This is a genomic window from Campylobacter sp. Cr9 (assembly GCF_020138295.1).
Lineage (GTDB): Bacteria > Campylobacterota > Campylobacteria > Campylobacterales > Campylobacteraceae > Campylobacter_E.
This window is the reverse complement of sequence record NZ_JACGBH010000014.1, coordinates 1-45,597: the sequence shown is the minus strand read 5'-3', so window position 1 is coordinate 45,597 and position 45,597 is coordinate 1. Positions and strand designations below refer to the sequence as shown.

Sequence of the window (45,597 nt, the reverse complement as noted above, 5' to 3'; positions counted from 1 at the left end):
TTTGACCGCCACTAAAATTGCTACCTTTTTCGTTTAATTTAGTATATATTCCATCAGGTAAAGCATTTACGAAATCTAAAGCATTAGCTAATTTTAAAGCTTTTATAACTTGTTCTTCATTAAATTCATTTGCATAAGCTATGTTTTCTGCAATGCTTTCGCTAAATAAATATATATTTTGAGTAACGATTGCTATTTTTTCTCTAAGACTATTAAGTGAATATTCTTTATAATCTTCATTATTTATTTTAATATTTCCATCGCTTAATTCATAAAATCTTAAAATCGTATTTACTAAAGAGCTTTTACCGCTGCCACTTTTTCCTATAATTGCAGTAATTTCTCCTTTTTTAAACTCTACATTAATATTATCTAAAGCTGTTTTTTCATCGTATTTTAAACCTATATTATTTAGGCTTAGTGTTTTAATTTCCGAATTCAAATTCTTTTCGCCACCCTTAATCTCAGGCTCAAGGTCAAGTAAATAAAATGTCCTTGTGCTTGCTGCTAAGTTTGTTTGAAGACTTGCATATAAATTTGTAATTCTTTTAACTGGTGTATAGATTAAAAATAAAGCTGTTAAAAACGAGAAGAAATTTCCTATTTGCATAGAGCCATTAATTACTTCCATTCCGCCTATTATTATGGTTGCAGATACGCCTAATGCCCCAAAAGTTTCCATTATAGGGCTTGTAAAGGCATTTATTTTAGTTCCACGATAAATTAGCTTAGCTACATTGTCATTACAATTTTTATATTTGTTTAATTCTAATTCTTCAGCATTTGATGATTTTACTAGCTCAATATTGCCTAAAATCTCATTTAATCTTGAAGTTAGACTTGCGTAATTTTGCTGAGTTGCTACACCTATACTTTTTAGCTTTTTTATAAAATATCTAATAGGAAGCATTGCAGCAGGCAAAATTATGAAAGCAAAAAAGGCTAATTTTGGACTTTGAGTAATTACTACTGCAAGTAAGCCAATTGTTGTAATAATTTCTCTTGTCATTTCAGGGATGAAATTAGTTAAGACATTTTGTAAGCTTGCTATATCATTTAATGAGCGTGATATTAATTCTCCGCTTGAATGCTTTTGAAAAAATTTCATATCCATTACTATGATTTTTTTAAGGATTTTTTGCCTTAGTCTTCTAGTAATTTCTATACCTATAAAACCCATATTTATTGTTTGCATATAAAGCCCAAGGTTTTTTATAAAATATAAAGCAAACACACCAAAAGGCAAGATATAAAGCAAAGTTACATCTTTTTCTACAAAGATTTTATTTAAAATCGGCTCAATTATTTTAGCACTTCCAGCAGTTCCAGCAGAAGCTAAAATCATACCGATAATTGCTAGAAAAAACCTTAGCTTATAATCTTTAAAATAATGTTTAAATCTTTTTAAAACATAGCCTAATTTTAATTGGTCTACGTTTTGGTTTTCTATCTCTTTAAGGTTCATAAAATCTCCCAATCAACGCCATTAGGAGTATCTTGAATACTAACTCCAAGCTTATTTAATTCATCTCTTATATTATCAGCTTTTGCGTAGTCTTTGTTTTGTTTAGCTACTTTTCTTTGTTCAATCAAATCAAGAATTTGAATTCGGAATTTCTCATCGCAGTTTTGCAAATAATCATTTGGCTTAAGCAAGCCAACACCTATTAATTCACAAATAGCTAAAAACTCATCTTTTATAGTATCATTTGGCTTAATTACATTTACGCAATTTATCCATTCATCTATAATCGCAAGAGCTTTTGATGTGTTTAAATCATCGCTTAAAGCATTGATTAATTTATCTTTTAACTCGCTTTTAGGCGCTATTAAATCTATATTAATCTCATCTAAGCTTAGCCTTTTTTTAAGTCTATATATTTTATCAAGGCGTTTTTTAGAGGCTTTTAAATCATCTATCGTGTAATTAAAATCTTGTCTATAATGAGTGCTTAATAAATAAAATCTTAAAGTTTCTCCATTAAATTCTTTTAAGGCGTCTTTTACAAAAAAGCTATTATTTAGACTTTTACTCATTTTTTCGTTATTGATATTTACAAAGCCATTATGTAGCCAAAAATCAGCTAATTCATTTTTAGTTGCTAAGCGGCATTGACAAGCTTCGTTTTCGTGATGTGGAAATAATAAATCAGCTCCACCACAATGAATATGAAGTTTAGGAAAAATATCTAAAATCATGCAAACGCACTCAGTATGCCAACCAGGACGACCTGTGCCAAAACTAGCATTGTAATATTTATCATCAAATTTCCATAATACAAAATCACTTGCATTTAGTTTAGCAGCTTCATTTTCAAGTCTTGAAATAGTTTCATCTTGAGGTTTGTTTGAAATACTTAGATAAAGATTATCAAGGCTTGTATTTAAATAAATACCATCATCTAATTTATATGCGTATTTTAATTCAAGCAATTTTTCAATAAAGCTAATCATTTGATTAACATATTCGGTTGCTCTTGGGCTTATATCAGGCTTTAAAACATTTAAAGCTTTCATATCGTTTTCATAACTTTTTATATAAAACTCGCTAATTTCGGCTAAGCTTTTGCCACTTTCATTCATTTTTTTGATTAATTTATCATCTATATCTGTATAGTTTTTAGCTAATTTTACAGCTTTGCCATTTGCCCTAATTACTCTTTTTAATAAATCAAAAGAAATGCTTGATCTTGCATGTCCAAGATGTGCATCATCATAAACAGTTGGACCACATACATAGATATTTACGCATTCATCGTTACTAATAAATTCTTCTTTTTTTCTTGTTTTTGAATTAAAAAATTGCATTTAAAAATCCTTTTATATATATTAAAACATAAGCAAAAATTATGCTAAAAACAATAATTCCAAGCCAAATAAAAGGTCTTAGAATACCCAAAAAGCGTGAATAAGAAAACACTTTTAAATAAGCAAGTAAAATAAACCAAGCACAAATATTTGCACTAATGCAAAAAGCCAAAATCCCAAAATATTTTATTAAGCTAAGTGAGCTAATAATACTTATAAAGCAAGAAATTATTGAAATTTTTGCAGCTTTTGAGTGTAAATAATTTGCATTTATCCAAGCTAAAAATAATCTTGAAAGCCCAAGTGGAACAATGCAAAGTATATAAAGCCTTAAAACCTTAGCGCATTCAATGGTATTTTCGTGAGTAAAGGCTCCTCTTTCAAATAAAAGCTTGATTATTTCTTCACTTAAAATATATCCTGTAAGTGCTGCTAGAATTAATAAAAACGACATTAATTCAAAGATTTTTTGAATATTTGAAATAGCGTTTTTTATTTTTCCTTGTTTTATATAAGCTATTAGGCTGGGGAAGAATACTTGAGTAAAAGCAATGGCAATTAAAGCAAGTGGTAATTGATAAAGCCTAGTTGAATAATTAAGATATGAAATACTTGCACTTGCTAATGAACTTGCAAGGGCTAGTTCTATAATAGAATTTAGCTGAGAACTTGATGAGCCTATTAGTGATGAGCCAAAGTTTTTAAAGAAATCTTTTAAAGAGATTTTGCTTTTAAATTCCTGTTTTAAATTCCTTGTAAAAATTATCATTGAACGAAAGATTAAATTATCTTTTAAAGCAAGTGTTAAAATAAATATTTGAATAAATGCACTTACTAAAATAAAATAAGTAATCATTCTTAAAAGCTCAATTTTTTCTAAGTCTTTAAAAATTAGCATTGCAAACATACAAGCAAAATTAAATATAGACGCACTAATGCTAGTTATAAAAAATCTACCTTTATAATTAAGCAAAGATGCAAGAAAAGAAGCACAAAAAATAATAAGCAAATACCAAATATTAAGCCCAACTAAAGGAGCTGCTAAAACTTGCAAATCATCGCTAAAACCATAAGCAATTAATTTTGTAAAAAAGGAAGAAAAAATATAAACAACTAAACAAATAAGGCTTAAAATACTTATAAAAATTGTTAAGATTTTTACACAAAATTCGCCTTTTCGCTTTGTTTTTGCTAGGTTTGGCAAAAAGCTTTGATTAAAAGTCCCTTCGGTAAAAAGAGTTCTAAAAACGCTAGGAAGTTTAATCATTACAAAAAATATATCCGAATAAATACTTGCCCCTAAAAATCTAGCTAATAAAAAATCTCTTCCAAAACCACTAATTCTAGAAATTAAAATACCGAAAATGTTAAAAAAATATTTTTTTATTAATTCTTGTTTCATTTATTTTACTTTTTTAATTTTTTTTTAGGTATATTAACGAAAAAAAATTAAAGGCTTACAATTTGGAAAAATACAGAATTAAGACTACAAAACCTTATGATGAATTAACAAATTATGCTAATCAATTTAATTTAGATATAAACAATTTAGATTTTAAAGTAATTCATTATGAAACTATCGTTACAAAAGATGGAATGAGTCAAACACTTTTAGAACATGAATTAGAAGTATTTAATGATGATAAGTTTTTTAATGATGATATGAAGATAGAGCAGGTTTATGAAATAGAAATCATAGAAAAGATTTATCCTTTAATAGAATTTAAAATAGGAACTAACAAAAACATTACTAAAGTTGTAGCTAATTTTAGTGCTATTAATTATGATGAAAATATAGAAATTTCAGAAGTAATTGAAAATATTAGAGATTTAATAAATAAAAGACTAATTAAGGCTGGAATTTTATTAGGCATTAGGGAGTTTTCTTTTCAAGAACAACTTATAAAAATGTTAAGAGCTTTTGAGAGCAGACAATTAATGGAAGCAAATATTGTATTAGCAAGGGGGATTGACCCTGTTAATGCGATTAATTCAATTACTAAATTATATTATCAAGACAAAAAGCAAGATGAAAATGCAAAAAAGCTTGATTATTCTCAGCGTGGTTTTATAAATGCAATAAGTAAAGATGAATTAATCATGGAATTTATTAAACCTATAAAAGCAATTAATGGAAGAGATTTAAAGGGTAATGTTATTAATGCAAGTAATGTTAATTTAAATAATGAGCCAGATTTTAGAGTAAGCGAGAATATTAGAGCCATTAATGATGAATTAAGCATAAAGTATTATGCAAATATTAATGGTTATATTACATTTTCTTATAGAGATAAATTATATGATATTAAAGATAGCGTAAGCGTTCAAGCAGTTGATTTTAAAACAACAGGTTCAATTGATGCAGGGATTAATAAAGACATTACTTTAAATATAGATGAGCAAGATTATTTAAAAGATGCTATAGGAGCAAATTTAAGCATAGAAGTTAGTACTTTAAATGTAAAAGGAAATATCGCACAAAATTCAGTAGTAAGAGCAAAAGAAGCAAATATAGGCGGACAAACCCACTCAAAAAGTAAAGTTTATGCAAAAAAAATCAATATAGAAGTGCACAGAGGATATTGCGAAGGCGATGAGATTTTAGTAAATAGATTAGAGAATGGAACAATAGTTGGTAAAATCGTAAAAGTAAAACACGCTTTAGGTGGTAAAATAATAGCAAATAAAGTTATAGTTGATACTCTTACAACTAATACAAATATAGAAGTTAGTGAAATTGCTTTAGTTAAAGAATGTTTAGGAGAAAATAATAAGTTTTTAGTAAGCGCTAGTAAATCTCCTATAATTGTAAAAAATCTTGAAAAAACTTTAGCAAGTTTAGCTGATACTAATAAGGATTTATTAGCTATACCAAAATTAATTGAAAGTAAAAAATCAATAATAGATGCTAATAAAGATAGCATAATGCAAATAAGACAAAGATTAGCAGAAATGAAGCAAAGTCAAATTACTCCACCAACTGCTTTTTTGCAAAAAATTAGGGATTACCAAAATATTGTTACAGAATATAATGATTTAGTAATTAAACTAAAGGACTTAAAAGATAAACAAAGAGATTTAGAAGATAATTTAAAAATATTGCAAAATAAAGTCTATGAAGCAAAGGTTATAAACCTTAGTAAATGGGCTAATTTAAATGAGATTAAGTTTAAATTATTATATCCTGATATAGAGCTAGCGTATAACACTAAGGCTAATGAAGAGATTTATTGCTTAAAGCTTGAGCGTATTATGAAAGGCGATGAAGAAAGTGCTAAAATCGTAATGCTTAACAAGGCTCAAATCGGAGAATTTGAAAATGAATTTGTAGATGAAAGGCAAGAGAATTGATAGTATATTTAGAAGGCGAAGTTATTAAAAAAACTCCAACCTATATAACATTAAAAACTTACGGAGTAGGTTATGGAGTAAATCTTAGTTTATTAACAGCTGCAAAGATTAATAAACAAGATAAGGTAGCTTTATTAATAACTCAAATTATTAAAGAAGATTCACATAAATTATATGGCTTTTTAGAAGAAAGCGAACAAATATTATTTGAGGCTTTAATTAAAGTAAATGGAATAGGTGCAGCAAGTGCTATGGCACTTTTATCTTCAATGGATGTTACTAGCTTACAAAGTGCAATTATTAATGAAAATGCAAAAGCTTTATGTAAAGCTCCTGGAATTGGAGCAAAAACAGCTAGTAGATTAATATTAGAATTAAAGGATAAAATAATTAAACTTGGCATTAGTGCAGAAAATAATTATTATTACGAAGCAAGCGAAGCATTACTTGCACTTGGATTTAAACAAGATGCAGTGATTAAAGCTTTAAAAGATATTAATGCAAATAGTGTTAGTGAAGTAATAAAACTAGCTCTTAAAAAATTAAGTTAAGGAAAAATAATGAAATATGCAATGATTTTTGGTGGTAATTCATACGAGCATGAAATAAGTATAGTAAGTGCTGTAACCGTGGCAAAATTATTAGATGATGTAATTTTTATTTATGTTAGTTTTGATAATGAATTTTATTTAATAGATAAAAACAATATGAATGCAAATTATTTTGCAAAAGGAAGTTATAAAAGCTTAAAACCTTTAATTTTACAAAAAGGCGGATTTTTTGTTAAAAAAATGCTAGGTTTTGAAAAAATTAATTTTGATGTAGCTATAAATATTGTTCATGGAAAAGATGGAGAAGACGGCAAAATCGCATCATTATTTGATTTTTATAATATTTCATATATAGGCCCTAGAACTGCAGCGAGTGTGCTTAGTTTTGATAAGCATTTAACTAAGATTTATGCAGATGAGGTTGGGGTTAAGACAATACCTTATAAATTATTAAAAAGTAAAAATGATGAAGTAGAACTTCCTGTTATTTTAAAACCAGCAAGGCTTGGAAGTAGTATAGGAATAAACATTGTAAAAAATAAAGAAGATTTTGCATATGCATATGATAGCTCAAGCGAATTTGATGAAAAGGTTTTAGCAGAGCCTTTTATTGAGAATATAAAAGAAGTAAATTTAGCTGGATTTTTTGATGGCGAAAAAATAATCTATTCAAAAATAGAAGAGCCTAAAAAAGATGGGCATTTAGATTTTGATCAAAAATATTTAAGCTTTAAACAAGAAAAAATTGAAGAAGTAGTATTAAATGATGAAATAGTAAATAAGCTTAAATCTGCATTTGCTAATCTTTATATGCCTTTGTTTAAAGGTGCTTTGATTAGATGTGATTTTTTTATAAAAGATAATGAAGTTTATTTAAATGAAATAAATCCAAATCCAGGCTCTTATGCGAATTATTTATTTGATGATTTTAAAACTTGTTTAGAAAAATTAGCAAAAGCAGTAGAAAAAGAGCCAAAAATTAAAGAAAATTTTGCATTTTTAAACAAAATCGTAAGAGCTAAATAATGAGATTTATTTTAATTTTTTTACTAAGTCTTAATTTGTTTGCAGGAGAGTATTTTGTATCAAAAGTAATGGACGGAGATACTATTCAAGTAAGAAATGGTAAGAAAAAATTAAAAATAAGATTATACGGAATTGATGCACCAGAAACTAGTCAAAATTTTGGTGCATATTGCACTAAAGTATTATCATCAAGAGTTATTGGTAGAAATGTGGATTTGAAATTTAAAGGCAAAGATAAATATAAAAGACACATAGCTATTGTGTATCTTGATGATGTTGATATAAATCGTTATATGGTTCAAGAAGGTTGTGCTTGGGCTTATTCTTATTATACGAATATGTATAAAAGTGATGAATTAAAAGCTAAGCAAGAATTAAAAGGCTTATGGATAGATAAAAATGCACAAAATCCTTATGAGTGGCGTAAAAAACATAAGCATAAAAGAAGCGAAAGCGAAGAGCTTATAAAACTATTTAAATGGTTAGTAGCATGAAAAGATTTATTATATTATTAGCTATTATTTTTAGTTCGTGTGCAAGCAAAGATGGTATTAGACTTCATTATTATGAAGATTGTAATGAATTTTATGACGCAGCAGGAGTGTATCACAAAGAATGTCCAAACAATATTATAGATTTTTAATATTTATTTTCTTTAGCATAAATTTATTTGCTGGAGTTCCTAATTTTGCTTATGAAAAAGAATATAATTTAAAAAAAGATGAATTAGAATGGTTTTTCATAAGTCCAAAAGGTGAAGAAAAATGGCAAAAATATGCTTTTAGATGGACGCATTTTGATAATACAAATTTGATTTTGCTGACTAATTATAAAGATTATAAAAATTATAAAAAACAATATGTTTTATCGCTTAGAAGAAAGTTAAATTATGTAAAAGAACAGATTTTACCTGATTATAAAAATCCTAGCATTGATAAGGTTACACTTTTTTTAGAATTTAAGGATTTTAAAGATAATAAGGCTAAAATAAAAGTTTTGGTAATTGATAATGATGGAAGAGTAGATATTGAGTTTAATAAAAATTTAAAAGGAAAGTAGTATGGAAAGAATTGATTTTTATATAAATGAGTTTATAAAAGAGTTAAAACATCCTAGTATTTACGAATATTTAGCCAAGGTAAATCACGGTAAAAGACTTCGCTCAAAACTTATTTTAAAAATAGCAGGAGTTAGTGAAGATGCTTATAAATTATGTGCTGTGATTGAATGTATTCATCTAGCTTCACTAATGCACGATGATGTAATTGATGAAGCGCTTACAAGAAGAAATGCCCCAAGCATAAATGCTATATATGGCGATAAAACTGCAATTATGTTAGGCGATATTTTATATTCAATTGCCTTTTATAATTTATGCTCATTTAAAAGCGAAATAGCAGCTTGTGTTGGTCGTGCTGTTGCATTGCTTAGTAGTGGGGAATTGCTTGATGTTGAATTAGGTGAGAGTTTTAATGAAGATGAAAGTAAGTATTATGAAATGATTTACAAAAAAACTTCTTCATTAATAGAAGCAAGTGCTTATGCTGCAGCACTTTTGGCTGATTATTCTAATGCAAATGATTATAAAGAATTTGGTAAAAATCTAGGAATTGCTTTTCAAATTGTTGATGATATTTTAGACATTACTCAAGATGAAGCAACTTTAGGTAAGCCAAATCTAAACGATTATAAAGAAGGCAAAGTTACCTTGCCATATATTTTACTTGATAGGGTTTTACAAGGTGATGATAAAGCAAGGCTTAGATCTTATTTTTGCAAGAGCTTAAATAAAGATGAGCAAGACTGGATAAAAGAACAATTCTTAAAATACGACTTAATAAACAAAAGTATAGAAGTAGCTAAAGATTACGGCGAAAAAGCATTAAATTATGCTAGTAATGATGATTTAAAAGACATTGTTAAAAAAATGATTTTTAGGGAGTTTTGATGCATTATTTTAGCGTTAGCTTTACTCATAAAAATACGAGCATAGAAGTAAGAGAAAGGCTAGCATTAAGCGATGAATTTAAAAAAAATGAGCTTTATAAATTAATTTTAGCTAATGAATTTATAGATGAATGCGTAATTTTAAGCACCTGTAATAGAATTGAGATAATGTGCTATGTTGAAAGCGTGGTAGGTGTTTATGAGTATATAATCAAATGCCTTTGCTTAATTTGTAAAATTGATGAGCAACTTATTAAAAATTCTCCTGATATTTATGAAGATAGTGGATTTATTCATCATTTATTTAGCGTAGCAAGTTCTCTTGATAGTCTTGTAATAGGAGAAACTCAAATTACAGGTCAGTTAAAACAAGCAATGCAAGGTGCTGAAAATAATCCTAATCTTGAAGTGGCTATTAATTACGCATTTAAATGTGCTGCAATGGTAAGAAACAAAACAAAGATTTCAAAAAACTCAGTATCAGTTAGCTCAGTTGCAGTTGCAAAAGCTAGAGAATTAATGGATTTAAAAGATAAAAAAATTGTATTAATCGGAAGTGGCTTGATGATAGAACTTGCTGCAAAACATCTTTTAAATCACACAAAAGGAAATATCTCAATAATTTCAAGAACTAAAGAAAATGCTTTAAAATTAGCTAATGAATTAGGACTTAATTGCTTAGATTATGAAGATCTAATTCCTATTTTAAATTCTAATGAAGTTTTCTTTTGTGCTACAAGTGCAAATGAGCCGATAATTACTAAGGATTTAATAAAAGAAGTTGATTTTAAAAGATATTTCTTTGATATTGCAGTGCCAAGGGATATTGAGCTTGATAATTCTAATTTAATAGAAGTTTATAGTGTTGATAGTCTAAATGAAATAGTTAAGAAAAATATGCAATTTAAAGATGAAGAAGCAAAAATTGCATTTAGCGTAGTAGCAAAAATGGTGAATGAGTTTTACAAGGATTTAAATGTAATTCAAGTAACTCCTATTATAAAAGCTATGAGATTTAGAGCGCAAGATATAATCAATAAAGAATTAAATATAGCGATAAAAAAGGGCTATTTAAAAAATAGCGATAATGAAGAAGCCTTAAAATTTGCAAAGCAAGTTATGAAGTCTTACTTGCATGATATTACGATAAGACTTAAAAATATTGATGAAGTAGGTTTAGAAACCGAAAGTCTAAATTATATATTTGATGTAAAGGAAAACTAATGAAATTTTCAAAATTATACGCACCAACAAGCAAAGAAGCACCAAGAGATGCCGTTTTAAAAAGTCATATCTTACTTAGTAGAGCTGCATATATTGAACAGCTTGGCTCAGGTCTTTATAGTTATTTACCATTAGGGCTTGAAGTGCTAGAAAATATAAAAAATGTAGTAATAAAGCATATGAAAAATGCAAGAGCAAACTATCTAAATCTTAGCTTTGTTTGTCCTTTAAGCTACTGGGATGAGAGTGGTAGAAGTGCTAAATTTGGTAAAGAATTATTAAGATTTAAAGATAGAAAAGAAAATGATTTTATCTTAAGTCCAACAGCAGAAGAAGCAATAGTTGCGCTTGTTCGTGGAAAAATTACAAGCTATAAACAATTACCTATAAATCTATTTCAAATTCAAACAAAATTTAGAGATGAAGCAAGACCTAGATTTGGGCTTTTTAGAGCTCGTGAGTTTATTATGAAAGACGCTTATAGTTTTCATGATTCTTATGAATCGCTTGAAGAAGAGTTTTTAAATATGCAAGAAGCATATTGCAAAATTTTTGATGAATTAGGATTAAATTACGCAATAGTAGAAGCTGATAGTGGAGCAATCGGCGGAAGTGGTTCAAGGGAATTTATGGTGATTAGTCCTAGTGGAGAAGATGATTTAGCACTTTGTGAATGTGGATATTGTGCGAATATTGAAACAGCAAAAAGAGCAAAAAGGACATTTAATAAAGAAATTGAAGCTGATTTTGCTAAGTTTCATACACCAAATGTGAAAACCATTGAAGAATTAGCGAAATTTTTTAAATGTAAAGAGCATAATTTCATAAAAGCTATTGTAAAAAAAGCAATTTATGTTGATAAAGAAGAATTAATCGCATATTTTATAAGAGGTTGCGATGAATTAAACGAAACCAAGGCTTTAAATGCTGCTAATGCACTTGATTTAGTAGATGCAAGTGAAGAAGAATTAATTAAGGCTAATTTAGTTCCAGGTTTTATAGGTCTTAAAGATTGCCCTATTAGATTTTTTATAGATAGTGAATTAAAAGATGAGAGTAATTTAATTTGCGGAGCTAATGAGCTTGATTATCATTATGTAGGATTTAAGGTTACTAGCTTTTTAGATGAGCGTTATTATGATTTAAGTTTGGTTAAAGAAAATGATGAATGCCATGTGTGTAAAAAGCCTTTAAAACTTACAAAGGGTATTGAAGTAGGGCATATTTTCAAGCTTGGGGATAAATATTCAGCTGCTATGAATGCGACTTATCTTGATAATAATGGTAAGGCAAAGCCATTTATAATGGGTTGCTATGGCATAGGAATTAGCAGACTTTTAGCAGTTATTGCAGAATGTAGTAATGATGAAAACGGATTAATCTTTAGTAAAAACATAGCGCCTTATGATTTAGAAATTGTAATTTCTGATATTAAAAACGAAGAACAAGTAAAATTTGCTAATGAATTATATGAGTATTGCTTAGCTAATAATATTAAAGTTTTACTTGATGATAGAAATGAGCGTTTTGGTGTGAAGATGAGTGATTATGAGCTTATTGGCATTCCATCAGCTGTTGTGATCGGTAAGAAATTAAGCGAGAATTTAGTAGAATTTAGAACTAGAGCAAACTTAGAAAAATGTGAGATTAATATAAACGATATTAAAGCCCATTTAAAAACTATATAATTAGGCATTATTTTTTGCCTAATTTACTTCTAAAATCATTAAATAATCGTAATAAGTAAAATGCTAATAAATAATATAAGCAAGCTAAAACTAAAGCTTGCTTTGCTATATTATTTAAATAACTTATAGCATATATGCTAATTGCTATTAATGAATAGCCAAAAACTACATTAATTTTTTTAATAACTAAATGAATAATAAGGCACATTGTCATAATTATAGGTGCTATAAATACGCTTATTTTAAATATATCGTTTAATGATATATTATGCATTCCATGAGCTAAAAACATAATAACACAAATATAAAGCAAGGATAAATAAATAAACGCAATGAATATTGATGATAAAATTTTCATAAATTTTCCTTAAAATCAAAGCTTGATTTAAAATTAGAATTTTAGTTATTTTTGATTAATTCGCTAAAGTTTGAAATTCCTAATTCAAATTCTTTTAGTTTTTAAATACTTAAATATAAGCTTTAAATACTTTTATATTTCTTCTTTTCTAACTCTTGCTCGGAGTGTTTGGGTGGTTTGGCAATTGAGTTTGGTTGAGTTTGGTTGAGTTTGGTTGAGTTTGGTTGAGTTTGGTTGAGTTTGGTTGAGTTTGGTTGAGTTTGGTTGAGTTTGGTTGAGTTTGGTTGAGTTTGGTTGAGTTTGGTTGAGTTTGGTTGAGTTTGGTTGAGTTTGGTTGAGTTCTGAGCTAATAATGATTATCAATAGATTTTGCTTAAACTTTTAAAGAATTTGAAATAGGAATTACTAAAAAATATTTAGACTTTATAGAAGAAAAAGCATTAATTAAAAAGCTAACTTCTAAATTTTTTAAAAATATTCTTGTAAGTGGTAAAAATAAACTTTAAAGCAAATTCCTATTTCAAATTCTTTTTTATTTTCTTATGATTTGTTTTAGGCGTTTCGTCAAGTGTTTTTAGTATTGTTTCGCAGCGTTTAAAAATTAGTATAAAAATCAGTATAAAAAAGCTTAAAAAATAAGTAGTTTTAATGTCTTTGCTATAATAAATATAAACATTGCTAATGCATAAAAATATCAAAACTCCACTTAAAACATAGCCACATTTAATAAGATAAAGTTTCATATAATTTTCTTATAAGAATAAATTGCAAAATATATCAAAAATGCTAAAAATACAAGCTCTTTTGCAAATATTATAAATATTTGCATGTCAATATTAAATAAAAAATTAGCAGTAATTTTGATTATATTAAACAAACAAAAAGCACTAGCACCTGATAATAAATAAAAGCAAAGTTTATAAAAATCGTTCTTTAGCTTATCATTTGCTTTAAAAAGTAGTATAGTATTTATCATATAGGCAAAAGAGCAAACCAAACAAAATCCATATACCAAAGTTCTCATAGTAAAAAAATAAAATAAATTAATACTACTAAATGACAAAACAAAAATTATAAAAAGCACTATAAATCTGCATTTATAAAGTTCATAATGTCTCATTTAAATCCTTTAAGCTAAATTATACGCCTTAATTAAAGAGCTTATTTCATTTGCATGTGGAAATCTTTTGTTATCACATCCTATTAATTCATTTTTTGAATATATTTTTTCATCATTTATAATTACTATAAAATCGCCTTTACTTCCTATTTCAAATTCCACTTCAATACCTTTAAACCCGCCTATTAGTTCATCTGCAATCCTTGCAGCTTGTGGTTCGTATTTTCAAGCGTTGCAATAAATGATTTTCGCTTTCATTTTCTCTCCTTACATAATTATTACAAATTTAAAATAAATTAATTAATAATCATAAATATTAAATTATTTATTGTATTCTTTACTAATTAATAAAAAATGTTATTTAGTAAAGGTAAATATGAAGTTTTTAGAAATTTTAAAAGAAAGAAAATTAAAAGCAACACCACAAAGAATAAGTATATTAAGAGTGTTGTCAAAACACGAACATCCTAGCATAGATGAATTATATGAACAAATAAAGCTAGAATATCCAGCGATTTCACTAGCTACTGTGTATAAAAATTTAAGCACAATGATCGATGAAGGTTTGGTTGTTGAAATAGCAATCCCTAATGATAAATCAAAATACGACATTTATGAATACGAACATATTCATTTAGTTTGCAATAACTGCAAAAGCGTATTTGATTTAGATAAGGTTAAAGCTGGGCTTGATAAGTATCAAGAAAGCTTACAAGAAAAGTTAGAGCATAGTATTGATAATATAAAAATTACTGCATTTTTAAGCACTTGTTCAAATTGCAAATAATATAAGTTAAAATTAGTGAAAAAAGGAGTTTAGGTGAGCATTTTAAAACACTTTCTCTTTTTTACACTAGAAGGTAATTTAGAGTTCAAAAAGCTTAAAGATAGTTTTTGCTTATATGATGATAGCTTATATAAGCTTGATATTATTGATAATGAATTATATTTTTTAAAAGCTAGTTTGGGAAGATTAGATATAGAATATCAAACTAGCTCGTTAAAATTAGATGATGTAAAAAGCAAAAGCTTAAAATATAAAAGAGTAGTAGCATCTTCAAAGCTAATTGAGAGTTTTAATAATTTTTATGTTTGCACTATGCTTGATGAAAGTAGTCAAGATGGGCTTAAATTTAGCGAATATGAAAGATTAAAAATATTTTTAACCTACGGACTAAAAGCAAAGGATTTAAGCATTAGCATAGGTCTTGCTTTAAGAATATATATGTTTTATTTAAGCATAAACTCAAAAAGCGATGAAATAAAAAAATTATTAGATTTATTTAGCTTTATTTATCAAGAAAATATAGTAGATACCATTAAAAACGCTAATGAATTTTATGATAATTTATCTTGCGTTATCTTAGATGATGCTAATTTTTACACAAATGAATGTGCGAAAGTTAATTTTACTAAGATATTTTCTAAGGTTTTAAGAAAAGAAGCGATTAAAGTATTAAGATACGAAGAAAACACCGATAAATTAATTTTATTACTTGATTTTTTAAGCTTTTTTAAAAGTCATAAAAAGCTAGATTTATCTGAAAAATTATTAAAAAACAAAGCCGTTAAAAAAACAGCTAGAAAAATTAGTAAAATAGCTAGAACTTATTATTTAGGATAATTATGCAAAAACAAGAAAAAATTGTAGAAATGTTTAATGAAATAGCTCCAAGCTATGATAAAGCTAATAAGGTTTTAAGTTTTGGAATTGATGCTAAATGGAGATTTGATGCAATTTCTAAAGTAAAAGAACATATTAATTTAAACTCAAATCTAAATATAGCCGATATTGCTTGTGGAACAGGCGATATGTGTGCTTTATTAAAGCAAATTCCAAACTCAAAAGTAATAGGAATAGACCCAAGTAAAGGTATGCTAGAAGTTGCTAAAAAGCGTTTTTTAGATGTGGAATTTGAATTAGGATATGCAAACAAGCTGCCTTTGGCTGATGAGAGCGTTGATTTAATTACTATTAGTTATGGCTTTAGAAATGTTGTAGAAAAAGATGAAGCATTAGAAGAATTTAGAAGAGTTTTAAAACCTAATGGAGTTCTTTTAGTTTTAGAATTTTTCAAAAGAGAAAAAGGTGGCATTATAGGCTTTTTCCGTGATTTTTATCTTAAGAAAATCCTACCTATAATAGGTGGAATGCTTAGTAAAAACAAAGCAGCTTATGAATATTTGCCAAATTCTATTGATGATTTTTATTCAAATGATGAATTCAAAGAAAAGTTAAAAGAACATAAATTTTCTTTAAAACTATTTAAAACTTATAGTTTTGGCGTTAGCTCATTGTTTATTGTGAGTAAAGATGCTAGCAAATAAGGTAGAAAAAACTTATTTTTCTGTAAGCGAAATCAATAATCTTGCGAAAAATAGCTTAGAAAATACTTTTTTTAATGTAGCAATACAAGGAGAAGTAAGCAAGATTACAAACCATACTTCAGGGCATTGGTATTTTACTATTAAAGATGAATTATCAAGCCTTGATTGCACGATGTTTGCAAACTACAATAAAGGCAAGGCAAATTTATTAGTAGGAAATAAAATTATTGCCATAGGAAAATTAAGCATATATCCAACTAATGGCAAATATCAATTAAATTGCACGGATTATGAATTAGCCGATGGTTTAGGTAAATTACAAGCAGCATTTAATGAGCTTTATAAAAAGCTTGAAAAAGAAGGCTTGTTTTCAAGCATTTATAAAAAACAAATCCCAAAACATATAAACAATATTGCAATAATTACAGCTATTAATTCAGCAGCAGCTAAAGATATTTTAAGAGTATATGAAAATAATCAAAGCTATTTAACAAAATTAGTTTTTTATGATAGCTTAATGCAAGGCGAAAATGCTAGTAAAAAAATAATTGAATGTATAAAAAAAGCTAATTTAAACAATCACGATGTAATTTTAATCGCTCGTGGTGGTGGTAGTAAAGAAGATTTATTTTGTTTTAATGATGAAGCTTTAGTAAGAGAAATTGTAAAATCAAATATACCTATCATTACAGGCTTAGGACACGAAATTGACACCCACTTAAGCGATTTAGCAGCTAGTAAATACTATGCAACCCCAACTGCTGCAATGCAAAGCCTAGTTTATAATAAATTTGATAGATTGCTTGACTTTGATAATTTGCAAAATCATTTTACTTTACAAGTAAAAAGACAAATGAATAAAAAACAGCAAGATTATTTATATCTTTCAAGTAAATTTTCAAAAAAAGAAGTTAGCTTTAAGTTTAATTCATACAAAAACAACTTATTAAATAAAAAGATTTTACTAGAAAAAAATATAAAAAATATTTTAAAAAACAATGAAAATAGCATAAAAAACTATGAAAATAATCTAAAAAATAATCTAAACAAATCTTTAGAAAAAAGGCAAAAAATATGCGAAGATTATAAAAATAAAATAAACATAGGAAAAATTAAAAGCGATATTGCTAATATGCAGTTTAAATTAAGCAATTATGACAAAGCAATAAAAGCAGATTTTAGCAAGAATTTAACGCTAAAAAATGCTAAATTACAAGAATTTTCTAATATAAAAAACAAAATTAATTTTAAGCTAAAAATAGCAAGTGAAAATATTTTAAATAAAAAAACTTTATTAAATAATAGCTTTAAACCTAAATTTAAAGAAAAATATGTAAAAATAAACAATTATCATCAGATTTTAAGCACTCATCAAGCGTTTTTAGAGAGCATTAAAGAATATGCAAGAATTATGAAAAATAATAAAGCAGTTAGTTTAAAATCTTTAAAAGTAGGCGATGAAATAGTTTTAAAATCATTTGATAGTGAAAAATTAGCAAAGATTATAAAGGAGTAAAAAAAATGAGACAATATAATTTTAGTGCAGGTCCATCAGAATTGCCATTAGAAGTATTAAAAGAAATTCAAGAAGAATTATTAAGCTATAAAAACAACGGCTTTTCAATCATGGAAATAAGCCATCGCTCAAGCTATTATGAGCAAATGCACAATGACGCTATAAAAGATGCAAAAGAGCTTTATGGAATAAATGATGATTATGAAGTAATTTTCGTTCAAGGCGGAGCTACTATGCAATTTAGCTTATTAGCTATGAATTTTAGCCTTGATAATAAGCCATGTGAATACATTGATACTGATGTTTGGACGCAAAAAGCTTGTGAAGAAGCTATCTTAGCAGGAGTAAATGCAAAAATTGTAGCAAGCTCAAAAGATAGTAAATATAATTATATTCCAAAAGTTAGTTTAAATAGCGATAGTTCTTACACTTATATATGCTCAAATAACACGGTTCATGGAACTCAATACAAGCAACTTCCTATTTCAAATTCTCCTTTGATTATTGATGCTAGTTCGGACTTTTTTTCAAGGAAATTAGACTTTTCAAATATAGGCGTTTTATATGGTGGAGTTCAAAAAAATGCTGGTATAGCAGGATTTGCTTGTTTGATTATTAGAAAAGATTTGTTAGAAAGAAGCAAAAACAAATCAATGCCTAAGATGTTTAATTACAACACTTACGCTGATAACAATTCATTATTTAACACTCCTCCTACATTTGCTATTTATGTATATGCAAAAATTATGAAATGGATTAAGGCAAAGGGTGGCCTTGATGTGATAAATAAAGAAAACGAAATAAAAGCTAAATATCTTTATGATATTATTGATAATAGTAGTTTTTATAAAGCTTATGTGAATAATGAAGATAGGTCTATTATGAATGTTTGCTTTACAACAGGAAATGATGAATTAGACTTAGAATTTTGGAGTAAAGCTGCTAAAGAACACAATATGCTAGGCTTAAAAGGGCATAAAAAACTAGGCGGTTTAAGAGCTAGTATTTATAATAGTGCTAGTTTAGAAAAAGTAAAAATTCTAGGCGAATATATGAAAGAATACGAAAGGGTTCGTGGATGAAAAAAGGCTTTTCATTAATTGAACTTATATTTGCTATGGTTGTTATTGGAATTTGCATTGCTGCAATTCCAAAAATAGTAAATGCGAGTTTAGAAAGTGATGAGATTAGTTATAAACAAGAATATTTTTATGAAGTAAAAGAACTTTATGGGCTCATTAGAAACTTGCCTTTTAATAGCAATAATGTATCTTATGATGATTATAAGCAAAATAGTTTATTATCTCAATTTGTTGCAACTTGCAGAGACAAAGCAGCAAATTTTAAGCCACAATATGAAGTAAGTGAACTAAGCTTAATTAATATAAATCCAAGATATGGAAGAGCGTCTAGTCTAAAAAATAGTTATGCAGCTGGAGTTTTATGGGCTGGTGCAGGCTCTAGGGGTCTTAACAATACAAATTTTAAAAATGCTTTAGGCCAAAGCTTTTCATATGTATTTGCTGATCCAACAAAAGGCTCTAAGGTTGATAGTGCCTATAAATTTAAATCATTAAACACTAATGGAAATACTACTAGTATTGATTATAGGAAAGTAAGTGGAAATGATTTTTATGCTAGTGTTGCTCCTTGTGATATAGAATTGACATTCCTTTATAAATTGCAAATACATGATGATACAGGTAATATATTTTTATCTTTTGATACATTTTATAATACCTTTGGAAGACTTGATAGTATTTATAGTCAGTATTCTATGATGACAAAAGATTTAGCATGGCAAATTACAAATGAAGATAAATTAAAAAGTTATCTTAGTTTATAAGGAAATTTATGAAAAAAGCTTTTACGATAATTGAATTAATAGTAGTAATTGTTATATTAGGAATTGTTGCAGGACTTGGAATTGAGATTATTAAATTTTCTTACGACAACGAACAAAGAGTAAGGATATTAAATGAGCTTGAATTAAAATCACAAGTTACAATGGACTTTTTAACGACACATTTAAATAATGCCATTAAAAATAGTTATAGATTAAAAAAACAAGAGAGCTCAGAATGTGCTAATTCTATTACTGATTGTAAATTTGTATTTAACATGAATAAAACTTCTTTAAAAGATACTGATTTTAAGATTTTTGAGTGGGCTAGAATAGCAATAACTGATAAAAAACAAGGCAAGTGGGATGGATTAAATGAGACAAGATATGTTATTGAAAAGGCTGTAAATAATAAATCAGATTGTTACGATAATTTAGCAAATCCTAACTATTTTCAATGTTTTTCGCAAAAAAAAATAAATCAAAAAATAATAGATAATTATAGTGAAGGAACAATACTTGGCATATATTTCTTAGGAGATAATATCGCAACTTCAACTTCATTTATGGAAAAAGATTTATATGATTTTGAAGTATATACTATAACTTCTACTGCTGGAACTACAAGTAAAGCAACTAGAATTGCATTAAGATTAGATGAGAAAAATTTCACTATGAGTAATGTTTATGTATTAGTTGATAAGATTGAAGGTATTATTTATGATAATACAGAAAGCAAACTTAAATATTATAGTTATGATTACAAGGATAAAACTGCTAATTTTACAACAAATGCAAAATCTAAAGTTACTTTAGTAAATCATGTAAGCGATTTTTCTATAAGCAGTAATAACGGAGTTACAACGCTTAGGTTATGCTTAGAAGCAAAAGATTTACCAGGTAGTTTTATTAACAAAAAAACAACAATTTCAGTATGTAAAACGGGAGTTATATTATGAAAAAACCTGCTTTTAGTTTGATAACTGCTATTATTTTTATTATTTTAGTAAGCGTTGTTGGGGTTTTGACATTAACTTCTTCAAAAAGCACATTGTCATTTGCCTCAAGAGCTTATTTAAAAGAGCAGGTTGAGTTTTTAATGGACGGAGCTAGAGCTAGAGCTTTGGCTGATTGGTTTAATGCAGGCGATCCTACTAAGAATAATGGCATATATGCAAGCTATAAAGAAACTAGAACTTATTATTATCCTAGCGATACTGATAGAAAATATACAATTACAATAGAATATTTTAAAGTAGATCCAAGTAAAACTTTAAAATTTGATAAAAATACTGTTTTAGCAAGAATTAGTGTTGAAACAGGGGTAGAATTATCAAAAATAGCAAAGATTAAATTAGTTAGAGATTACACAATAGGAAATTAATTTCCTATTTCAAATTCCACACAAAAAAGGTTAAAAAATGCAAGACTTTATACAAGAACATTTCATAAACAGAAAAAACACAAACTCATCTAAATGGGATAATCTAGCAGTAAGATTTAATGATAATAGAGACTTACTTGCAATGTGGGTTGCTGATATGGAGTTTAAGACAGCTAAAGAAATACTAAGTGCAATTAATGAAAGAGTAAATCACGGAATATTCGGCTATTCTCTTACTCCTAATAGCTATTATGAGAGCTTTATTTCTTGGATGAAACAATATCATAATGTAGAGCTTAAAAAAGAATGGATTAGATTTAATCTAGGCGTTGTAAATAGTATATATCATTTAATAAATTGCTTTAGCAAAGAAAACGATAGTATTTTAATACTATCTCCTGTGTATTATCCATTCGCAAGAGCTGTTAAAGATAATCATAGAAAATTAGTAGAAAATGAGCTAGTTTATAATGAAGATAATGGCGAGTTTTGTATTGATTATGATAAGCTTGAAAAAGATATTATTACAAATGATGTAAAAATGGTTATATTTTGTTCTCCACACAATCCTATTAGTAGGATTTGGAATGCAGATGAGCTTAAAAAATGCTTTGATATTTTCAAAAAACATAATGTTTTAATAATTAGTGATGAAATTCATCAAGACTTTACTTATAAAAAAAGCTTTATTTCAGCACTTAATTACGAAGAATATTTTGATAATTTAATCATCTTAAATGCTGCTTCAAAGACATTTAATCTTGCTTGTTTGCTTAATTCTCACATTATTATTCCTAATGAAAAATTATTAGCAGTTTATGATGAATTTGCTAAGAGATTTAATCAAATTGAAACAAATATAATAGGTCAATTAGCAACCGAAATTGCTTACAAAAAAGCAAGATATTGGCTTGAAAATGTAAAAGAAATTATTTATAAAAATTATTTATATATAAAAGATGAGTTCGCAAAAGATGAAATAACAAAAAATATCATTATAAGCCCATTTGAAGGCACGTATTTGCTATTTTTAAATTTTAGTAAAGTTATAAATGAAAATAGAATGAAAGAATTTATTCAAGATGATTGCATGATAGCGATTGATTATGGCGATTGGTTTGGTAAAGACTATAAAGGTTTTATGAGAGTAAATCTAGCAACAGCTCCTATTCACATAGAAGAATTTGTAAAAAGAGTTAAAAATCAATTAAAAATCAAGGATTATAGATGAGCGTTTTTAAAAGTTATAGACAATCTTTGTTCTTGATTTTAGCAATTTTTATTGGTTCGGTTGTAGGGTATTTTATGCAAGAAAAGGCTTTAATGTTTGAAAGCCTTGCTAATTTGTTTTTAAATTTATTATTTTGTATAGTTGTGCCTTTAATCTTCGTATCTTTAGTAAGCTCTATTGCAAATGCTAAAAGTAGTTCGGTATTTGGTAAGACTATTTTAGTGATGATTTTAGTATTTTTAGTAAGTGGGATTATTTCAGGTATTTTTGGTTTAGCATTCTTTTCATTATTTGATTTTAAAACTAATGTGGCTTTATCTAGAATTGATGATGTTAAAACAAGTGCTGATGTTTTATCTATGTTTAGCGTAGGTAATTTTTATGAGTTATTTACTAGAAAAAATCTAATTCCTTTAATCGTATTTGCTTTATTTTTTGGTGTTGCACTATTAAAATGCAAAGAAGAATGCAAAAATGTGATTAATTTTTTTAGCGAGTTAAATATAGTTGTTAATAAAATGGTTAATTTTATAATGATGTTTGCTCCTATTGGTTTGGCTTGTTTTTTTGCTGTTTTATTTGGCACAACAGGAAAGCAAATCACAGATGATTTAGCTAAAGCTATAATTGCATTTTTCTTAATAACTCCTGTTTATTTTATAATTCATAATGCGATTTTTGCATATTTTGCAGATGGTATTAATGGGGTTAAGTTGTTTTTTAAAAATATTTTAACAAGCGTTATTGTAGCTTTAGGCACATGCTCAAGCGTTGCAGTAATTCCTAGCAATATAAAAGCAGCTTCAAATATAGGTGTAAATCCTAATGTAAATACTCTTGTAACTTCTTTAGCGGCGTCACTTCACAAACCTGGCTCAGTTGTTTTAGCGATTTTAAAAATGGCTGTTGTTTGTGCTATTTTTAATATAGATTTATTTACGGCTTCTAATATGATTAAAGCAATAATTGTTGCTATTTTAATAGGCTCAGTTGTTGGGCCAATTCCAACTGGTGGCTATATTAGCGAAATGCTTGTGGTTGGTGCTTTTAATCTTCCTATTGAAGCTCTTCCTATTGTTATTTTAATAGGAACGATAGCTGACGCACCTGCAACCTTGCTAAATGCTGCAAGCGATGTTAGTGCAACTATGGTTGTAAATAAATATGTAGGTAAAAAAGATGAATAAGCAAGTATTATTAAGTTATGGCGGTGGCGGAATTGAAATGAATGATTTTTTAAATGATTTCATTTTAAAAAATATTAATTCGGATAATTCTCAAGGACTTAGCGAAGATGCAGCTGTTTGTGATGGTTTTAGCAAAATAGCATTTTCTACTGATTCATTTGTGCTTGATCCTTTATTTATAAAAGGTGCAAATATAGGTAAAATTGCAGCTTGTGGCTCTATTAATGATGTTTTAATGATGGGAGCTAAGCCAAAATATCTTACTTTAGGTCTTATTTTAGAAGAAGGCTTTAATTTAGATGAATTAAAAATAATCTTAAATGATTTATCAAAAACTGCAAAAGAATTTGAAATAGGAATTAAGTGTGGGGATTTAAAGGTAGTTCCTAAAGGAAAAGCCGATAAAATTTATATAAATACAACTTGCATAGGCGATGCTTTAGGCTTTACTAAAAATAATAACATAGGAACAAAAAGCATAAAAGAAGATGATGTAATAATTATAAGTGCTGATGTAGGTAGGCACGGAGCTTGCGTAATGGCTGAAAGAGAAGGGTTTTCTTATGATATAAGCAGTGATGCAAAGTGTTTATATAATGAAGTAAAAGACATTTTAAAATACGATATAAAATGCTTAAGAGATGCAACTCGTGGTGGTCTTGCAAGTGTGTTAAATGAATTATCAAGAGCTTCTAAACTAGATTTTATTATAAATGAAAGTGATATTAAAATAAGCGATGGAGTTTTAGGGCTTTGCGAATTGCTAGGCTTTGAAGCTTTAGAGCTTGCTAATGAGGGAACTTTTGTTTGTATTTGCGATAAAAAAGACGCTAATGAAGTCTTAAAAGAATTAAGAAAATACAATGAATTCGCAAATATTATAGGCTATACAAAAAAATCAAGCAATCCAAGTGTGATTTTAAATACAAATTATGGTGGTAGCAGACTTTTACAAATGCCAAAAGGCGAATTATTGCCAAGGATTTGCTAATGCATGAAATGGCTATTGTAAATAATCTCTTAGATGAGTGTGAAAGAATCAAAGTAGCAAATAACGCTAGAAAAATTACTAGAGTAAAGGTTAGTTTAGGTAGGCTTAGTGGTGTTGAAGAGCATTATTTTAAAGAAGCTTTTAAAGCATTTACTAGTGATGAAGATTCAAGCTATTTTAATGCTAAATTAGAAGTAGTTTTAAAAGAATTAGAGCTTTTATGTAATGATTGCAATAAGCAATTTATTCAAGATAAAAACGAGTTTTCTTGTATTTATTGCAATAGTAAAAATGTAAAAGTAATTAGTGGTGAAGAGCTGCTTTTAGAACAGCTTGAATTAGAATAAGCTTTAATTTTAATGATGATTTAAAAAAATTAGCTAAATTAAAGCAAAAAATTTAAAAAGAGTTTTGATATGAGTTTGATGGAAATAGTAATTATTTTAATAGTTGCAGTTTTAGTTTTAGGACCTGAAAAATTACCAGGAACTATCGTAGAAATCGCAAAGATTTTAAAAGCAGTTAAAAAACAAATCAATGAAGCAAAATCTAGTATAGAAAATGAAATCAATATAAGTGAGCTTAAAGATGAAGCTAGAAAATACAAAGAAGAAATCACAAAAGCAAATGATAGCATTAGAAAAAAGCTTAGTTTTGAAGAATTTGATGAGATTAAAAACACTTTAAGCGATTTTGAAAAAGACGCACAAAAGGCTGTAAATAGCACAATTGATAGCGTAAATGCTGTAAATGAAATTCCTAATTCAAATTCTAGCGATGAAAAAGAAGAAAAACTCAGCAAAAGAGAACAATTTTTAAAAGAAAAGAGTGAAAATGTTTGAAGAATTAAAACCACATTTAGTAGAACTTAGAAAAAGATTATTTATAAGTGTTGTTGCTTTAATTTTAGCATTTTTTGTGTGTTTTGCGTTTTGGAAACCTATACTTCATTTTATTTGCGTTCCACTTATGAATGTATTGCCTAAAGGCTCTGAAATTATTTTTTATAAACCTCAAGAAAATTTCTTCACAGCAATGCAAGTTTCGTTATTTGCAGCGCTTTTGGCATCTTTACCTGTTATTTTATGGCAAGCGTGGAGATTTGTAGAGCCTGGGCTTTATGAGAATGAAAAAAGATTTGTAGTGCCTTTTGTATTAAGTGCAACAATAATGTTTTTAATAGGTGCAGCTTTTTGTTATTATTTGGTTGTTCCTATTGCATTTGATTTTTTGATTAATTTTGGTGGCGGAGAGTATAAAGCTATGCCTTCGGTTGCCGAATATGTAAGTATTTTTACAAAGCTTGTAATTGCTTTTGGTTTAGGTTATGAGCTACCTGTTGCTATATTTTTCTTAGCAAAAATAGGTCTTGTAACTGATAAAACTTTGATAAGAAATTTTAGAGTTGCGATTTTAATTATCTTTATTTTTGCAGCGATAATGACTCCGCCTGATGTATTTTCTCAATTTTTAATGGCTATACCGCTTATTGGACTTTATGCGATTTCTATTTATATTGCTAAAGTTGTAAATCCTGCTGATCCTGATATAGATGGCGATGATGAAGATGAACTTGAGTTATTAGAAGATAAAAATGCTTGATAATTTACTAAGTTCTTATGATTATGATTTGCCTAGCGAATTAATCGCTAAATATCCGGCAAATCCAGCTGATAGTGCAAGATTATTGGTATATGAGAGATCAAGTGGCAAAATAACTCATAGTGTGTTTTATGATTTAGCGAAATTTTTGCCTGAATGTGCTTTGATTTTTAACGATACTAAGGTTTTTAAGGCTAGATTTTATGGCAATAAACTAAGTGGAGCAAAATGCGAATTATTTATAAATAAAATCTTGGCTAATAATGAGTTTTTAGTTCAAATTAGAGCAAGAGTTAAAGAAAATGATTTTTTAATTTTTGAAGATGATTTAATGGCTAAGGTTTTAAGTCTAAATGAAGATGGCACAAGAATTGTTAAGTTTTATAAAAACAATGAAGAATTAAGCACTCAAGAAGTCTTAACAATAAGCGAAAAAATAGGGCATATCCCACTTCCACCATATCTTAAAAGAATGGATAATAGTGAAGATGAGATAACTTATCAAAGCCTATTTGCAAAAAATATAGGTGCAGTTGCAGCCCCAACGGCTTCTTTGCATTTTACTCCAAGAGTTATTGAGAGTTTAAAAGACAAAAAAAGTGCTTATATTACTTTGCATGTTGGTGCAGGAACATTTGCTAGTGTTGAGAGTGAAAATATAAATGAGCATAAAATGCATAGCGAGTATTTTTCATTAAGTGATGAAGCTATAAGCTTAATTGATAGCAAAATACCTATTTTAGGAGTTGGCACTACTGCTACTAGAACTATAGAATATTATGCAAGAACAAAGCTTAAGAGTGGAGAATGTGATTTGTTTTTAAATCCATTTAATAAACCTATTAGACAAAATTATTTGCTTACTAATTTTCACTTACCAAAATCAACTTTAATTATGCTTGTAGCAAGCTTTATAGGTAGGCAAAACACTTTAAAGCTTTATGATGAAGCTATTAAAAACAATTATAAATTTTATTCATACGGCGATGCAATGCTGATTATTTAAGGAAAAATAATGAAGAAATTATTATTAAGTTTATTTGCAAGTTCTCTTTTTGCAGATTCGATAGATTTTTCTGATAGAGATACGATTTTATTATTCGTAGTTTTAGGTGGTTTAATCGTTTTATTACTCGTATATATTTATAAGTTAAAAATGAAATTAAGAATTCACAAAATCAAAATGTTTGATGTAAAAGATGATTTAGACTTAGAAAGTGAAAGCTTTGAAAAATCTTCTTTATATTTTGATTTACAAGAAGTGTTTTTGTATTTTTTCAAAACCTTAAACTATGAAGCAAGTGTTAGAAATAATATATTTTTAGTTCAACAAGATATGTTTTATATAAACGAACATAATGAAAAAGTTCCGCCAAATAGATATTTTTATGGAGATTATACAAATATTATAAATGCTGTTTGGGCTGCTGCTGATTTGATTAATCAAAATGTAGAAAACGAAACGATTTTTATAAATATTAGCGTTAATAATAATATTACTAATAGGACATTTTTATCAGTAGATATAGGCGTTTGTGGAATAGTAGATGATAAAAAAGCTGAATTATTCAAAAGCTTTACAAATCCTAAAAAGCTTTCAATTGTAGAGCAATTACACAAGCTAAATGCTTATATGAGAAAGATTGATGGCTCAAACTATGCTTTTAAAGATACTAGCGAAAGAATTAATTATGCAATTTGCCTTAGCATTCCTGTTGTAGTAAATGATGGCTTGGGTAGTTTAGCTGATGTTACTCCAAAAGATAAATTAAATGTATTAATAATTCATCCAAATACTGATATTTCAAGAACTCTTACAGCTAATTTAGAAAGTTTTGAGATTAATTGTATTCAAAATCAAACAAGTAATGGACTTTTAGAAAAAATTGAAGATGGAGTAAATTGCACTTTTAGAGCTGTATTTATTGATGCAAATTTAATTAATCAATTTAATGACTATGATTTACATAGATTAGTAAAAGCTCAAGAAGAATATTGTTTTAGATTAGTAATTATTCTAAATAATCACAAAATCACTCCAACTATTGAAAAGATTATTCAAGAAGTAGATTTCCTACCTTTACCATATACTATTGATAATATTCGTTCAGTTATAAATATAATAAAAACCCAACACGAAAAACTATTAAGCTAATTTAGAATTTGAACTAGGAATTATGATTTAATTCCTAGTTTAGTTGATTTGAAATTCCTATTTCAAATTCTTTTATTTTTTTAGATTTGTCTTATTACATCAATTACACTGCCATCGCGATATTCAACAACAGCTACTATTCTTTTATTTGATTTTTCATACTCGCAAACTCCGCAAATATCATTTGCAATACTAGCTAAGTCTTTTATATCAAGGATTTTTAACCTTGAGTTCTTTAGAGTTTTTGCTAAAGTTTTGTCATTTAGTGCGATTCCGTATTCACAAACAAGTGCGTTAATGCTTTCGCCTGGAGTTGTAATTGAGTTTATTTTTTCTTTTACGATAGCTTTTCTAGTTCTAATTAAATTAGTAGTAATTATTGCTAGTTTTGCACCTGCAGCAGCGTCGCTATGGCCACCACTTCCACCCATAATCATCCCGTTTGAGCTTGTCATTACATTAGTATTAAATCTAGTATCAACTTCAGTAGCTCCTAAAACAACGCAATCAAGTCTATTTACGATAGGAGAACTTGTGTGAATATTTGCATATAAACTTGAGCTAACTTCGTAATGATTAGGATTAGTTTGTAATGATTTTAAAGCTTCTAAATCAAATCCTTGAACATCAAAAATATTACTAAAATAACCTTCATTATATAAATTAACTAAATAAGCAGTTATTCCACCCATAATAAATGAGCCTTTAATATTCTTTTCTTTCATAATTTCTTTTACAAAATGAGCGCTTGCAAGGCTTATTCCACCAGCTCCTGTTTGAAACGAAAAGCCATCTTTTAAAAGTCCGCTTTCATCTATTAAATTAGCTGTTGTTTTAGCAATTTTTAGTTGAATTGGATCTTTTGTAATATCTGTTGTGCCTGATTTAATACCATTTGGATCGCCTATTTCATCAACCATTAAAACATAATCAATTTTATCTTGAGTAATGCTAGGATTACTTAGCGGATAAGGATAAATTGTATCACTTACTGCAACGCTAACCTTAGCGCAATCAGCATCAGGCATAGCATAACCGATTGAGCCAAAGGCATTTTTACCCATTGTTCCATTTATATTTCCTGCGTTATCGGTTGCACTTGCCGCAATGAATGCTACATCAATTTCTAAATCTCCTGCATAAATTGCTCTAGCACGACCACCATGGGTTCTAAAAATAGCAACTTTTTTAAACAAGCCATTAGAAATTGCATTTGCAACTTTTCCTGTGCAATAGTTTGTATCTATTTGAGTAATTATTCCTTTTTTTGCATATTCCACTATAAAATCATGAGTTGGAAATATAGCACTAATTGCTAATTTTAAGTCTTTTATACCTAATTCTTCGCAAGCTTTTAGAATAATTCCTACAACCTTATCTCCATTTCTTAGATGATGATGAAATGATATTGTATCTCCACTTTTTAAGCCTGTTTTTTTGATTAATTCTTTTACATTTGTATAGACTTTATTATCATTTGGAGTTGATAATTTTATTTGCTTTTTTACTAATCTTTCTTTAGGCTTTAAATTAAATGCTCCGCTAAAAGGAATAACTTCTCCATAATCTTTTATGTAATCAATATTCATAAAATCTCCTTTAATATCTTTTTAGCACGATTTACAATAGGTGCATCGATCATTTTGCCATTTAGCGAAATAACTCCACTTTTTTTACTTTCAGCTTCTTTAATAGCATCTAATACTTGATTAGCCCAAATTATTTCTTTTTGGCTAGGCTTAAAACAATTATGAATAATATCAATATGCCTTGGGCTAATTACTAATTTACCATCAAAGCCTAGATTTTTAATATAAGTTGTATCAGCTATTAATCCAGCTTCATTATTTGTATCAGTGTAAGGCGTATCTATTGCATCAATTTTTGCAGCCTTACATACATTTAATAAGTAATTTCTAGCATAATCAATCTCAACTCCGCTCTCGCTTCTTCTTGCACCAATTTCGCTTGTATAATCTTCTGCTCCAAAGCAAAGCGCACTAACTCCATCTAAAAACGCTAATTCTTTAGCATTTAATAAACCAAGCGGGGTTTCTATTAAAAGTAAAATTTCAATTTCCGAATTTAAATTCCTTGTGTATTTTATAAGTTCTTTAATCTCTTTTACATTTTCTGCTTTTGGAATTAAAATGCTATTAATTTTAGTTTTTGATAGTGCTAAAATATCATTTTTTGCATTCTCTAAATTAATTCTAACGATTTTTTCGCATTCATAATTTAGCATATTTAAAGCATTGCAAACTAGATTTAAAGCACTATCTTTTTGCATAGGACTTACTGCGTCTTCTAAGTCAAATATAATAGCGTCAGCTCCAAATAATCCTGCATTTTGAATATTACCTGCATTATTTCCTGGAATAAATAATAATGTTCTTCTCATTTTCCTAGCCTTTCTATTGCAGTTTTTAGCCTTGCTAAGATACAAAAATCTAAAGCACCTTTATCATTAATCTCAATAAAAACCTTTGAAATAGAATGCTCTTTGCAATAATTTTTAATTAGGTTTTTAATATGATTTGCATAAGGATTTTCTTCTTCATTTATAAAAATGAGTTCAAATTTATTATGCTTTTTTATACTTATTAGGCAATCATTTGATTCAATAGTTCCAACGCTAATCATCTTAAACTCCAAATTGTGCAAATAAAAATGTAGCAGCTATAACCGTGCAAGCTCCACCAATTCTAGTTGAAATCTGTGCAAATGGCATAAGTTCCATTCTATTGCATGAGCCTAGAATTGCAACATCTCCTGTGCCACCAAGCCCTGAGTGGCAAACCATAACGCAAGAGCATTCAATCTCAAACATATTTAAAAATCTTGCACATAAATATCCTGTAAGAGCCATTGTAGTAACAACGCTAAAGCAAATTACAATAAAAGCAATATTAATTGCAGCGATTACATCTTTCCAAGGTGTCCAAATAACTCCAACACCTACTAAAAGAGCCCAAGTTAGGTTTTTGCTTACAAATTGATAGATAAAATTTGCACCATACTCTAAGCTTTTTGGCATTATGTTTAAAACTTTTGTAATAGCAGCCATAATAATCATAATGATTGGAGCTGGAATTGGAATTATCATATTTAATAATTTTCCTATTAAGAAATAGCATACTGCAACAAGCAAACCAGCGCCCATTAATTTAATATCAAAAGGCAAGGTATCATCATTTAATGAATTGATATTTTCTTCTTTAGTTTTTACTAAAAGTCCGTTTCCACTTAAATGTGGCTTTTTTAAAGCTAGATTTTTTAGCCATCCTGCATAAGCGATTGCAAATAAGTTTCCTAGCATTGCAGCAGGTGCAAGAAGTGCTATTATATTAGTTGAATCAGCATTTCCTAAAATCTCTGAATAAGCAGCACTTAGTGGAATAATTCCTTCACCAACACCACCGCTTAAGATAGGAATTGCTATATAAAATACTGCATGAGCTCCGCCAATGCTAGTAACTGAGCCTATTAAATAAGCAACCACAATAGCTAAAAATGTTCCTATAAATAAAGGAATAAACATTTTTAAAAATCCTGCAATTAAAATTGCTCTTTTCATACTAAGAATACTTCCAACTACTAAAACACTTATATAAAGATATAAGAAGTTAGATTGCTTAATAAAAAATGTTATAGCATCTATTGAGTTTTGATTTAGTAAGCCATAATAAACCATGCAAGATGGAACGAAAATACTTAATATCGCAGGTCCGCCGATATCTTTTAAAACAGGAACTTTCATACCTATTTCGCCAAGTAATATTCCTAAAATCATAGTAATAGCAAGTCCGCCTACCATATCCTTAGGAAGTTTGCCAAAATAGCAAGTTAAAAATACAATAAGTGCAAATACACAAAATGCGTATAAATTTACACCGCCGATTTGTTTTTCTTTCATAAAAATCTCCTTAAAATGATTTGTAATTTCATTTTAAGAACAATTTTTATTTTGTAAATTTAAGTAATTTTAATAAGTATTTAAATAATTAAAATAAGTATTAATTGATTTTATAATAAATCTGAGGTCTTCCTTTGGCTTTATATTCTAATTTTGAGCTTAGGTAATTTGTTTGTTCTAAATAATTTAAATATTTTCTAAGAGATATTTTAGAAATTCCTACTAAGTTTTCTAGCTCATTTACATTAAACCAAGTGCTAAAATTTTTTATATTTTCTTTTATTAAAGCTAGTGAGTTTTTATCAATTCCTTTTGGTAAGTCATCAATTTGTTTATAAAGAGCTTTGTCAATATTTTCTTGATTTATTTCACTTAATAATAATTCTTTTCTTAATTTATATTGATTTAGAGAGCTTTCAAGTCTATTTTGCTTAAAAGGTTTTAGAATATAATCAATTACACCTAAGTTTAAGCTTTTTTGTAAGCTTAAGCTATCGTTTCTAGCAGAAATAACAATAATATCAATCTTATTAAATTCACTTTTTATTTTTCTAATTAGCTCAATACCATCGGTATTAGGTAGAGTTAAATCAAGCAAGATTAAATCAATTTCATTATTTAATAAATAGCTTATCGCACTACTTACTTCACAAAAACTAGCCTTTAAACAAAAACCTTCAACCGATAAAAGTATGTTTTTGTTAATATCTTGAACCATTAAATCATCTTCAACTATTATTGTCTTAATCATTATTAATCCTTAAAGTTACACTAAATGAACTACCTTGTTTTAAATTACTAACACTTATTAAGCCGTCATAATTAGCTGCAATTTTAGCACATAAATAAAGCCCATATCCTCTTAATTCTCCTTTTGTAGAATAGCCCTTGGTAAATAAATTTGCTTTATCTTTTATACCACAGCCATTGTCTTTGCATTGAATTTTAAGGTAGTTTTTATTGTTTTTTATAAATATTTCTATCTTTTTATTTAATTCATTATTTAAAGCATCTATTGAATTATTTATTAGATTTGAAAGTATGCTTATAATATCGTTTTGCATATTTATATCATCAAGATTACTAAGTGATGATTTTTTATTAAGAATTACATTTATTTTAAGCTCTTGCAAGAATGCAAATTTACTTTCAAAAAAGGCTAATATTACTTTATCTTTTATGTTGTATGTAAGTCTATTTAAATTATCTTGATTTTTGTTTATTAGCTCATCGCAAAAATTCTTTGCTTCATTAAATTTATTATTTTCTATTAAAGCGTTTATTATATGTAATTTGTTTGAAAACTCATGATGATTTGCTCTTAGTGCATCTACATATTTTTTAGTATCTAATAATTCACTAGCTAATTTTTTAACCTCTCTTAAATCTTTAAAAGACGCAACTACACCTGCAAAGTTGTTGTCTATAAAGAATGGAATTCTAGTCGTTAGAATAGTTATATCATTTAGTTTTTGCTCTTGATTGATTTCAGCTTTTTTAGTACTTAAGACTTCATTCATGTTTGAATGCGGAATTATATTAGCGTTTTTACCTATTAAATCATCATCTACTAAGGCTAGTTTAAAAATCTCTTTTGCTTTATCGTTTATTAGAGTTATTGTGTTTTTGTCATCAACGGCTATTATGCCATCGTTTAAGGTTTTTAAAATTGCGTTTTGTCTTGCTAAAAGATTTGCGATTTGCTTTGGCTCTAAACCAAATAAAACATTTTTGATATTTTTATTTAATAATTTTGCTGAGAATAAAATTATAATTATTAGTGCAATTACTAAGGCGATATTATATTTATTTTCTTCAAAGATAATTTGATTTAGATAATCAACAAAAACACCAACGATTACAGCACCTACAACTTTTTCATCTTTTATTATAGGGCTAAAGCTTCTAATTGAACGCTTTAATGAGCCTTTTGCTATTGATATATAGCTTTCTGCTTTACTAATTGCTCTATTAGCATCTCCACCTTCAACTAAAGTTCCTAAAAGATTTTTATTAGGATGAGTTAATCTTTTATAAGAGCTATTAATGATTACTATAAAATCTAGGTTTAAGTCTTTGCTTAGTTTATTTATATTTTCGTTTAGATTAGCATCGTTTAAATCTATATTATTTGCTAAGGTTTTAGAAATAGCTTCTATTTTATGACTTATTTCATTTTCAATTAATTTTTTGCTTTGAAAAAATAAAAATGTAGAAGTAATGCTTAAAACTATAAAAGAAATTAAAAAAAATGTTAAAGTAATTTTTGTAAATAGTTTCATCTATAATCCTAAATAAGATTTTTGATAAAGTATATAAAAAAGGATTTAATTTGGATTTATTTAATTTAGTTTTAGAGCAAAAAGAAAAAAGATATAAAGAAAGATTAGCTTACGAAAATGAATTTAAAAGCCCTGTTATATGCTTTAGTTTAAACATTCCTTATTTATATAAAGTAAAAAATATTGATGAAGTTAAGGCTTTATTTTTATATGGCATTAACGAATTAATTAAGAATTTAAACCCTATTAATTATAAAGTTTATTTAGATGATTTATTTTGTTTGTTTGCAATTAGCGATGATGCTTATATATTAAAAGAGCATTGTATTAAGCTTGAAAATAAGCATAGTTTTTCAAGATTATTTGATTTTGATGTATATTTTAAAAATGAAGTTATTAAGGCTAGAGCAAGTGGTAGAAAGTGCTTTTTGTGTGATGAATTAGCTATAGTTTGTCAAAGAAATAATACTCATACAAAAGATGAAATTTATCAAAAAATTGATGATTTGTTTGATGATTTTTATGTTTATAAAGCATTAAATTATCCTTGCAAGAATGAATTTTCAAGCAAAGCATTAAGAGCATTGCTCTATGAAGTAAGTCTTGCTCCTAAGCTAGGACTTGTTGAAATTCCGAATTCAAATTCTCACAGCGATATGAACTTTTTAAGCTTTATTGATAGTGCTAGTGAGCTTAAGTGGTATTTTGATTCTTTTTATACACTTGCAATGCTATCTAAAAGAAATGAGTTTAAAAGGTTAAAAAGATTAGGGCAACTTGCAGAAAATGCAATGTTTAAAGCCACTAATAATGTAAATACTCATAAAGGTGCTTTGTTTTTATTTGCGATTATGATTTATGTATGTGCAAAAAATGAAAATGATTTAAATCCTATAAATATTTCTAAAACTACTAAGCAAATATGCGAAAATTTATGCAAAAACGAGCTAAATAAAAACCTAAATAGCATAGGTGGAAAATGTTTTCATCTTTATGGGATAAAAGGTATTAGAGATGAGGTTGAACAAGGCTTTTTAAATACATTTAAAGCTTATGAATTTTTTAATAAACAAAGTGATTTTAAAGAGCTTAGAACTCTTTTTTATATTAGTTCAATCATTGATGATACAAGTTTGCTTAAAAGATGTGAATATGATTTAGAAAAATATAAAAGAGTTAAAAATACTTGCAAAAAATTAAGCACAAAAAAAAGTAAAAATTATATAAACTTAATCAAAAAACTTAATTATATTTATGTTAAAAATAATTTAAGTTTTGGTGGAAGTGCTGATGTTTTATCATTAGTGTTTTTTCTTGATTTTATATATAAAATAAATTCTAAATAATTGCTTAAATATAAGTTAATTTTTGATTTTTTTGTATAAAAACAATAAATATTATTTACATATTAAAATTTTTTAATTAAAGTTATTGTTTTAATCTAATTTAAAATACAAGGAAGAATTAAATGAAAAAAACTTTAATCACATCTATTATTGCGGCTAGTTGTCTGCATGCTGCTGAATATAATATTTTCATTTCTAGTTTTAAAAAAAGCGATTATGATAGCTTAAATAAAATTAAAGCTAAAATTGAAAAAGTTGTAGAAAACAGCAAATATGCTAACGAGCTTGTAGTAAAAGCAAGAGCAAGCGACCCACAAAGTCCAAATAATAGCAAATACCACACAGTAGTTGTTGAAACTGCTGATATGTCAAAAGCAAGAGTTACAGAAATTAGAAATTATTTAAGAGCTAATTCTATTTATAAAGACGCTTATTTTACAACTAGAAAGCCAAATGAACCAAAATTCTCTAAAGATACAAGCAATGATGAATTATTTGCTAATACTACAAAAGAAGAAGTTGTAGAAGTAAAAAGCTCATCAGTATCAAATGCATTAGATAGCTTAGACGCTGAAAATGAAAATAGTTTAGATATTCCAGCATTTAATAAAGTAGAAAACGCAAATTCAATTACTATAAATAAAATGATTGCAAGTGTGTTAGAAACTAATCCACAAATTAATTCTTATAAACAAGAATACTTAAAATCATTAAAAGATTTAGATATTGCTAGTGCTGAGTATTATCCAATGCTTAATTTATATGCAAATGGTGGATATGTTAATAAAAAGCAAAAAGTTAATGTAAAACCTGAAGAAAAAGGAACAGGAACAACTCACGATGCTTCTATTGTTTTAACAGAAAATTTATTCAATGGTGGCAAAGATATGAATGGCAAAGCAGAGCAAAATCATATTACAAACTCAACTGCATATAAAGTAATTCAAAACTCAAATGAAATCGTTTATGATAGCTCAAAAGCTTATTTAGATATGATTAAAACAAAATTATTATTAGAAATCGCACAAAAGAATGTTAAAGCTCATGAAGATATTTATGCTTTAATTAAGGATAGAACAAGCTCAGGTTTTGCAAGAGCTAGTGAAGAAAGACAAGCAGGAAGCCGTTTAGCACTTGCTAAAAATAATCTTTTATCAGCAGAAAACGATTATAAAGACGCACATTCAAGATTTACAAGATTATTTGGTAAGAATGTAGATATTAATACTCTTGTAATGCCAGAATTTACTTATGCACTTCCAAACTCACTTGAGAGCTTAGATGAAATCAGTAAGAAATGTAATCCAAGTATTAGAATTCAAGCAGAAAACATCAATGCTCTTGAATACAATACAAAAGTAAAAAAAGGAAATTATTTACCTAAACTAGATCTTGAATTAAGAGCTGATTATGCAAAAGATAAGGTATTTAAAGATTTAAAACAAGATACAAAAGATACTTCAGCAGGTGCTTATTTAAGATTTTCATACAATCTATTTAACAAAGGTCAAGATAAATTAAATGTAGAAAAAAGTAAATTAAGTGCATTAGCTGGTCAAATGGATTATAATTCAACTTTAAGAGAATTACACGAAAGCAATGCTTACGCATTTAACTCATATCAAATTAGTAAAGATAAATTAAATTATTTAAATGATTATGTAGATTATGCAAAATCAACACTTTTAACCTATGAAGATGAATTTAAAATCGGAAAAAGAGATTTAATCAATGTTCTTGATGCTCAAAGCGAATACTTTAGTGCTGCAAAAGAATTAATAAGCACAAAGAGCAATATATTATTAACTCAATACAAAATGCTTAATAATATGGGCGTAATTTCTGAAGGTTTTGTTGATGGTTATGCTAGACAATACATTAACAAAGCTTGCGCAATTTCTGATATTAAATAATTTGAATGGGTAAGAATTTTTTTAAAAGAGTGATTTTATTCACTCTTTTTATAAGTATTACTTTATTTAGCTCTTCTTTTATAAAATCACAAACTTATACAAGAATGCAAAAGGCTTATGGAGATTTAGCCGTTGCAAGACTTGAAAAGCTAGATAAGTTAATGCAAGATATAAAAAATACCGATGAAGCAAATAAATTAGTAAAAGTTAATGAATTTTTTAACAACCCTAATATTATTAAATGGCAAGATGACATGATTACTTGGGGTAAGACTGATTATTGGGCTAATAGGTTTGAGTCATTAGGAAAAGGCTTTGGAGATTGTGAAGATTTCGTAATTGCAAAATATCTTACTTTATTAGATTTAGGTGTAAGCGAAGAAAAGTTATTTTTTACATATGTTTATGCAAATCTAAATGGTAAGTGGATTTCTCATATGGTTTTAGCATATTATGATAAGCCTGATGATATTCCGTTTATTTTAGATAGTAATACAAATTCAATTAAAAGGGCAAATAAAAGAGTTGATTTAAAGCCTGTGTTATCGTTTAATGCTAAGGACTTATTTTTGGCACAACAAGCATCAAGCGGTAAGCTATCGGCTAAATCTTCAAAATACACAAAAGATTGGTCAAATTATTTGGATAATTTGAAAAAGGGTGATTTATGACTTTATTTAAGCAAATTTTATTAGGTTCTATAATTTTTATTTTAGTTATCATTGCTATTGTTGGTGTTAAAAATTATCAAACAACAAGCGATTTTATAAATGAGCAATTAAGTGCAAATGCAAAGCACACAGCAACTTCTTTAGGTCTTGCAATAGCAACCCAAGAAGAGATTAATAAAGACAGCGTTGAGCTTATGATTAATAGTATTTTTGATAGTGGATATTATCAAGAGATAAAATTCGTAGATGCTAAAGATAATGTTGTATATGAAAAAAATCAAGAAAAAGTATTTTTTGGAGTTAGTGATTTATTTGTAAAACTTGTAAATATCAATACTCCTATTGAAAGTTTTGAGATTAGACAATGGAGCAAAATAGGAACTTTATATGTGCAAATTAGCCCAGCTTTTGCATACGAACAACTTTATAATACTTTAAAAGGGCTTTTTGTTAATTTGCTTATTATTTGCGTTGTTTCAATGATTTTGATTTATTTTTCATTAAAAGCAATCTTAGCACCATTAAATAAAGTAAGAAAACAAGCCGAAGCAATACTTGAGCATGAGTTTATTATCCAACACAAATTACCTTTTACACAAGAAGTTAGAAAAATGGTAATGGCGATGAACTCAATGGTAGGAAAAGTAAAAGATATTTTTGAAAAAGAGAGCGAAACGCTAGATAAATACAATGATTTATTGTATAAAGATGAAAGAACTAAGCTATTTAATAGAAGATATTTTATAAATAAATTTGAATCTATTAAGAGTAGAGAAGAATATTCAAATGGATATTGCTTTTTATTAAGCATTAAAGAAACTTATAATCTTAAAAAGATTTTAGGATTTAATAAATCTATTGAGTTTTTAGAAAAATTATCAGATATTTTAAGACAAAATGATAGAGCTTACGATGGCGAATGTGTGTTTGCTATAAATGAAAATGATTTTATTATATTAGGTGAAAATTCTTTAGCTTTTGAAGAAAATTGTAAGCTCATCCTTGAAAAAATTAAAGAATTATTTAAAGAATTTAACATTCAAGATAATAGCTTTATAATAAGCAGTGCTTTAACTTCTTATGAAGGCAAAAAGTTAAATGAGGTTTTATCAGAGCTTGACTTATTGCTTATCAAAGATAAAACAAATTATTCATTAAATAAGGCCAATAATACTGATAATATTATCTTAGGTAAAGAGCAATTTAAAGCCTTTATTTATAATGCTATGAATAACAATGATTTTTGTTTTGCTTCTCAAGAAGTTTTAGATAATGATAATAATGTATATCACAAAGAATTATATTTAAGATTAAAATACAAAAACGAATTAAAAAATGCTTCTTATTTTATGCCTATTGTAAATGAGCTTAATTTATCAAAAGAGCTAGATATTTATGTATTAAGCAAGGCTTTAGGCGAAGAATTTGAAACAGGAATTTCAATTAACGTTTCAAATGATTTAATTAAAGAAGAAAATTATTCTAAATTAGAAAAAATCTTTAAAGCTAAGAAAAATAATAAAGTTTTCTTAGAGCTTGCAATGAGTAAAGATTTAAATATTAGAGATTTAATCGCATTTTCAAGATTTTGTAAGATTTATGATATTACATTAGGGCTTGATCACTTTACTTTAAATAAAGAAAACTTAAGTATTTTAAATGAGCTAAATATTGCTTATATTAAAGTTCAGGCTAGAACATTACTAGATTTATTAGAAGATGTGAATGCTAGTGGAGCGAAGAATGCTTTAGAAATTATTCTTAATTCAAAAGGAGTAAAAATTATTGCAATAGGTATAGAAAATGAAGAAACTTATAAAAAAATTAAGGAGTTAAATATTAACTTAGTTCAAGGAAATTACACAAGTAAGGTTAAGGAAGAAAAATGATTAACGCAAAAACAGATGAATTATTAGATTGTCTAGTAATTCTTACAAAACTATACAATAACCCTTATAGTGCTGAAGCACTTACAGCAGGTTTGCCATATGATACTAATTTAGGCGGTATAGAATTATTTTCAAAAAATAGTAAAAAATCTTTATTTAGTAGAGCAGCAAAAAGAGCAGGCTTTGCAAGTACTTTAGTAAAAAAAGAGCTAAAAGACATACCACAATTAGTTTTGCCTTGCATTCTAGTGCTTAAAAATCAAAGAGCTTGTATTTTACAAAGCTTTCAAGATGATGATAAATTAAGCATAATTTTCCCAGAATTTGAAGGGGCTGCTACTTTAGTAAGTAGAAAAGAAATTGAAGAAGAATATTTAGGATATGCTTTTTATTTAAAGAAAGAATTCGTAATAAAAAACGAAATAAATAATCTTAAAAACAATCCTAACGAGCATTGGTTTTGGGATACTCTTAAAAAGTCAAAATCAATTTATATTGATGTTTTATTAGCATCACTAATTATAAATATTTTTGTTTTAGCAGGTCCGCTTTTTACAATGAATGTTTATGATAGAGTTGTTCCAAATAATGCTATCGAGACACTTTGGGTTCTAGCATTAGGTGTATTTGTAGTATATGTTATAGATATGATTATTAAGCTTGTTCGTGCTTATTTTTTAGAAACAGCATCTAAAAAAAGCGATATTATTATGAGTTCTTTAATTTACGAAAGAGTGCTAGATATTAAGCTTAGTGCAAGACCTGCAAGCGTAGGTTCTTTTGCGCAAAACTTAAAAGAATTTGATACCTTAAAAAGCTTTTTTGCAAATGCTAGCATAGCTGCTATTGTGGATTTACCATTTTGTATAATCTTTTTAGCTACTATTTATTTTCTAGCGGGGCATTTAGTTATTGTTCCTATTGTTGTTATGATTTTAATTTTAATTTATACCTTTAGTATTAGAAAGCCACTTCAAAACTCAATTGAAAGCACATATCAAGCAAGTGCATTTAAAAATGGAGTTTTAATAGAGAGCTTAAACACATTAGAAACTATAAAAACCTTAGGTGCTGCATCATCAAGCCAATGGATTTACGAAGAAGCAACAGGCGAAATAGCAAATAAAAGTATAAAACATAAAATTTTATCAAGTTCTATTCCCATGGTTACAGGCTTTTTGGTTCAATTTAACACAATAGCAATAGTTGTAATGGGTGTTTATATGATTAAAGATATGGAGCTTAGTATGGGTGGACTAATTGCAAGTGTAATTTTAAGCTCTCGTGCAATTTCTCCTATGGGACAGGTTGCTTCGCTTATATCAAATTATGAGCAGACTAAAACAGCTTATAAAAGTCTTGATGATATTATGCATATGCCAGTAGAGCGTGAAAATGGCAAGAAATTTGTAAGAAGAAATAATTTCTTAGGAGCAATTGAGTTTAAAAATGTTTCATTTTCTTATCCAGAAGCTAAAAAGCAATCTCTAAACGATATTAGCTTTAAGATTAATGCAGGAGAAAAAGTAGCAATCATAGGAAAAAATGGTAGTGGAAAAACAACCATTGAAAAGCTAATCATGGGACTTTATGAACCTAGTAAGGGAAGTATTCATGTAGATGGTATTGATATAGAGCAAATTGACCCTGTGGATTTAAGAGAGCATATAGGCTATGTTTCTCAAGATATTATGCTATTTAAAGGCACTTTAAGAGATAATATTGTTTATAAAGCACCTTATGCAAGTGATGAAGAGATTATTAAGGCTGCTAATATTTCTTGTGTTAGTGAGTTTGTAAATGCTCATCCGCTTGGATTTGATATGCCTGTTTATGAGCGTGGAGAAGGTATTAGTGGAGGGCAAAGACAAGCAATTGCGATAGCAAGAGCATTTATTACAAATACTCCTATTATGTTACTAGATGAGCCTACAAATCAAATAGATACTCAAACAGAAGCAAAAGTTATAAGTAATTTAAAAGAAGCTTGCAAAGATAAGACTTTAATAGTAATTACCCATAAGCAATCATTATTAAGCCTTGTTGATAGAATTATTGTAATTGATAATTCTAAAGTGATTTTAGATGGTAGCAAAGAAGAAGTGTTAGCAAAATTAGGAGCTAGTAGATGAAAAACTATACTAAAGATGATTTAGATTATATGAATAGCTTATCTCAAGCAGTATTATCAAAAAGTTCTCAAAAAACAAAAACAATGCTTTATATAATTATTGCTTGTGTAATAGGTCTTATTGCTTGGATGAGTGTTGCAGAAGTTGATGAGATTACTAGAGGGCAAGGAAAGGTTGTTCCTAGTGGGCAAAATCAAATAGTGCAAAACCTAGAAGGTGGTATAGTTCAAGAGCTATTAGTAAGAGAAGGTGATGTAGTTAAAAAAGGACAAATTTTACTTAAGATTGACAATAAAAGCTTTGAGAGTTCTTTAGGTGAGAGTGAAGTAAAAATTAGCGAATTATTAGCTAAAAAAATTAGGCTTTACGCTCAAGCAAATGATAAAGAATTTGATTCAGGAATTTTAGATGAAGATGAGCTTAAAAAAATCTTCCCACTTACTTTAAAAAACGAGCATAGTTTGTATGATACAAATATGGAGCAACTAAAAGAAAAAATCTCACAAAAGCAAAGCGAGATTAAGGAATTAAAATCAAAAATAAATCATTTAAATACAAGCTATAATTTAGTCTCAAAGCAAAATAACCTTACTTATAATCTTTATAAAAAAGGTAGCGTAAGTGAAGTTGAATATCTTCAAATAAGCAGACAATTAAACGATATTAGAGGAGAGCTTTCTCAAGCTAGATTATCATTACCAAAGCTTGAAGCCGCATTAAATGAAATAAAGCTTAATTTTACAAATGATTCTAAAAAAGAATTAAACGAAACAAACGCAGAAATCGCAAGAATTAATAAAAGCCAAATAGGTCTTGATGATAGAGTTGATAGAACCTTAGTAAAAAGCCCAGTAAATGGAATTGTATCAAAGCTAAACATTCACACTGTTTCAGGGGTAATTAAACCAGGTGAAAATATCGCAGAAATTGTTCCACTTGATGATAAATTAATTGCAGAAGTTAAGGTTAAACCTGCTGATGTGGCATTCTTAAGAGAAGGTTTAAGAGCGATTATAAAAGTTAGTGCTTATGATTTTAGTATTTATGGCGGACTTGAAGGTAAGGTTATGCAAATTAGTGCAGATACAGAGACAAATGATAAGGGCGAGAGCTTTTATTTAGTTAGGGTAGTAACTGATAAAAACCACTTAGGAACAGATGAAAAACCTTTAAATATTAAAGTAGGTATGATAGTAAATGCTGATATTGTTACGGGTAAAAAGACAATATTAGATTATTTATTAAAACCGATTTTTAAAACAAAACAAAATGCTTTAAGGGAAAGATAATGCAAGTAATAATTAACTTAGAAGATAAAGAAATAAGAACATATTTAGAAGATATTTTAAGTGACTTTAGGATTTATTCTACAAGTTACTTAGAAGTAATAGCTGTAAAATATAAAGATGCAGTTGTTATAAGTGATAATGTAGATAATATTAAGGCTTTATCAGAGCAAGGTATTAAATGTCTTGCAATTTCAAAGAACCCTAATTTTATGGAAGCACAATATTTCTTAAATGCTAATGCAAAAGGATATGCAAACGCAAGAATGCAAAAAATCCACTTTAGAGATGCAATTAATTGTATTAATAATGGTGGGGTTTGGATTTTGCCTGATATTATTGATAATATGGTTAAACTAATTAATCAAAGCTATAAAAATGATGATAGTAATTTATTTGATATATTAAATGATAGAGAAAAGATTGTTGCTAATTACATAAAAGATGGTTTATCAAATCTTCAAATAGCAGAGATTTTACAACTTAGCGAAAGAACAATAAAAACAATAACTTCAAGTATATATCAAAAACTAGGCGTAAAAAATAGAATTCAATTTATTATGGCTGTTAAAAATATTGAATAATTCTCACTTTTTGTGGGAATTATTCACAAAATACTTATTTTTTCTGATTTTATTAATAATTATTATTATTTATTAAATAATTTTATCTACACTCTTCGGTTTTAAATAACATTTAGGAAATAATGAAAGAATTTTAGTTTTATTATTAAAAATAATGTAATAGTTTTTTATTATATTGTTTTATTTGTAAAGTATTTTGATTTTAAAATATTTTATGTTTAATAATAATTTTTACTAAACTTTAACTTTTGTTAAATTGGGGGGGGGTATAATCAATAATAAAATTCAATTTGTAAGGACAAGAAATGAAATTATCGCAAAAAATTTCTATTTATTTAGCAGTTGTGCTTGTAATAGCATCAGTTATCTTAACTACTTATGAAATTAATCGTGTTAAAGGTATTATTAATAAAAACTACGATGAATTAAATGGTAATGATATAAGTGTGAAAAGTTTATACATAAACACTTATATAGAAACAAAATTAAATAACATAAAAAAGATAGCAAATAAATTTGAAAAAGCAAAAAACTTAAGCCCTGAATTTATAAAAGAAATAATAGAAGATGATAATAAAATACTAGATTTTCAAGGACTTTTCATAGGTCTTACAAATGGTGATGTTTATAAGGCTGAACCAGATTTAAGCTTTAGATTAATTCCTAATTTTGACGGAAGAACTAGAGCATGGTTTAAAGAAGCTAACGAAATAAGAAAGGCAAGTTTATCATCAATTTATAAAGATGTTTCAAGTGGCAAACAAGCTACAACTATTTTTGCTCCAGTATTTATAAATAATGAAATTGCAGCTGTTGTTGGTGGAAATATTTTAGTTGATGATTTTAGCGATGAAATTACTAGAACAAATTCTTTGAAAAATTCTAGCACAATTATTCTTGATAAAAACGATGAAATTATTTCAAGTTCTAATAAAGATGATTTAGGTAACCCTGAGTGGAAAAAAGAATTCGTTACAAAACTACATGATTTTTACAAAAGCAACAAAAGTGGTAATTTTGTTTTCAGTAAAAACAATGAAGATTTCTTAGCTTATTGTGTTGTTGATAATTTAACAGGTTATGATATTTGTGCGGTTATGCCAAAGGCAAATATAGATGAGACAATTCACAAGAGTGTTCTTAATTCTATTTTTGAATTTAGTTTATTTATTTTAGTTGTTATAGGTGTTTTATATTTCTTAATAAAAAGCTCATTAAAGCCTATTGAAATTATTCAAAAATCTTTAATTGAAGTTTTTGCATTTATT

The 45,597-nt window shown here is 27.4% G+C and carries 45 protein-coding genes and 1 pseudogene; 33 read left to right on the top strand and 13 right to left on the bottom strand.

What is annotated here, in order from left to right; translation table 11 throughout:
• The 3 genes from AVANS14531_RS07565 to murJ all read right to left on the bottom strand — a co-directional run.
• Positions 1 to 1,465 (bottom strand): ABC transporter ATP-binding protein (locus AVANS14531_RS07565; RefSeq protein ID WP_336611923.1); only part of this gene is annotated, 1,465 nt, incomplete at its 3' end.
• On the bottom strand, positions 1,462 to 2,808 hold the full coding sequence (cysS, locus tag AVANS14531_RS07560) for a cysteine--tRNA ligase (protein WP_239818434.1): 1,347 nt from the start codon (positions 2,806 to 2,808) through the stop codon (positions 1,462 to 1,464). The genes cysS and AVANS14531_RS07565, both read right to left, overlap by 4 nt.
• Entirely contained in the window at positions 2,795 to 4,210 is a 1,416-nt protein-coding gene (murJ, locus tag AVANS14531_RS07555; RefSeq protein ID WP_239818435.1) for a murein biosynthesis integral membrane protein MurJ, read from the bottom strand. The genes cysS and murJ overlap by 14 nt, the downstream gene beginning before the upstream one ends.
• 62 nt (positions 4,211 to 4,272) lie before the next feature.
• Between murJ and AVANS14531_RS07550 the strand changes: the two genes are divergently transcribed.
• Genes AVANS14531_RS07550 through AVANS14531_RS07510 form a run of 9 tightly spaced genes read left to right on the top strand, consistent with a single transcriptional unit; the run spans position 4,273 to position 12,595 of the window.
• The gene (locus AVANS14531_RS07550) at positions 4,273 to 6,159 is read left to right on the top strand and encodes a flagellar assembly protein A (protein ID WP_336611922.1); all 1,887 of its coding nucleotides are present in this window, start codon (positions 4,273 to 4,275) and stop codon (positions 6,157 to 6,159) included.
• Positions 6,156 to 6,710, top strand: a complete 555-nt coding sequence (gene ruvA / locus AVANS14531_RS07545) for a Holliday junction branch migration protein RuvA (protein ID WP_336611921.1) — start codon at positions 6,156 to 6,158, stop codon at positions 6,708 to 6,710. Before AVANS14531_RS07550 ends, ruvA begins: the two co-directional genes overlap by 4 nt.
• 9 nt (positions 6,711 to 6,719) lie before the next feature.
• Positions 6,720 to 7,736, top strand: a complete 1,017-nt coding sequence (locus tag AVANS14531_RS07540; protein ID WP_336611920.1) for a D-alanine--D-alanine ligase — start codon at positions 6,720 to 6,722, stop codon at positions 7,734 to 7,736.
• A complete protein-coding gene (locus AVANS14531_RS07535) occupies positions 7,736 to 8,230 on the top strand; it encodes a thermonuclease family protein (protein ID WP_239818439.1) in 495 nt (164 codons plus the stop codon). Before AVANS14531_RS07540 ends, AVANS14531_RS07535 begins: the two co-directional genes overlap by 1 nt.
• Positions 8,227 to 8,379, top strand: coding sequence for a hypothetical protein (locus AVANS14531_RS07530; protein WP_336611919.1), 153 nt, complete (start codon positions 8,227 to 8,229; stop codon positions 8,377 to 8,379). Before AVANS14531_RS07535 ends, AVANS14531_RS07530 begins: the two co-directional genes overlap by 4 nt.
• Positions 8,352 to 8,795, top strand: a complete 444-nt coding sequence (locus tag AVANS14531_RS07525; RefSeq protein WP_239818441.1) for a hypothetical protein — start codon at positions 8,352 to 8,354, stop codon at positions 8,793 to 8,795. The genes AVANS14531_RS07530 and AVANS14531_RS07525 overlap by 28 nt, the downstream gene beginning before the upstream one ends.
• Before the next feature lies 1 nt (position 8,796).
• The gene (locus tag AVANS14531_RS07520; RefSeq protein ID WP_336611918.1) at positions 8,797 to 9,684 is read left to right on the top strand and encodes a polyprenyl synthetase family protein; all 888 of its coding nucleotides are present in this window, start codon (positions 8,797 to 8,799) and stop codon (positions 9,682 to 9,684) included.
• Positions 9,684 to 10,907 carry a glutamyl-tRNA reductase gene (gene hemA / locus AVANS14531_RS07515; RefSeq protein WP_336611917.1) on the top strand — a complete coding sequence of 408 codons (1,224 nt, stop codon included), beginning with the start codon at positions 9,684 to 9,686 and terminating at the stop codon, positions 10,905 to 10,907. The genes AVANS14531_RS07520 and hemA overlap by 1 nt, the downstream gene beginning before the upstream one ends.
• The gene (locus tag AVANS14531_RS07510; RefSeq protein ID WP_336611916.1) at positions 10,907 to 12,595 is read left to right on the top strand and encodes a proline--tRNA ligase; all 1,689 of its coding nucleotides are present in this window, start codon (positions 10,907 to 10,909) and stop codon (positions 12,593 to 12,595) included. The genes hemA and AVANS14531_RS07510 overlap by 1 nt, the downstream gene beginning before the upstream one ends.
• A gap of 7 nt (positions 12,596 to 12,602) precedes the next feature.
• Here AVANS14531_RS07510 and AVANS14531_RS07505 read toward each other — a convergent pair whose 3' ends face one another.
• The 4 genes and pseudogenes from AVANS14531_RS07505 to AVANS14531_RS07490 form a co-directional block, all read right to left on the bottom strand.
• Positions 12,603 to 12,953, bottom strand: a complete 351-nt coding sequence (locus AVANS14531_RS07505) for a hypothetical protein (protein WP_336611915.1) — start codon at positions 12,951 to 12,953, stop codon at positions 12,603 to 12,605.
• Between the two features lie 515 nt (positions 12,954 to 13,468).
• On the bottom strand, positions 13,469 to 13,696 hold the full coding sequence (locus tag AVANS14531_RS07500) for a hypothetical protein (protein ID WP_336611914.1): 228 nt from the start codon (positions 13,694 to 13,696) through the stop codon (positions 13,469 to 13,471).
• Complete coding sequence (locus tag AVANS14531_RS07495; protein ID WP_336611913.1) at positions 13,693 to 14,073, bottom strand: hypothetical protein; 381 nt, start codon at positions 14,071 to 14,073, stop codon at positions 13,693 to 13,695. Before AVANS14531_RS07495 ends, AVANS14531_RS07500 begins: the two co-directional genes overlap by 4 nt.
• 9 nt (positions 14,074 to 14,082) lie before the next feature.
• A pseudogene (locus AVANS14531_RS07490) lies at positions 14,083 to 14,286 on the bottom strand (Rdx family protein); the annotation flags it as partial.
• Between the two features lie 163 nt (positions 14,287 to 14,449).
• Here AVANS14531_RS07490 and AVANS14531_RS07485 point away from each other — a divergent pair.
• The 16 genes from AVANS14531_RS07485 to AVANS14531_RS07410 all read left to right on the top strand — a co-directional run bounded on the left by AVANS14531_RS07485 (position 14,450) and on the right by AVANS14531_RS07410 (position 28,310).
• Entirely contained in the window at positions 14,450 to 14,860 is a 411-nt protein-coding gene (locus AVANS14531_RS07485; RefSeq protein ID WP_239818449.1) for a Fur family transcriptional regulator, read from the top strand.
• 33 nt (positions 14,861 to 14,893) lie between these two features.
• The gene (locus AVANS14531_RS07480) at positions 14,894 to 15,697 is read left to right on the top strand and encodes a hypothetical protein (protein WP_336611912.1); all 804 of its coding nucleotides are present in this window, start codon (positions 14,894 to 14,896) and stop codon (positions 15,695 to 15,697) included.
• Between the two features lie 2 nt (positions 15,698 to 15,699).
• Positions 15,700 to 16,401: a bifunctional demethylmenaquinone methyltransferase/2-methoxy-6-polyprenyl-1,4-benzoquinol methylase UbiE gene (gene ubiE, locus AVANS14531_RS07475; RefSeq protein WP_239818451.1), complete on the top strand. Its 702-nt coding sequence runs from the start codon at positions 15,700 to 15,702 to the stop codon at positions 16,399 to 16,401.
• Positions 16,388 to 17,917 (top strand): exodeoxyribonuclease VII large subunit, encoded by a 1,530-nt coding sequence (gene xseA, locus AVANS14531_RS07470; RefSeq protein ID WP_336611911.1) that lies wholly within the window; start codon positions 16,388 to 16,390, stop codon positions 17,915 to 17,917. The genes ubiE and xseA overlap by 14 nt, the downstream gene beginning before the upstream one ends.
• Positions 17,918 to 17,922: 5 nt before the next feature.
• A complete protein-coding gene (gene serC, locus AVANS14531_RS07465; RefSeq protein WP_239818453.1) occupies positions 17,923 to 18,999 on the top strand; it encodes a 3-phosphoserine/phosphohydroxythreonine transaminase in 1,077 nt (358 codons plus the stop codon).
• A complete protein-coding gene (locus AVANS14531_RS07460; protein WP_336611910.1) occupies positions 18,996 to 19,763 on the top strand; it encodes a type II secretion system protein in 768 nt (255 codons plus the stop codon). The genes serC and AVANS14531_RS07460 overlap by 4 nt, the downstream gene beginning before the upstream one ends.
• An 8-nt stretch (positions 19,764 to 19,771) precedes the next feature.
• On the top strand, positions 19,772 to 20,719 hold the full coding sequence (locus AVANS14531_RS07455) for a prepilin-type N-terminal cleavage/methylation domain-containing protein (RefSeq protein WP_336611909.1): 948 nt from the start codon (positions 19,772 to 19,774) through the stop codon (positions 20,717 to 20,719).
• Positions 20,716 to 21,144 carry a hypothetical protein gene (locus AVANS14531_RS07450; protein WP_336611908.1) on the top strand — a complete coding sequence of 143 codons (429 nt, stop codon included), beginning with the start codon at positions 20,716 to 20,718 and terminating at the stop codon, positions 21,142 to 21,144. The genes AVANS14531_RS07455 and AVANS14531_RS07450 overlap by 4 nt, the downstream gene beginning before the upstream one ends.
• A 37-nt stretch (positions 21,145 to 21,181) precedes the next feature.
• Positions 21,182 to 22,375 carry a MalY/PatB family protein gene (locus AVANS14531_RS07445; protein WP_336611907.1) on the top strand — a complete coding sequence of 398 codons (1,194 nt, stop codon included), beginning with the start codon at positions 21,182 to 21,184 and terminating at the stop codon, positions 22,373 to 22,375.
• On the top strand, positions 22,372 to 23,562 hold the full coding sequence (locus AVANS14531_RS07440; RefSeq protein WP_239818458.1) for a dicarboxylate/amino acid:cation symporter: 1,191 nt from the start codon (positions 22,372 to 22,374) through the stop codon (positions 23,560 to 23,562). Before AVANS14531_RS07445 ends, AVANS14531_RS07440 begins: the two co-directional genes overlap by 4 nt.
• Complete coding sequence (gene hypE / locus AVANS14531_RS07435; protein ID WP_336611906.1) at positions 23,555 to 24,553, top strand: hydrogenase expression/formation protein HypE; 999 nt, start codon at positions 23,555 to 23,557, stop codon at positions 24,551 to 24,553. Before AVANS14531_RS07440 ends, hypE begins: the two co-directional genes overlap by 8 nt.
• Positions 24,553 to 24,900 carry a hydrogenase maturation nickel metallochaperone HypA/HybF gene (locus AVANS14531_RS07430; RefSeq protein ID WP_336611905.1) on the top strand — a complete coding sequence of 116 codons (348 nt, stop codon included), beginning with the start codon at positions 24,553 to 24,555 and terminating at the stop codon, positions 24,898 to 24,900. Before hypE ends, AVANS14531_RS07430 begins: the two co-directional genes overlap by 1 nt.
• Positions 24,901 to 24,969: 69 nt before the next feature.
• Positions 24,970 to 25,395 carry a Sec-independent protein translocase protein TatB gene (gene tatB, locus AVANS14531_RS07425; protein ID WP_336611904.1) on the top strand — a complete coding sequence of 142 codons (426 nt, stop codon included), beginning with the start codon at positions 24,970 to 24,972 and terminating at the stop codon, positions 25,393 to 25,395.
• Positions 25,388 to 26,155: a twin-arginine translocase subunit TatC gene (gene tatC / locus AVANS14531_RS07420; RefSeq protein WP_336611903.1), complete on the top strand. Its 768-nt coding sequence runs from the start codon at positions 25,388 to 25,390 to the stop codon at positions 26,153 to 26,155. Before tatB ends, tatC begins: the two co-directional genes overlap by 8 nt.
• On the top strand, positions 26,148 to 27,161 hold the full coding sequence (gene queA, locus AVANS14531_RS07415; protein WP_336611902.1) for a tRNA preQ1(34) S-adenosylmethionine ribosyltransferase-isomerase QueA: 1,014 nt from the start codon (positions 26,148 to 26,150) through the stop codon (positions 27,159 to 27,161). The genes tatC and queA overlap by 8 nt, the downstream gene beginning before the upstream one ends.
• A 9-nt stretch (positions 27,162 to 27,170) precedes the next feature.
• Positions 27,171 to 28,310, top strand: a complete 1,140-nt coding sequence (locus AVANS14531_RS07410) for a hypothetical protein (RefSeq protein WP_336611901.1) — start codon at positions 27,171 to 27,173, stop codon at positions 28,308 to 28,310.
• Positions 28,311 to 28,390: 80 nt separating this feature from the next.
• Here the strand turns inward: AVANS14531_RS07410 and citF are convergent, their stop codons facing one another.
• The 6 genes from citF to AVANS14531_RS07380 all read right to left on the bottom strand — a co-directional run bounded on the left by citF (position 28,391) and on the right by AVANS14531_RS07380 (position 34,508).
• Positions 28,391 to 29,899 carry a citrate lyase subunit alpha gene (gene citF / locus AVANS14531_RS07405; protein WP_336611900.1) on the bottom strand — a complete coding sequence of 503 codons (1,509 nt, stop codon included), beginning with the start codon at positions 29,897 to 29,899 and terminating at the stop codon, positions 28,391 to 28,393.
• The gene (locus tag AVANS14531_RS07400) at positions 29,896 to 30,711 is read right to left on the bottom strand and encodes an HpcH/HpaI aldolase/citrate lyase family protein (protein ID WP_239818466.1); all 816 of its coding nucleotides are present in this window, start codon (positions 30,709 to 30,711) and stop codon (positions 29,896 to 29,898) included. The genes citF and AVANS14531_RS07400 overlap by 4 nt, the downstream gene beginning before the upstream one ends.
• On the bottom strand, positions 30,708 to 30,953 hold the full coding sequence (locus tag AVANS14531_RS07395; RefSeq protein ID WP_336611899.1) for a hypothetical protein: 246 nt from the start codon (positions 30,951 to 30,953) through the stop codon (positions 30,708 to 30,710). The genes AVANS14531_RS07400 and AVANS14531_RS07395 overlap by 4 nt, the downstream gene beginning before the upstream one ends.
• 1 nt (position 30,954) lies before the next feature.
• Positions 30,955 to 32,226 carry a 2-hydroxycarboxylate transporter family protein gene (locus AVANS14531_RS07390; protein WP_336611898.1) on the bottom strand — a complete coding sequence of 424 codons (1,272 nt, stop codon included), beginning with the start codon at positions 32,224 to 32,226 and terminating at the stop codon, positions 30,955 to 30,957.
• A 100-nt stretch (positions 32,227 to 32,326) separates the two neighbouring features.
• Positions 32,327 to 32,977, bottom strand: coding sequence for a response regulator (locus AVANS14531_RS07385; protein WP_336611897.1), 651 nt, complete (start codon positions 32,975 to 32,977; stop codon positions 32,327 to 32,329).
• On the bottom strand, positions 32,970 to 34,508 hold the full coding sequence (locus AVANS14531_RS07380; RefSeq protein WP_336611896.1) for a sensor histidine kinase: 1,539 nt from the start codon (positions 34,506 to 34,508) through the stop codon (positions 32,970 to 32,972). The genes AVANS14531_RS07385 and AVANS14531_RS07380 overlap by 8 nt, the downstream gene beginning before the upstream one ends.
• A gap of 50 nt (positions 34,509 to 34,558) precedes the next feature.
• Here AVANS14531_RS07380 and AVANS14531_RS07375 point away from each other — a divergent pair, with 50 nt between their 5' ends.
• The 8 genes from AVANS14531_RS07375 to AVANS14531_RS07340 all read left to right on the top strand — a co-directional run.
• Entirely contained in the window at positions 34,559 to 35,854 is a 1,296-nt protein-coding gene (locus AVANS14531_RS07375) for a triphosphoribosyl-dephospho-CoA synthase (RefSeq protein ID WP_336611895.1), read from the top strand.
• Positions 35,855 to 35,976: 122 nt separating this feature from the next.
• Positions 35,977 to 37,767 (top strand): TolC family protein, encoded by a 1,791-nt coding sequence (locus AVANS14531_RS07370; RefSeq protein ID WP_336611894.1) that lies wholly within the window; start codon positions 35,977 to 35,979, stop codon positions 37,765 to 37,767.
• Positions 37,768 to 37,772: 5 nt separating this feature from the next.
• Positions 37,773 to 38,438: a transglutaminase-like cysteine peptidase gene (locus AVANS14531_RS07365; protein ID WP_336611893.1), complete on the top strand. Its 666-nt coding sequence runs from the start codon at positions 37,773 to 37,775 to the stop codon at positions 38,436 to 38,438.
• Positions 38,435 to 40,327 carry a bifunctional diguanylate cyclase/phosphodiesterase gene (locus tag AVANS14531_RS07360; RefSeq protein ID WP_336611892.1) on the top strand — a complete coding sequence of 631 codons (1,893 nt, stop codon included), beginning with the start codon at positions 38,435 to 38,437 and terminating at the stop codon, positions 40,325 to 40,327. The genes AVANS14531_RS07365 and AVANS14531_RS07360 overlap by 4 nt, the downstream gene beginning before the upstream one ends.
• Complete coding sequence (locus AVANS14531_RS07355) at positions 40,324 to 42,459, top strand: type I secretion system permease/ATPase (protein ID WP_336611891.1); 2,136 nt, start codon at positions 40,324 to 40,326, stop codon at positions 42,457 to 42,459. The genes AVANS14531_RS07360 and AVANS14531_RS07355 overlap by 4 nt, the downstream gene beginning before the upstream one ends.
• A complete protein-coding gene (locus AVANS14531_RS07350) occupies positions 42,456 to 43,748 on the top strand; it encodes an HlyD family type I secretion periplasmic adaptor subunit (protein ID WP_239818476.1) in 1,293 nt (430 codons plus the stop codon). The genes AVANS14531_RS07355 and AVANS14531_RS07350 overlap by 4 nt, the downstream gene beginning before the upstream one ends.
• Positions 43,748 to 44,329 (top strand): response regulator transcription factor, encoded by a 582-nt coding sequence (locus tag AVANS14531_RS07345; RefSeq protein WP_336611890.1) that lies wholly within the window; start codon positions 43,748 to 43,750, stop codon positions 44,327 to 44,329. Before AVANS14531_RS07350 ends, AVANS14531_RS07345 begins: the two co-directional genes overlap by 1 nt.
• 305 nt (positions 44,330 to 44,634) lie before the next feature.
• Positions 44,635 to 45,597: PDC sensor domain-containing protein (locus tag AVANS14531_RS07340; protein ID WP_336611889.1), on the top strand; the 963-nt coding region annotated here is incomplete at its 3' end.

Excerpts from the sequence above, each read along its gene's own strand:
- cysS (WP_239818434.1), bottom strand. The coding sequence starts at position 2,808 with ATGCAATTTTTTAATTCAAAAACAAGAAAAAAAGAAGAATTTATTAGT.
- murJ (WP_239818435.1), bottom strand. The coding sequence starts at position 4,210 with ATGAAACAAGAATTAATAAAAAAATATTTTTTTAACATTTTCGGTATT.
- AVANS14531_RS07540 (WP_336611920.1), top strand. The coding sequence starts at position 6,720 with ATGAAATATGCAATGATTTTTGGTGGTAATTCATACGAGCATGAAATA.
- AVANS14531_RS07535 (WP_239818439.1), top strand. The coding sequence starts at position 7,736 with ATGAGATTTATTTTAATTTTTTTACTAAGTCTTAATTTGTTTGCAGGA.
- AVANS14531_RS07530 (WP_336611919.1), top strand. The coding sequence starts at position 8,227 with ATGAAAAGATTTATTATATTATTAGCTATTATTTTTAGTTCGTGTGCA.
- AVANS14531_RS07525 (WP_239818441.1), top strand. The coding sequence starts at position 8,352 with ATGTCCAAACAATATTATAGATTTTTAATATTTATTTTCTTTAGCATA.
- AVANS14531_RS07520 (WP_336611918.1), top strand. The coding sequence starts at position 8,797 with ATGGAAAGAATTGATTTTTATATAAATGAGTTTATAAAAGAGTTAAAA.
- hemA (WP_336611917.1), top strand. The coding sequence starts at position 9,684 with ATGCATTATTTTAGCGTTAGCTTTACTCATAAAAATACGAGCATAGAA.
- AVANS14531_RS07510 (WP_336611916.1), top strand. The coding sequence starts at position 10,907 with ATGAAATTTTCAAAATTATACGCACCAACAAGCAAAGAAGCACCAAGA.
- AVANS14531_RS07505 (WP_336611915.1), bottom strand. The coding sequence starts at position 12,953 with ATGAAAATTTTATCATCAATATTCATTGCGTTTATTTATTTATCCTTG.
- AVANS14531_RS07500 (WP_336611914.1), bottom strand. The coding sequence starts at position 13,696 with ATGAAACTTTATCTTATTAAATGTGGCTATGTTTTAAGTGGAGTTTTG.
- AVANS14531_RS07495 (WP_336611913.1), bottom strand. The coding sequence starts at position 14,073 with ATGAGACATTATGAACTTTATAAATGCAGATTTATAGTGCTTTTTATA.
- AVANS14531_RS07485 (WP_239818449.1), top strand. The coding sequence starts at position 14,450 with ATGAAGTTTTTAGAAATTTTAAAAGAAAGAAAATTAAAAGCAACACCA.
- ubiE (WP_239818451.1), top strand. The coding sequence starts at position 15,700 with ATGCAAAAACAAGAAAAAATTGTAGAAATGTTTAATGAAATAGCTCCA.
- xseA (WP_336611911.1), top strand. The coding sequence starts at position 16,388 with ATGCTAGCAAATAAGGTAGAAAAAACTTATTTTTCTGTAAGCGAAATC.
- serC (WP_239818453.1), top strand. The coding sequence starts at position 17,923 with ATGAGACAATATAATTTTAGTGCAGGTCCATCAGAATTGCCATTAGAA.
- AVANS14531_RS07460 (WP_336611910.1), top strand. The coding sequence starts at position 18,996 with ATGAAAAAAGGCTTTTCATTAATTGAACTTATATTTGCTATGGTTGTT.
- AVANS14531_RS07455 (WP_336611909.1), top strand. The coding sequence starts at position 19,772 with ATGAAAAAAGCTTTTACGATAATTGAATTAATAGTAGTAATTGTTATA.
- AVANS14531_RS07450 (WP_336611908.1), top strand. The coding sequence starts at position 20,716 with ATGAAAAAACCTGCTTTTAGTTTGATAACTGCTATTATTTTTATTATT.
- AVANS14531_RS07445 (WP_336611907.1), top strand. The coding sequence starts at position 21,182 with ATGCAAGACTTTATACAAGAACATTTCATAAACAGAAAAAACACAAAC.
- AVANS14531_RS07440 (WP_239818458.1), top strand. The coding sequence starts at position 22,372 with ATGAGCGTTTTTAAAAGTTATAGACAATCTTTGTTCTTGATTTTAGCA.
- hypE (WP_336611906.1), top strand. The coding sequence starts at position 23,555 with ATGAATAAGCAAGTATTATTAAGTTATGGCGGTGGCGGAATTGAAATG.
- AVANS14531_RS07430 (WP_336611905.1), top strand. The coding sequence starts at position 24,553 with ATGCATGAAATGGCTATTGTAAATAATCTCTTAGATGAGTGTGAAAGA.
- tatB (WP_336611904.1), top strand. The coding sequence starts at position 24,970 with ATGAGTTTGATGGAAATAGTAATTATTTTAATAGTTGCAGTTTTAGTT.
- tatC (WP_336611903.1), top strand. The coding sequence starts at position 25,388 with ATGTTTGAAGAATTAAAACCACATTTAGTAGAACTTAGAAAAAGATTA.
- queA (WP_336611902.1), top strand. The coding sequence starts at position 26,148 with ATGCTTGATAATTTACTAAGTTCTTATGATTATGATTTGCCTAGCGAA.
- AVANS14531_RS07410 (WP_336611901.1), top strand. The coding sequence starts at position 27,171 with ATGAAGAAATTATTATTAAGTTTATTTGCAAGTTCTCTTTTTGCAGAT.
- citF (WP_336611900.1), bottom strand. The coding sequence starts at position 29,899 with ATGAATATTGATTACATAAAAGATTATGGAGAAGTTATTCCTTTTAGC.
- AVANS14531_RS07400 (WP_239818466.1), bottom strand. The coding sequence starts at position 30,711 with ATGAGAAGAACATTATTATTTATTCCAGGAAATAATGCAGGTAATATT.
- AVANS14531_RS07395 (WP_336611899.1), bottom strand. The coding sequence starts at position 30,953 with ATGATTAGCGTTGGAACTATTGAATCAAATGATTGCCTAATAAGTATA.
- AVANS14531_RS07390 (WP_336611898.1), bottom strand. The coding sequence starts at position 32,226 with ATGAAAGAAAAACAAATCGGCGGTGTAAATTTATACGCATTTTGTGTA.
- AVANS14531_RS07385 (WP_336611897.1), bottom strand. The coding sequence starts at position 32,977 with ATGATTAAGACAATAATAGTTGAAGATGATTTAATGGTTCAAGATATT.
- AVANS14531_RS07380 (WP_336611896.1), bottom strand. The coding sequence starts at position 34,508 with ATGAAACTATTTACAAAAATTACTTTAACATTTTTTTTAATTTCTTTT.
- AVANS14531_RS07370 (WP_336611894.1), top strand. The coding sequence starts at position 35,977 with ATGAAAAAAACTTTAATCACATCTATTATTGCGGCTAGTTGTCTGCAT.
- AVANS14531_RS07365 (WP_336611893.1), top strand. The coding sequence starts at position 37,773 with ATGGGTAAGAATTTTTTTAAAAGAGTGATTTTATTCACTCTTTTTATA.
- AVANS14531_RS07360 (WP_336611892.1), top strand. The coding sequence starts at position 38,435 with ATGACTTTATTTAAGCAAATTTTATTAGGTTCTATAATTTTTATTTTA.
- AVANS14531_RS07355 (WP_336611891.1), top strand. The coding sequence starts at position 40,324 with ATGATTAACGCAAAAACAGATGAATTATTAGATTGTCTAGTAATTCTT.
- AVANS14531_RS07350 (WP_239818476.1), top strand. The coding sequence starts at position 42,456 with ATGAAAAACTATACTAAAGATGATTTAGATTATATGAATAGCTTATCT.
- AVANS14531_RS07345 (WP_336611890.1), top strand. The coding sequence starts at position 43,748 with ATGCAAGTAATAATTAACTTAGAAGATAAAGAAATAAGAACATATTTA.